Origin of the sequence: Bacillus sp. H1a, from assembly GCF_000633475.1 — a bacterium.
Lineage (GTDB): Bacteria > Bacillota > Bacilli > Bacillales > Bacillaceae_G > Bacillus_A > Bacillus_A paramycoides.
The window spans coordinates 56,472-110,282 of record NZ_AYMH01000021.1; the positions used below are offsets into that span (position 1 = coordinate 56,472).

Annotated in this window: 65 protein-coding genes and 4 pseudogenes (1 of these 69 cut by a window edge); 18 read left to right on the forward strand and 51 right to left on the reverse strand. The window is 33.9% G+C overall.

Annotation, left to right across the window (positions count from 1 at the left end; translation table 11 throughout):
- Positions 1-51 carry the end of a GNAT family N-acetyltransferase gene (locus tag U860_RS0110835; RefSeq protein WP_025148538.1) on the forward strand. 453 nt of this gene lie to the left of the window's left edge, so only the last 51 of its 504 coding nucleotides appear in the window; its start codon lies beyond the left edge, outside the window; the stop codon is at positions 49-51.
- 543 nt (positions 52-594) lie between these two features.
- Here the strand turns inward: U860_RS0110835 and U860_RS0110840 are convergent.
- From U860_RS0110840 to U860_RS0110915, 16 genes are all read right to left on the reverse strand, one after another.
- Positions 595-1,788 carry a macrolide family glycosyltransferase gene (locus U860_RS0110840; RefSeq protein WP_025148539.1) on the reverse strand — a complete coding sequence of 398 codons (1,194 nt, stop codon included), beginning with the start codon at positions 1,786-1,788 and terminating at the stop codon, positions 595-597.
- 100 nt (positions 1,789-1,888) lie between these two features.
- Positions 1,889-2,566 carry an SUMF1/EgtB/PvdO family nonheme iron enzyme gene (locus U860_RS0110845; protein ID WP_115610308.1) on the reverse strand — a complete coding sequence of 226 codons (678 nt, stop codon included), beginning with the start codon at positions 2,564-2,566 and terminating at the stop codon, positions 1,889-1,891.
- Positions 2,567-2,618: 52 nt separating this feature from the next.
- Positions 2,619-3,131 (reverse strand): DNA topology modulation protein, encoded by a 513-nt coding sequence (locus U860_RS0110850; RefSeq protein ID WP_025148541.1) that lies wholly within the window; start codon positions 3,129-3,131, stop codon positions 2,619-2,621.
- 49 nt (positions 3,132-3,180) lie between these two features.
- The gene (locus tag U860_RS0110855; protein ID WP_025148542.1) at positions 3,181-4,110 is read right to left on the reverse strand and encodes a phosphotransferase; all 930 of its coding nucleotides are present in this window, start codon (positions 4,108-4,110) and stop codon (positions 3,181-3,183) included.
- Positions 4,111-4,136: 26 nt separating this feature from the next.
- Positions 4,137-4,523, reverse strand: coding sequence for a DUF2809 domain-containing protein (locus U860_RS0110860; protein ID WP_025148543.1), 387 nt, complete (start codon positions 4,521-4,523; stop codon positions 4,137-4,139).
- A 92-nt stretch (positions 4,524-4,615) separates the two neighbouring features.
- Positions 4,616-4,969, reverse strand: a complete 354-nt coding sequence (locus U860_RS0110865; RefSeq protein WP_025148544.1) for an MmcQ/YjbR family DNA-binding protein — start codon at positions 4,967-4,969, stop codon at positions 4,616-4,618.
- 15 nt (positions 4,970-4,984) lie between these two features.
- Positions 4,985-5,389, reverse strand: a complete 405-nt coding sequence (locus U860_RS0110870; RefSeq protein ID WP_025148545.1) for a GNAT family N-acetyltransferase — start codon at positions 5,387-5,389, stop codon at positions 4,985-4,987.
- 34 nt (positions 5,390-5,423) lie between these two features.
- A complete protein-coding gene (locus tag U860_RS0110875) occupies positions 5,424-5,840 on the reverse strand; it encodes a GNAT family N-acetyltransferase (protein ID WP_025148546.1) in 417 nt (138 codons plus the stop codon).
- 34 nt (positions 5,841-5,874) lie between these two features.
- Positions 5,875-6,246 (reverse strand): hypothetical protein, encoded by a 372-nt coding sequence (locus U860_RS0110880; protein WP_025148547.1) that lies wholly within the window; start codon positions 6,244-6,246, stop codon positions 5,875-5,877.
- A 4-nt stretch (positions 6,247-6,250) separates the two neighbouring features.
- A complete protein-coding gene (locus U860_RS0110885; RefSeq protein ID WP_025148548.1) occupies positions 6,251-7,018 on the reverse strand; it encodes a class A beta-lactamase in 768 nt (255 codons plus the stop codon).
- A gap of 164 nt (positions 7,019-7,182) precedes the next feature.
- Positions 7,183-7,695, reverse strand: a complete 513-nt coding sequence (locus U860_RS0110890; protein WP_025148549.1) for a GNAT family N-acetyltransferase — start codon at positions 7,693-7,695, stop codon at positions 7,183-7,185.
- A gap of 78 nt (positions 7,696-7,773) precedes the next feature.
- Positions 7,774-8,775 carry a hypothetical protein gene (locus tag U860_RS0110895; RefSeq protein WP_025148550.1) on the reverse strand — a complete coding sequence of 334 codons (1,002 nt, stop codon included), beginning with the start codon at positions 8,773-8,775 and terminating at the stop codon, positions 7,774-7,776.
- Positions 8,762-9,109, reverse strand: coding sequence for a PadR family transcriptional regulator (locus tag U860_RS0110900; RefSeq protein ID WP_025148551.1), 348 nt, complete (start codon positions 9,107-9,109; stop codon positions 8,762-8,764). Before U860_RS0110900 ends, U860_RS0110895 begins: the two co-directional genes overlap by 14 nt.
- 169 nt (positions 9,110-9,278) lie before the next feature.
- Positions 9,279-9,611 (reverse strand): DUF952 domain-containing protein, encoded by a 333-nt coding sequence (locus U860_RS0110905; protein WP_025148552.1) that lies wholly within the window; start codon positions 9,609-9,611, stop codon positions 9,279-9,281.
- 94 nt (positions 9,612-9,705) lie between these two features.
- The gene (locus tag U860_RS0110910; protein ID WP_025148553.1) at positions 9,706-11,775 is read right to left on the reverse strand and encodes a 3'-5' exonuclease; all 2,070 of its coding nucleotides are present in this window, start codon (positions 11,773-11,775) and stop codon (positions 9,706-9,708) included.
- Positions 11,776-12,017: 242 nt separating this feature from the next.
- A complete protein-coding gene (locus U860_RS0110915; protein ID WP_002065782.1) occupies positions 12,018-12,305 on the reverse strand; it encodes a hypothetical protein in 288 nt (95 codons plus the stop codon).
- A 279-nt stretch (positions 12,306-12,584) separates the two neighbouring features.
- Between U860_RS0110915 and U860_RS36335 the strand changes: the two are divergent.
- Positions 12,585-12,841 (forward strand): annotated as a pseudogene (locus U860_RS36335) (IS4 family transposase); the annotation flags it as partial.
- Between the two features lie 89 nt (positions 12,842-12,930).
- On the opposite strand, the gene U860_RS0110920 reads toward U860_RS36335, so the two are convergent.
- The 3 genes from U860_RS0110920 to recQ form a co-directional block, all read right to left on the reverse strand.
- Positions 12,931-13,668 carry a class I SAM-dependent methyltransferase gene (locus tag U860_RS0110920; RefSeq protein ID WP_025148554.1) on the reverse strand — a complete coding sequence of 246 codons (738 nt, stop codon included), beginning with the start codon at positions 13,666-13,668 and terminating at the stop codon, positions 12,931-12,933.
- A 419-nt stretch (positions 13,669-14,087) separates the two neighbouring features.
- Positions 14,088-14,471, reverse strand: coding sequence for a gamma-glutamylcyclotransferase family protein (locus U860_RS0110930; RefSeq protein ID WP_025148556.1), 384 nt, complete (start codon positions 14,469-14,471; stop codon positions 14,088-14,090).
- 25 nt (positions 14,472-14,496) lie between these two features.
- The gene (gene recQ / locus U860_RS0110935) at positions 14,497-16,614 is read right to left on the reverse strand and encodes a DNA helicase RecQ (RefSeq protein ID WP_025148557.1); all 2,118 of its coding nucleotides are present in this window, start codon (positions 16,612-16,614) and stop codon (positions 14,497-14,499) included.
- A 228-nt stretch (positions 16,615-16,842) separates the two neighbouring features.
- Between recQ and U860_RS35835 the strand changes: the two genes are divergently transcribed.
- The 4 genes from U860_RS35835 to U860_RS0110955 all read left to right on the forward strand — a co-directional run bounded on the left by U860_RS35835 (position 16,843) and on the right by U860_RS0110955 (position 19,409).
- A complete protein-coding gene (locus U860_RS35835; protein WP_081806679.1) occupies positions 16,843-17,004 on the forward strand; it encodes a hypothetical protein in 162 nt (53 codons plus the stop codon).
- Between the two features lie 705 nt (positions 17,005-17,709).
- Positions 17,710-18,333, forward strand: a complete 624-nt coding sequence (locus tag U860_RS0110945) for a hypothetical protein (RefSeq protein ID WP_025148558.1) — start codon at positions 17,710-17,712, stop codon at positions 18,331-18,333.
- Between the two features lie 129 nt (positions 18,334-18,462).
- Positions 18,463-18,819 carry a hypothetical protein gene (locus tag U860_RS0110950; protein WP_002172294.1) on the forward strand — a complete coding sequence of 119 codons (357 nt, stop codon included), beginning with the start codon at positions 18,463-18,465 and terminating at the stop codon, positions 18,817-18,819.
- Between the two features lie 137 nt (positions 18,820-18,956).
- Complete coding sequence (locus U860_RS0110955) at positions 18,957-19,409, forward strand: hypothetical protein (RefSeq protein WP_025148559.1); 453 nt, start codon at positions 18,957-18,959, stop codon at positions 19,407-19,409.
- 115 nt (positions 19,410-19,524) lie between these two features.
- Here the strand turns inward: U860_RS0110955 and U860_RS0110960 are convergent, their stop codons facing one another.
- Both U860_RS0110960 and U860_RS35020 read right to left on the reverse strand, forming a co-directional pair.
- Positions 19,525-19,974 carry a DUF6884 domain-containing protein gene (locus U860_RS0110960; protein WP_025148560.1) on the reverse strand — a complete coding sequence of 150 codons (450 nt, stop codon included), beginning with the start codon at positions 19,972-19,974 and terminating at the stop codon, positions 19,525-19,527.
- A 20-nt stretch (positions 19,975-19,994) separates the two neighbouring features.
- Positions 19,995-21,163: pseudogene (locus tag U860_RS35020) on the reverse strand (peptide ABC transporter permease).
- A gap of 218 nt (positions 21,164-21,381) precedes the next feature.
- Here U860_RS35020 and U860_RS0110970 point away from each other — a divergent pair.
- The gene (locus U860_RS0110970; RefSeq protein ID WP_025148561.1) at positions 21,382-21,570 is read left to right on the forward strand and encodes a DUF4017 family protein; all 189 of its coding nucleotides are present in this window, start codon (positions 21,382-21,384) and stop codon (positions 21,568-21,570) included.
- Between the two features lie 28 nt (positions 21,571-21,598).
- On the opposite strand, the gene U860_RS0110975 is transcribed toward U860_RS0110970, so the two are convergent.
- The 4 genes and pseudogenes from U860_RS0110975 to U860_RS0110990 all read right to left on the reverse strand — a co-directional run bounded on the left by U860_RS0110975 (position 21,599) and on the right by U860_RS0110990 (position 25,228).
- Positions 21,599-23,296, reverse strand: coding sequence for a M3 family oligoendopeptidase (locus U860_RS0110975; RefSeq protein ID WP_033795405.1), 1,698 nt, complete (start codon positions 23,294-23,296; stop codon positions 21,599-21,601).
- A gap of 117 nt (positions 23,297-23,413) precedes the next feature.
- Positions 23,414-24,337 (reverse strand): manganese-dependent inorganic pyrophosphatase, encoded by a 924-nt coding sequence (gene ppaC / locus U860_RS0110980; protein WP_029952942.1) that lies wholly within the window; start codon positions 24,335-24,337, stop codon positions 23,414-23,416.
- A gap of 160 nt (positions 24,338-24,497) precedes the next feature.
- Positions 24,498-24,731, reverse strand: a pseudogene (locus tag U860_RS0110985) (lytic polysaccharide monooxygenase); the annotation flags it as partial.
- Positions 24,725-25,228 (reverse strand): GNAT family N-acetyltransferase, encoded by a 504-nt coding sequence (locus U860_RS0110990; protein WP_025148564.1) that lies wholly within the window; start codon positions 25,226-25,228, stop codon positions 24,725-24,727. The gene U860_RS0110990 and the pseudogene U860_RS0110985, both read right to left, overlap by 7 nt.
- Before the next feature lie 411 nt (positions 25,229-25,639).
- Here U860_RS0110990 and U860_RS0110995 point away from each other — a divergent pair, with 411 nt between their 5' ends.
- The 3 genes from U860_RS0110995 to U860_RS0111005 all read left to right on the forward strand — a co-directional run bounded on the left by U860_RS0110995 (position 25,640) and on the right by U860_RS0111005 (position 27,240).
- The gene (locus U860_RS0110995; protein ID WP_025148565.1) at positions 25,640-26,281 is read left to right on the forward strand and encodes an HD domain-containing protein; all 642 of its coding nucleotides are present in this window, start codon (positions 25,640-25,642) and stop codon (positions 26,279-26,281) included.
- A gap of 92 nt (positions 26,282-26,373) precedes the next feature.
- Complete coding sequence (locus U860_RS0111000) at positions 26,374-26,898, forward strand: GNAT family N-acetyltransferase (RefSeq protein WP_081806683.1); 525 nt, start codon at positions 26,374-26,376, stop codon at positions 26,896-26,898.
- Positions 26,899-26,967: 69 nt separating this feature from the next.
- The gene (locus U860_RS0111005; protein WP_029952943.1) at positions 26,968-27,240 is read left to right on the forward strand and encodes a hypothetical protein; all 273 of its coding nucleotides are present in this window, start codon (positions 26,968-26,970) and stop codon (positions 27,238-27,240) included.
- A 28-nt stretch (positions 27,241-27,268) separates the two neighbouring features.
- Here the strand turns inward: U860_RS0111005 and U860_RS36820 are convergent, their stop codons facing one another.
- From U860_RS36820 to U860_RS0111035, 6 genes are all read right to left on the reverse strand, one after another.
- Positions 27,269-27,397, reverse strand: a complete 129-nt coding sequence (locus tag U860_RS36820; RefSeq protein WP_275887049.1) for a hypothetical protein — start codon at positions 27,395-27,397, stop codon at positions 27,269-27,271.
- Between the two features lie 101 nt (positions 27,398-27,498).
- Entirely contained in the window at positions 27,499-28,986 is a 1,488-nt protein-coding gene (locus U860_RS0111015; protein ID WP_025148568.1) for an aldehyde dehydrogenase family protein, read from the reverse strand.
- 150 nt (positions 28,987-29,136) lie between these two features.
- Positions 29,137-30,069, reverse strand: coding sequence for a 4-hydroxy-tetrahydrodipicolinate synthase (gene dapA, locus U860_RS0111020; RefSeq protein WP_115610309.1), 933 nt, complete (start codon positions 30,067-30,069; stop codon positions 29,137-29,139).
- Position 30,070: 1 nt separating this feature from the next.
- Complete coding sequence (locus U860_RS0111025) at positions 30,071-31,012, reverse strand: proline racemase family protein (RefSeq protein WP_025148570.1); 942 nt, start codon at positions 31,010-31,012, stop codon at positions 30,071-30,073.
- On the reverse strand, positions 31,009-32,046 hold the full coding sequence (locus tag U860_RS0111030) for a proline racemase family protein (RefSeq protein WP_025148571.1): 1,038 nt from the start codon (positions 32,044-32,046) through the stop codon (positions 31,009-31,011). The genes U860_RS0111025 and U860_RS0111030 overlap by 4 nt, the downstream gene beginning before the upstream one ends.
- Positions 32,043-33,218 (reverse strand): FAD-dependent oxidoreductase, encoded by a 1,176-nt coding sequence (locus U860_RS0111035; RefSeq protein ID WP_025148572.1) that lies wholly within the window; start codon positions 33,216-33,218, stop codon positions 32,043-32,045. The genes U860_RS0111030 and U860_RS0111035 overlap by 4 nt, the downstream gene beginning before the upstream one ends.
- A gap of 182 nt (positions 33,219-33,400) precedes the next feature.
- Between U860_RS0111035 and U860_RS0111040 the strand changes: the two genes are divergently transcribed.
- The 4 genes from U860_RS0111040 (at position 33,401) to U860_RS0111055 (ending at position 36,971) form a co-directional block, all read left to right on the forward strand.
- A complete protein-coding gene (locus U860_RS0111040; RefSeq protein ID WP_025148573.1) occupies positions 33,401-35,062 on the forward strand; it encodes a sigma 54-interacting transcriptional regulator in 1,662 nt (553 codons plus the stop codon).
- Positions 35,063-35,137: 75 nt separating this feature from the next.
- The gene (locus tag U860_RS0111045) at positions 35,138-35,410 is read left to right on the forward strand and encodes a (2Fe-2S)-binding protein (RefSeq protein WP_002172313.1); all 273 of its coding nucleotides are present in this window, start codon (positions 35,138-35,140) and stop codon (positions 35,408-35,410) included.
- Entirely contained in the window at positions 35,407-35,739 is a 333-nt protein-coding gene (locus U860_RS0111050) for a (2Fe-2S)-binding protein (protein ID WP_025148574.1), read from the forward strand. The genes U860_RS0111045 and U860_RS0111050 overlap by 4 nt, the downstream gene beginning before the upstream one ends.
- Positions 35,736-36,971 carry an NAD(P)/FAD-dependent oxidoreductase gene (locus U860_RS0111055; RefSeq protein ID WP_025148575.1) on the forward strand — a complete coding sequence of 412 codons (1,236 nt, stop codon included), beginning with the start codon at positions 35,736-35,738 and terminating at the stop codon, positions 36,969-36,971. The genes U860_RS0111050 and U860_RS0111055 overlap by 4 nt, the downstream gene beginning before the upstream one ends.
- A gap of 107 nt (positions 36,972-37,078) precedes the next feature.
- On the opposite strand, the gene U860_RS36340 is transcribed toward U860_RS0111055, so the two are convergent.
- From U860_RS36340 to U860_RS0111075, 4 genes are all read right to left on the reverse strand, one after another.
- A complete protein-coding gene (locus U860_RS36340; protein ID WP_025148576.1) occupies positions 37,079-37,552 on the reverse strand; it encodes a hypothetical protein in 474 nt (157 codons plus the stop codon).
- Between the two features lie 39 nt (positions 37,553-37,591).
- On the reverse strand, positions 37,592-38,104 hold the full coding sequence (locus tag U860_RS0111065) for a DUF6609 family protein (protein WP_025148577.1): 513 nt from the start codon (positions 38,102-38,104) through the stop codon (positions 37,592-37,594).
- 396 nt (positions 38,105-38,500) lie between these two features.
- Complete coding sequence (locus tag U860_RS0111070; RefSeq protein WP_025148578.1) at positions 38,501-38,809, reverse strand: YxcD family protein; 309 nt, start codon at positions 38,807-38,809, stop codon at positions 38,501-38,503.
- Complete coding sequence (locus U860_RS0111075; protein ID WP_025148579.1) at positions 38,797-39,246, reverse strand: hypothetical protein; 450 nt, start codon at positions 39,244-39,246, stop codon at positions 38,797-38,799. Before U860_RS0111075 ends, U860_RS0111070 begins: the two co-directional genes overlap by 13 nt.
- Positions 39,247-39,503: 257 nt before the next feature.
- On the opposite strand from U860_RS0111075, the gene U860_RS0111080 reads away from it, so the two are divergent.
- Positions 39,504-40,268, forward strand: coding sequence for a DUF1836 domain-containing protein (locus U860_RS0111080; RefSeq protein WP_025148580.1), 765 nt, complete (start codon positions 39,504-39,506; stop codon positions 40,266-40,268).
- A gap of 35 nt (positions 40,269-40,303) precedes the next feature.
- Here the strand turns inward: U860_RS0111080 and U860_RS0111085 are convergent, their stop codons facing one another.
- The 3 genes and pseudogenes from U860_RS0111085 to U860_RS36825 form a co-directional block, all read right to left on the reverse strand.
- A complete protein-coding gene (locus U860_RS0111085) occupies positions 40,304-40,801 on the reverse strand; it encodes a GNAT family protein (protein WP_025148581.1) in 498 nt (165 codons plus the stop codon).
- 38 nt (positions 40,802-40,839) lie between these two features.
- Positions 40,840-41,169: pseudogene (locus U860_RS31395) on the reverse strand (metal-dependent phosphohydrolase); the annotation flags it as partial.
- Positions 41,166-41,300, reverse strand: a complete 135-nt coding sequence (locus U860_RS36825) for a hypothetical protein (protein WP_275887050.1) — start codon at positions 41,298-41,300, stop codon at positions 41,166-41,168. The pseudogene U860_RS31395 and the gene U860_RS36825, both read right to left, overlap by 4 nt.
- A 297-nt stretch (positions 41,301-41,597) precedes the next feature.
- Between U860_RS36825 and U860_RS0111095 the strand changes: the two genes are divergently transcribed.
- Positions 41,598-42,203 (forward strand): DedA family protein, encoded by a 606-nt coding sequence (locus tag U860_RS0111095; protein ID WP_025148582.1) that lies wholly within the window; start codon positions 41,598-41,600, stop codon positions 42,201-42,203.
- Between the two features lie 26 nt (positions 42,204-42,229).
- Here U860_RS0111095 and U860_RS0111100 read toward each other — a convergent pair whose 3' ends face one another.
- Positions 42,230-42,730, reverse strand: coding sequence for a DinB family protein (locus U860_RS0111100; protein ID WP_025148583.1), 501 nt, complete (start codon positions 42,728-42,730; stop codon positions 42,230-42,232).
- A 145-nt stretch (positions 42,731-42,875) separates the two neighbouring features.
- Between U860_RS0111100 and U860_RS0111105 the strand changes: the two genes are divergently transcribed.
- A complete protein-coding gene (locus U860_RS0111105) occupies positions 42,876-43,100 on the forward strand; it encodes a hypothetical protein (protein WP_025148584.1) in 225 nt (74 codons plus the stop codon).
- Positions 43,101-43,148: 48 nt separating this feature from the next.
- Here U860_RS0111105 and dltD read toward each other — a convergent pair whose 3' ends face one another.
- The 8 genes from dltD to U860_RS0111145 all read right to left on the reverse strand — a co-directional run bounded on the left by dltD (position 43,149) and on the right by U860_RS0111145 (position 50,027).
- Complete coding sequence (dltD, locus tag U860_RS0111110; protein WP_025148585.1) at positions 43,149-44,330, reverse strand: D-alanyl-lipoteichoic acid biosynthesis protein DltD; 1,182 nt, start codon at positions 44,328-44,330, stop codon at positions 43,149-43,151.
- 269 nt (positions 44,331-44,599) lie between these two features.
- Positions 44,600-45,133: a GNAT family N-acetyltransferase gene (locus U860_RS0111115; protein ID WP_025148586.1), complete on the reverse strand. Its 534-nt coding sequence runs from the start codon at positions 45,131-45,133 to the stop codon at positions 44,600-44,602.
- 113 nt (positions 45,134-45,246) lie between these two features.
- Entirely contained in the window at positions 45,247-46,869 is a 1,623-nt protein-coding gene (locus U860_RS0111120; protein ID WP_025148587.1) for a peptide ABC transporter substrate-binding protein, read from the reverse strand.
- A 19-nt stretch (positions 46,870-46,888) separates the two neighbouring features.
- Positions 46,889-47,890 carry a C40 family peptidase gene (locus tag U860_RS0111125; protein ID WP_025148588.1) on the reverse strand — a complete coding sequence of 334 codons (1,002 nt, stop codon included), beginning with the start codon at positions 47,888-47,890 and terminating at the stop codon, positions 46,889-46,891.
- 39 nt (positions 47,891-47,929) lie between these two features.
- Positions 47,930-48,982: a dipeptide epimerase gene (locus tag U860_RS0111130; RefSeq protein ID WP_025148589.1), complete on the reverse strand. Its 1,053-nt coding sequence runs from the start codon at positions 48,980-48,982 to the stop codon at positions 47,930-47,932.
- Between the two features lie 68 nt (positions 48,983-49,050).
- Positions 49,051-49,377, reverse strand: coding sequence for a DUF3870 domain-containing protein (locus tag U860_RS0111135; RefSeq protein WP_002012954.1), 327 nt, complete (start codon positions 49,375-49,377; stop codon positions 49,051-49,053).
- 142 nt (positions 49,378-49,519) lie between these two features.
- Positions 49,520-49,732 (reverse strand): hypothetical protein, encoded by a 213-nt coding sequence (locus tag U860_RS36985; RefSeq protein WP_050447211.1) that lies wholly within the window; start codon positions 49,730-49,732, stop codon positions 49,520-49,522.
- The gene (locus tag U860_RS0111145) at positions 49,671-50,027 is read right to left on the reverse strand and encodes a septum formation initiator family protein (RefSeq protein ID WP_025148590.1); all 357 of its coding nucleotides are present in this window, start codon (positions 50,025-50,027) and stop codon (positions 49,671-49,673) included. The genes U860_RS36985 and U860_RS0111145 overlap by 62 nt, the downstream gene beginning before the upstream one ends.
- A 286-nt stretch (positions 50,028-50,313) precedes the next feature.
- On the opposite strand from U860_RS0111145, the gene U860_RS0111150 reads away from it, so the two are divergent.
- Positions 50,314-51,240, forward strand: coding sequence for an aldo/keto reductase (locus tag U860_RS0111150; protein ID WP_025148591.1), 927 nt, complete (start codon positions 50,314-50,316; stop codon positions 51,238-51,240).
- Positions 51,241-51,284: 44 nt separating this feature from the next.
- Here the strand turns inward: U860_RS0111150 and U860_RS0111155 are convergent, their stop codons facing one another.
- The 4 genes from U860_RS0111155 to U860_RS0111170 all read right to left on the reverse strand — a co-directional run bounded on the left by U860_RS0111155 (position 51,285) and on the right by U860_RS0111170 (position 53,652).
- The gene (locus U860_RS0111155; protein WP_025148592.1) at positions 51,285-51,881 is read right to left on the reverse strand and encodes a DJ-1/PfpI family protein; all 597 of its coding nucleotides are present in this window, start codon (positions 51,879-51,881) and stop codon (positions 51,285-51,287) included.
- On the reverse strand, positions 51,878-52,369 hold the full coding sequence (locus tag U860_RS0111160) for an ankyrin repeat domain-containing protein (protein ID WP_025148593.1): 492 nt from the start codon (positions 52,367-52,369) through the stop codon (positions 51,878-51,880). The genes U860_RS0111155 and U860_RS0111160 overlap by 4 nt, the downstream gene beginning before the upstream one ends.
- A 384-nt stretch (positions 52,370-52,753) precedes the next feature.
- Positions 52,754-52,984 (reverse strand): hypothetical protein, encoded by a 231-nt coding sequence (locus U860_RS0111165; protein ID WP_002172334.1) that lies wholly within the window; start codon positions 52,982-52,984, stop codon positions 52,754-52,756.
- Between the two features lie 167 nt (positions 52,985-53,151).
- Complete coding sequence (locus U860_RS0111170) at positions 53,152-53,652, reverse strand: invasion protein (RefSeq protein WP_025148594.1); 501 nt, start codon at positions 53,650-53,652, stop codon at positions 53,152-53,154.
- Positions 53,653-53,811 lie beyond the last annotated feature (159 nt).

Here is a 53,811-nt window from a genome sequence, read left to right on the forward strand (position 1 = left end):
AGTACGTGGGACGAGCGCGGTGAAATAGTTTGGAACGTACGCGATCTTTAGAGATTCCGACCTAATCCGAAACTATGGAAATAGAGAAAAGGTCATTAGTTTAGGGGAGAATCCAGATAAAGAAAAAAGGACTGATTTATAACCCAAATAGTGACAAAGTATAACCGAAGCAGTAACAAAAAATATTATTGTACTAATTGGATGCTTATCTTGCATAAGATTTAAACAACGATTTTCAACAATCGGGCTTTTTAATTGAGCAAAAATCATCAAACTTTTTTATAAAAGGATGATTCAATTGAATATAGAAAAAGCGTGTTTTGAACAATCTTTTTTCAAAACACGCTTTTTTAATTATCCTTTTTTATCAAAGTTTATTAAGTTAATATGATCAAACTTTGTTCCAAGGCTACACTGTATCTTATTCGTTTTTATCATAAACCTAATAATATTCTTCACAATATTGGATTCTTTATTTTTTAAATAAACTTGTATCTGCCGCAATAATATCAATTACATCCGAATTTACATATAACAGAACAATGCCTATATTATGCAATATAGACATTGTTCTCATGTATAGCTTCAAATTTATTACCGACCTATAAATGTAAAAATCTCATCAACAGCTTGCTTATATCCACCTGACTTTCGGAAAGACTCCTTCATATCCAAAGCAGCTTCTTTAAATGACGGATTATTTAAAACTAGCTCTACACCTTCACGCAATTGTATGTCACTTAATCCCTGCATTTGTAATTGAACCCCTGCTCCAAGACTTTCAACTTGCTTTGCAATTACTGGCTGATCCGCACTTTGCGGAATTACAATGAGTGGAACACCATTATAAAGTCCTTCATGCGTACTGTTCATCCCGCCATGTGTAATAAATAATTTTGTATATGTTAGAAGGTCAGTTTGTGGTACATAATTTTTCACAATGAAGTTTTCAGGAATTTCACCTAAATCACTTGTTTTTGTTTTGCTGCCAATAGACATAACAATTGTTTGCTCACTATACTCGAATGCCTTAATACAAAGCTTATAAAAATCATTCGCTTCATTAAAAACAGTGCCTAGCGAAATATAAATCAGGCTTTTTTCTTCAATTGCAGTAAAATCAAAACCTTCATTTTTTACTTGTGTAGAGATAGATGGGCCTACAAATTTAAAAGTTTCATCAAATGTATCTCCAAAAGGTTGAAACTCCTTAATTGTATACACAATAGTAAGTGGTGCTGGATTGCAGAAAACTTCATAAGGTGATTGGATATCAACACCATATTTTTCTGCGATTCCCTTTGTTAGTTTTTGAAAATCATTATGTATTCTATCATGAACTTCCGCTGGGATATTTTTCGAAAGATGATCTAACATTCTTTCAAATGATTTTTCATCCTGTGAAAAAGATGTACACGAATTAATTGCTGGAAGCTTAAGAATTTGAGCAATTAAACGTCCACAGCCGAACATCGAGTCGTGGATGATGTAATCAAACTGTTCCCCTTCAATTTGTTCCAGGACACTCGGTATAATAACATCTGCTGTATGTAAAAGGCCGTTTATTCTTTCTGATAAATAATTTCGGCCACCGGAAAGGAAAGCTTTTAAAAACTTTTGGTCGTCAATTGTTCGTACCGTAGCACCTGTCTTCTCAATACGCCCTCTGAAAGCCTCTATTGAAAAATAAACTACCTCTTCACCGCGGGAAATCAGTTCTTCTACAACTTGCAATGTTGGATTTATATGTCCTTCTGATCCAGCATTAATGAATAAAACACGTGCCATTATAAACACTCCTTAAGTTCGATGTTTTCTATGTTGTCGTTAGGAGTATGTGCATTTTCCATACTCTTGTTTTGCTAAACGTAACTATCATACTCTCCTTCTAAACGGACCTAGCGAGCCTAAAACCGAGATCATCTATACGAAATGTGGGATGACTACGCCTACGACAAGTAGCGCCGCAGCCTCTAGCCTCTTCAGCCCAGCTACCGCCCCGAAAAATTCGATACGATCCATATACCTTTTCATCATACAAATCATAACACCATTCCCAAACGTTCCCTAACATATCATATAATCCCCATGCATTCGGTTCTTTTTTACCGACTTCATGAATATGTCCCTCTGAATTTTCATTATACCAAGCAATCTCTTTAAGTTCTCCATATATGTATCCAGTAGTTCCTGCTTTACATGCATATTGCCACTCTGCTTCAGAAGGTAATCGATAGCCATTGGAATCTAAATTACAACGAACCTTTTGACCATCATCACTAATAGAATAATATTCTTTTAATCCCACTTTTTTTGAAAGTAAATTACAAAACAGAATCGCATCATTCCATGAAATATTTATAACTGGTTTATTATTACCTTCGATTATATTTGGTGTTTTATTCGTAACGGCATCATATAATCCCATCGTTACAGCATACTTTGCAAGAAGAAACGGCTTAATTTGAACTTTCCATTCTTTTTTTATTCGATCATCTCTTAATATTACCTCTCCTACTGGAATTTTTACCATATAAGAATCCATCGAGCGAATGACTTCATTCAATATTATCCCTCCATTTTAAAATGAAACAAAATTCACCCTTTTTGGTATAATTTTATACTTGCCGCACTTCTTTTAAAAATCGCTGAACTTCATTTGGAGATTTTAAAATAATAATTTCTTTATCCTGACTTAATTGATCTAGTCTGATTAAAATTGAAGGTCTTTTCGTTTTAGGATATTCCCATATCCATTTAAAAAATTGCAAGTCAAACCTTTCTTCGCATCCTTCTCCCATATCTGATCTAGTCTTATTCCGATATTGTACAATTCTTTTAAATGCACGATAAACACATATCGTTCTATGAATGTCAAGAAAGATGATTGTATCAGCTGCATTAATTCTTATGTCCATTGTCCCGCCATAATTCCCATCAATAATCCACTTTTCTTCTTTAATTATGTCATTCTGAACTGTTCTTTGTTCGTCTTTCGGAACACTTACCCAATTCGGTTTCCAAAATAACGCATCAAGATGATACACCTGTATTTTTAGTTTATTTCCTAACTGCTTTGCTAATGTAGATTTTCCTGAACCACCAGAACCAATCAATATTATTTTTTTCATAAATGGCTCCTTTTTCATATCTTACTTATCAATAAACTTTCTACTTTATTTATATAAGTACGATACTTGCTATAGCTTCTTCAATTTCTTCTTTATTCGCAAAAATCCATAAGAACATCTCTTCATTCAACTTTAGTAAATCTACTGACTGGACAAAATAAGTAATAAAGATAATTTGTATAGAAAGCATGATGTACCAAATAGTCTGTACTTCCTCTCTTGTTAATGCATTTTGCTTATAATATCCTTCAAAAATAGTTCTAACGATTTGTAACCAGTTCCTTCTTAATGTTTCATCCATATACAGCTCACTTAATACACTGGTACAACAATAGATTAGATCAAATATTCTTACATTTTCTTCTAAAAGTTCAAAATCGATAAATCCTTGAAATTCATTGCCTTGAAAGATAACATTTGATAGGTGCATATCGCGATGAATGATTTGTTTCGGTAATAATTGAACTTTTTCTTTGAATTTTTTATGTATGTTATTCATTTGTTGAATTACATCACGCTGAACATGCTCATTCTTTTCTAAAATCGGTATAGTCCATTCATATACCACATTATACAAGTCTCTTTTTATTAATTCGTTTGTATGATTCACCGAACGAAGTTCATGATGTAACTTAGCCATTTCTACTCCAATTGCATTTCCTAATCCCTTCAGTTTTTTAGTATCCTTTATTTCTATAACACTTCCGGCAACATACTCATACAAACAATAATATTTTTCTTTATATAATACATACCATTCATCGCTTCTCGTTTTTACTAATTTTTGCACCTTAATTCCTTTCTCATACAGCTGCTCTAATACATTTAATTCAACTAGAAGTTGCTTTATTGATACCTTTTCCTTTAAAATATACGCTTTATTATTGCACGTGACCTTCGTAACTTTCGGTTGAATTACAGTAGATGTTAGATGTTCATCTTGAAACCAAAACTTTGCAATTTCTAATATATCCTCCATGTACAAATACCCCTTTTTAAATTCACTTATTTCTTCTGTAATATAAATTCACAAAGCACTCCTACTCCAACACCAATTGTGTAAGCCACTAAATCGCTCCACAAAAATCCGTAACCTAGTACGAGTCCACCTAAAGTCGTTGCGCGAATGCTATCTATCCAAGCCTCATGGTACAATTGGCTAATTTCAATCCCGTAGCAAAATATTAAACTAATAAAAGCTAATTTCTTCGTTTCTATTTTAGAAAACAAAAATCCGAAGCCAGTGAAAATCATTAATGCCCATAAAGCATCACCTAAGTAATCATTTAATAAATCAGGTAACGCAAATGCAAACTTTCTGGAACTAAGACCTAAAATAATAACAACTATAGTAAACATTGCGTATAGTAATCTATTTCGTTTCGTATCCATTTCAAAATCTCCTATTTTATAATTTAAAACTGCAAATAGCTAGTAAAATATAATCATTTTACTAGCTATTTATAATCGACTTCACTTTGTATTTAATCCATTAACTCTTGCTGCTTTTTCTTCGAAAATGATTGTAGTACTAAATCATACGACCAATCTATCATTTTATTAATTTGTTCTTGCCCTACATCCTTATGTATGTACACTGTATTCCAATGTTTTTTATTCATATGATATCCAGGAATTATTGTTTCTGGGTAATCTTCTCTTATTCGTAAAGCGAGTTCTGGATCACATTTTAATGTAATCGCAGCTTTTTCCCCTTCTTCATGGTTCACTATCGCAAATATTTTATTATTGAGCCTCATACATGTTGCACTCCAGCCATCTGGAGAATCTTCTGTCGCTTTTCTTTTCGATAAACAGTATGCTCTTGTTGCATTCATTCTAATTGGCACCTCTTATTCTTTCACTATTTGATTACGATGCATCACAATTTGCTGCGTCGCTTGAAATTGCTGTTCACCATAAAACTTTATAAGTTTCTCTCCGCAAAATAGACTAACAATATCAATATGAGATATTTCTCGAAGCAACATTGTAAGCATCTTCTCTCCAATGCCTTTATTTCTTACACTTTCATGTACGACAACATCTTCTATGTACGCCCGAAAAACACCATCAGAAACAACTCTAGCAAATCCAATTAATTCATTTTCTTCCCATACTCCAATTGCTATACTATTCTTTAACATTTTTTGAATATCAACTTCTTTTCTTTCTGGCCACCAGCCTACAGAATCGTAAAGACTTTTTATTTGTTCTGCACAGATAGATTGTTCGTGTTGAAATTTATACGTGTACATTTTCCATTCTCCTAGTAAACATAATATAATTATATTAAAGTCTTTTTTCTAAAAAATGTTGACTATGTCCTTTAGGATGATCTTCAACGACTCCAAACTCTCGATAACCATGCTTTTTATAAAATTCTGGTGCTTGGAAACTAAATGAATCTAGTAATATTAACCTACACCCTTTTCCCTTCGCAATTTCTTCTATTTTATGTAACAACTTACTACCATATCCATAACGACGAACTGATTCATCAACCCATAAAAAATCTATATGTAGATGATAAAAATACATCATTCCTGTTACGCCACCAAAGATTTTTCCTTCGTCATCTTTCACTACGAAGCTTACTTGTTCCATTGGCTGTTTTACTTCATCTGTTAAGATGGACATATTATATTGAATTACTTTATTTTTTATGTATTCTCCTTCAGTCCGTGTACCGTTCTCTATACGTTTCATATAAATTTCTTCCTTCCATCTTAGTAAACTACATTTAATTTTTATTTCTTCTCTTTAAAATACTAATGAATACAAATCCACCATATGTAACAAAGCATGAAAAACCAATTATCCCTGGTACAGAGACATAGCCCGTCCTTACATAACTTATAATTGCAAAACTAACGATTGTTAATAAAATAGATGGCCAAAATATAAGAACTGTTTTTCTTCGTCTCTGTTTCGATGTACTTTCTTTCTCTTCAGAAACACGTGTGCCAAAAAGCAATACAATACAAATGAAAATGGCCGTAAAGTAAATTGTATCTAATGACAAAGTGCGATCATATAGTGCGATTCCAACTTCTAAAGCAATAATTGTTAAAATTAAAATGATGATCGTTGAAGTTTTTAAGTTTCTTTTCAATCGTTCACCCCACAATACGCTTATTATATTCTTTATACAAGCACTTCAAGACTTCTTCAATTGTTTCATCAACCTCTTTATTTTCCAGTCGATTAGATAATTCTCTTCCCCCAATAACATAAAGAAACGGAAATTCATGAAACATTCCCATTATACCAATATTTATTGTAGCTGTGTGCAATCCGCCTGTCATATGAGCTAAATGATAATACGGAATACCTTCATACTCTCCTTGTTGTCTTACCATTCCATTAATAATTGGTTCCCATAATTCTGGTTCAGTTTTATAACCTTGAAAAATATGTACTAAAAGTGAATGTACTTGATTTAACTCTCCAACATTTTGTTCATCTCTAGGGTTTTCCTGTATATGAATTTTTGTAAAGTACGTTGAAACATATTCTCTGACAGTATCCCATCCTCCGCAGTGCATAACAATAGACTGAGCAATATAGCTGTCGTGACATGCTATCATTACTTCAACCGCTTTATTAAGTGTTAATGTAGCTCTGCCTTGTAAGTGAGGATATAACTGCGCACTATCCTCATTTGGATTATACTTAATGTGATGAAGTGTATCACTCCAACTAATTAGTTGATCCTTTACCATCTTTGCTACTGCAAATCCAATCGCCACTTTTGCTGCTGATGCTAACGGAACGTATAGCTCATTGTTATGGGCAGCAACTATATTTCCATTCTTTGTTGAACACACAAGTATCCCAACTTGACCAGTTTGTATTTCTTTTATTTTTCGAATGACCGTTTCCATATTCATTCCTCTTTTTATATTGTTTTATCACCTTATCAAAATTCGATATATAAAATAAAAATCCTTTTTTGTTAAATGATATTCATGTATACAATAAAAAAAGATAGCACGAAATTTCTTCATACTACCTTTTTAAGAATAATTATTAAGCATAACGTATACATTTATTCTTCCGTAGGATTTTTAGGACCATTAAGTTCCAATTGATAAAAGGCTAAGTCTAGCCATTTATCGAATTTAAAGCCCACCTTGTTTATTATTCCTGAATGAACAAATCCAAACTTTTTATGCATATCAATACTTTTTTCATTTTCTGCATCAATTCCAGCAATTAAGGTCATATATTCTCTTTCCTGTGCATTAGTAATTAGCTCTTTCATTAAGGAAGTCCCAATTCCATTTTTTCTATATTCCTTATCAACGTAGATCGAATGTTCAACTGAATATTTATAAGCTGGCCATGCCCTAAATGGACCGAATGTCGCAAATCCTACTACTTTATTATCTAGTTCGTATACTAAAATTGGATACCCTTCAGCCTTTTTTTGTTCATACCAATCTATTCTATTTTTAAGGGTTACAGGTTTATACGCATATACAGCTGTTGTATAAAGTATCGCATCATTATAAATATCTAAAATAGATGTTAAATCTTTTTTCGTTGCTTCCCTTATCATTGTTTTCTTCCTTTCATAATGATCTTTCTCTGTACCTTTCTTTCAACTGATCTACCTATTAATAATACAAACTTATTTTTACAACCGAATTCTAGATTTTCGAAAACCATCAATTACATTTAGTACCGCAGATAATATGAAGATAATTACCCCTCCACCAATTAGCCACGTTTTAAATTCATTAACAGAGACGGTAAATACATTCGCCACATACGTAGTGAAATCTTCGTTTAACAAATTCGGGTTTATGACTATTACAATGAATGCTATAGTTGCAGCTAACTGTAGCATTGCATTTCCAATTGCCAATCTCTTCGTCCATTGTCCCTGTATTAACTTATAAAGGGATATACCTATTTCGAAAACAATCATAATCACAACGATTGGCCAGTACTGAAGTAAAACATCTTGATTGAAAGTTGGCGCGACAAACTTCAGTCCATTTTCAGCACTTTCATATACCCCTACAAGATGATTCGCATAAAAATAAAGCGTTGCCCATATTGCCGTCCACATTAAGCCTCCAAATACTTCAAACTTTGAAATCTTCTTTTTCTTTGGGATATAAGGGGTATTTTTCAAATCATCCGGAGTCCATTTTTTGAAACTTGTTGTTAATGGTTGTGGATCTTTTACATTATCAGTTCTCTCTAAAATAAAAAACACAAGTGTCAACCAGAAAAATACATGGAGGCCTACTTCGAATATTTCCCCGATGCCTTCACCTATCAATTTTAAAATAACATTTAATACCGCCTGATCACCACTATAGCCTATAAAATTTTCTGCAGCCATTGAAATGAGTGCAATAACAGCTGCAATCGGTATGATCATTTTTAATAATGTCGTGTACACATCAAAATAACGTGGTCCAATTAAATGCATCGGTCTATCCATGTACCCGTTAGCCAATGAGACTGGACTCCCCAATTTTGCAAGAACACTTTTTACATCGTCTTCATTATAATCATCGGGTAACATATCCTCGATTGTCGAACGTAACTCAAGTACAATATCATCACGGTTTTTCTCAGGTATTCTCTTCGCAACTTCCTGAATGTAAACCTCAATTAAATTCATTCTCGTCCTCCTCCTTTAATAAGCTATAAAGTTCTTTTGAATCCTTTATCCATTCTTTTTTCAATTGCAAAAAAATCTCTAATCCATATTCACTTAAAACATAATACTTACGAGGTCTACTCTCCGTTTTATCCCAACTACTCGTCACTAGTTCCTGCTTTTCTAATCGGCGAAGTAGTGGATATAAAGTACTTTGATCAATTGTGATCCCTGATTGCTCCAATAATTGGACAAGTGAATATCCATACTGCGGTGTTCTTAATTGGCTTAAAACCGCTAATGTCAATGTCCCTCTTCTTAACTCAGTAATTAACGAATTTAATAAAGTATCCATTCACCCACCTCATTTTTATTACTATATGTCATACAGTATATGTTTTATACTATGTATCGTACAGTATCTGTGTGACACAAAATAATGATTTTCACCAAAAAATAGATAATAAAAAGCACAAACTGTATGTTTTGTGCTTTTCTAGCAAACTTAAATACCAATAATACTTTCAACTATGTACCTCGGGTAATATAAATTCTCCTTTTTCTTTAAGGAATGGGACAACATCTACAATCGACTCAACATTGATTACTCCATATACATGCGGATATTCTTGACCGTTAGAAGCAAGTTCAAATTTTATTTCTGCTTTTACTAGGGATGGATTCATTGTAATTAATAAAATATCTTCTTCATGATTAAAATATTTTTGAGCAACTTTTAAAGCTTGGTCTAATAATGAACAATGAATAAATCCCTCTTCTTTAAGCGACGCTTCATTAATTTCTCCAGTTGTTTTTGCGATTTCCCAATTTCTTTTTGTTATTACTTTTGTAATCATTATTATTTTCTCCCTTATGCCTTTATATAGAAAAACAAGAGATTTTTCAGTTCATTACTAGAAAAACCTCTTGATTGCTTATTTTTTATACTTTTTATCCCTTAATTAAAGGCGACGCTTCCCCACTATAGAAAATCCATAAATCATGAAGCGATCTCGTACATCCAACATACAATAATTTCGCATCGTGTTTTGTATTTTTATAATGTTCTTCATCAACATCAATTAGAAGCACAGCGTCAAATTCTAAACCTTTCGCTAAATAGACAGGTACTACTGAAATACCACCTTCATATTTACTTTGATTTGCTTCAATCACGTTAACAGTTAATCCTGCGTTTGTTAATTTCTCATACATATCGCGGCATTCATCGTCTGTTCTTCCTATTACCGCAATTGTTTTCACATCTTCATTTTGTAGATGTTTTAATGTCTTCACAATTTCAGTGAATTGATCTTCTGCATGGATCACTTTCACGTCTTCACCGCTACGGAAAACTGGCGTTGCAAGTCCTACTGGAATCTCTGCATTTTTAATTACTTCATTAGCGAATTCAATAATTTCTTTTGTAGAACGATAACTTCTCGTCAGTTCATAATAACCTGTTTCTTGGAATACTTCCTTAAAAGCACTCCAGTCTTCAATTCCTTGATAATCATAAATCGCTTGAGATAAATCACCTAATATGGTGAAAGAATTACCTAGTGTAATTTCTTTTAATACATAAACTTGGAATGGTGAAAAATCCTGCGCTTCATCAATAACGACGTGATGAAACTTCTGTCCGATTTCAATTCCATTTATACGATGATGTATGTAAATTAAAGCTGGTAAATCTTCTACATATACTTCTTTTTTACGGCAATTCTTTTCTGTTTCTTGAACAAGTTCTTCAGGTAATACTTCGAGTATTTCTTTACTCTTCATCATCGAACTATATAGTGAAAGCGGGCTCATTTTCGGCCAAAAATTCATATATGTGTTCAATCTCTTTGTCGCTTCTTTTTTTAGTAACTTTTTCTCGTTTGTTTCTCCAAACTTTTTAAGTTCAATTTCAATCCAGCGCTTCATTCGGCCGACTAAACGTTCTCTTCTTTTCTTTAATGGATAATTTTTATATTCAACTTGCATCCATTTTTTAACGTCTTCCACTGGAATAACTGCTTTATCCCATGCTTCAAAATCTTTTGTCGGCATTAAATCTTTTTCAAATTGAGCCATTCTTTCTTCAATAAACGACTTGAATTCCAACGTACCCTTAAATTTACCAAGCATAACCTTGTTTTCATCTCGATTAATTGAAAAGGCTTCTTTCAATTTTTCTTCTGTCTGCTTCAGTTTCACCGAATCATCTAACGTACGTAATGCCCAATCCGGAAACGTTGTTTGACTAATATTACCTACCCCTAGTTCAGGAAGTACACTCGAAATATAGTCTAAAAACAAACTGTTTGGAGCGAATACAATCATTCTCTCTGCTTCTAGTTGTTCACGATATTCATAAATTAAAAAAGCAAGGCGATGTAAAGCGATCGTTGTTTTTCCGCTCCCTGCAACCCCTTGAATTAATAATGGTAGGTTTCTTTCCGCACGAATAATATCATTTTGCTCCGATTGTATAGTCGAAACGATATCTTTCAATTTATTGTCTTTATTCTCACCTAATCGATATAGAAGAAAATCATCAGCATGCGAGACATCTTCATTTCCTTTTACATATGTATCAACAACACGTTCTAGTTCTCTCTTTCGAATGGAAATGTTGCGTTTTAAATAAACATCGCCTTCTACTAATCCGTCTGGTGAATGATAAAATGCTAATTCTTCTCCACCGGTAAATGAATAAAACATACTTGCAACAGGTGCTCGCCAATCAATTACAATTGGCTTCATCGTGTCTTTATCTGAAACACCTACTTTACCGATGTATATCGGCATAACTTCTTCTTTTCCATCCTCCTGAAAGTCTAATCTTCCAAAGTACGGTTCTTGTACACCAATACGTAAGTTTTGTCTATTAGACTCCCTCATACTTTCAAGAATTTGCTCTTTAAAATCTTCTCCATAATAAACCGGGATTTTTTCAAGCTGTTCTAATTGATCATCCATTGTACATAAAGTGTCTTTCATTTTTTGTAACTCTTCGTCAAAAATGTTGTTCATTTGATGATTCCCTCCTGTCCGTTCCAATTTTTTCAGTCGAGATACAATTGTATTAAAAATCCATTCATAAAGTCAATAGTTTAATTGAGAATTTTCCGAAATAAAGAAAAACACAAAAAACATGCCTCTTTATCTAAGATTTTAAAGTATCCTTAATACAAAATTTTCTCTCTCTTTATTTTCTTCACTTCATAGATTGCTTACAAAAAATCTAGATGGTACTGTATTTGAAAATAATCATTCTAGTTATCCGAATCATTCCACTGACGACTTATTTCTAGGCCATAATCCATATCGTAAACTTCTTTTATAGCTTTAACTTTTTCCAGACTTTCATCACTAAACACAGGTTTATTTTCAAAAGAATGTAGAACGATTCTTTCAAGAAGAACGCCTAGCGAAATATCATGATATTCTGCCATCGCTTTCAAAACTTTTACCATTCTTTTTTCCATCCTAATACCAGTTTGCACACGTTCAACTTTAATTTTTGTATTTTTTTCATTTATTTGTTCATTATTTTGTTTCATAATTTCACATCCTTAACGTAAAAAACGATATTTTGTTACCACGATAACAATGTATCATTATAACACTGGTGCATATTTTGTCAATTGTGTCATTTTATTATTGATTAAACATAATTGATTCTCGCCCTATTACTATTATCAAGATAATGTAAAATCGTATCCATATAGCGAAAAAACGCTATTCTTTTTATAGAAATATACAAAAAGGATGGCGTTTTTAATATGAATTTATCGATTTTTAATGAACTAGTATTAGTTTCTAAAGAATTACAATGATATATGCCGCCTAATACTTTGGAGTGGTTAGTTAGAAAGATCTGATTCGATTAACAAACAAGTGAATATAGTTCACAAGAACTAGTAGACCTATGTGTTTGGTTAAGCCAAAACATAGCTCATACTTTATTAACTCAACTTTTCAGTCGATTAGAAGCTAACACAGATATTTCTATGAGTACAGAAGCACTCAACCAAAAATGTATACCAATTATTTTCGTTGTATTTGTTTATTAGATTATACAAATTTGAAATTCCCCTCACATAAACTTAGCTTAATGTGTATGAGGGATAAGCCCTTCCTTTTCTTTATTTCTTTATTTCTTTATTTCTTTATTTCTTTATTTCTTTATTTCTTTTTTACTTTTATACGATACGATAAGCACTTATGTAAAGAAGCTTGCTCTTTATATCGCGATTTCTCAAAATCAAATGCGCCGCCTGGGAAAATTGCTACAATATTTAAATTTGCTTTATCACATAGATTGCTAATCTCTTCCACTGTATAGCAACGTAAAGACTGTGTCACAATATCATTTGGATAATTAGGATTCCACCAATGATCTAGCATTCTTTCATTTATACTGTCATACTCATACTTTCGCATCGCTGAACCAAGTGGCATTTCTCTCCCATTCACTGCTTTCCAATACAACGGTTGATAAATATCAATTAATGCACAACCATCATCTTTCATCCATTTTTTAATCCTGTTTAATAGAAACATTTGTTCTTCATCTGTTCCTACACCAAAACCGTCTAAATAGCTGACTACATCAAATTCTTCTTGAATATCAATTTGATAAAAATCACCATGATGAATCGTAATATCTTTGCTAGAATGCCCCTTTGCAAATTCAACTAATTCTGATACAAGTTCTACAGTCGTCATTGTTACGCTTAACTTTGACATCGCTCTAGCAAATCCACCATTTCCTGCACCGAGTTCTAACATCGTTTGAAATGGATGACCAACTTGTTCTTGTACTTCTATAGCAACCTGCTCTAGCCAGCTTTCTGTATTTATATCATAATTTAGTAATTCAAATTGTTTTTTGTAAAATTCCTTCACATTTAATTCGTTCATTTTAAAAATCCCCCTTATTTATTACCTATATTTATATATTATCAAAATAAACGGAATATTCAAAGGACATCCAGTCTTTATTCACAATTTTTCCCATTCGATAAATTTTGATGCGCCCTCCTCTTTATTTTGCGCACCCATAAAACAGTAAACCTTTATATAGAGATTTTAAATACTATCATGTGTGAAACAAAAAACATCCAAAACTATCACTATATGTTGGAAGAAATTAGAGGTCACTCTGTCTATACCGAAGGTCACATGAAAATTAAAGATGTAATTATGGGAATGGAAGAAGCTTATAAAAAGTTTGAAGAAGATTCATTAAAAAATACTTAAGTAATTACAACCAAAACTATAGTAAAAAGCAGATAGCGAATCATTCTACTATCTGCTTTCACATTATTTTATAGCTGCTTTCATTTTCCTTTTTGATACTTCACCCAATCACCAGAAATGATAACCTTCTTCAACATTTCTTTATCTTGAGCAACATACACATATACATGTACTTCTCTATCCGCAAAATATACTGATTGTGTAAGCCGGTCATATAGATCAGTCTCTGCATTACCAGTATATTCTTCGAGTTCATCTAATTTTTGCAGCACATCATCATTTACTTCATAAATTTCCCCATATACTTTTTCCTCGCTTGAACAAATCATTGCTGGATACCCTTCTCCAGTATCAAATAATTTGCCATACGTCCATGCTCCGTCTGCGATACATGTTGCACCTTGCATATAATGAGCATTCGTTTGCTCTTTTCTTAACGTACCATAAACGAAAACGTGATGCATATATCCTTATCCCCTTTATATGTCTCTACTTCCTCATTTGTAAATAAGCGCGAATCATAAAGTAACTCACTTCATCTGGAAGTTGTTCTTTAATTGATTTCAAACCACCTTCTGCATGTTGCACGGCATTTTCAATGAGAGATTCATACTCTGCTGGAACGAAGCTTTTCCAGTCTACTTCCATACCATCTTCATAGCAACGAATTAAATGATTTTCGATTGTTTGTCTTGATAAATCACGCTTTTTCGCAATCTCACCTAGATTAATGCCTTGTTTATACATTTCATACGTTTCTAAATGAGAATTTGCTGATGCTTTCCCTGACTTTTTACGCTCTGAAACAACTTCCGTCTTAATTGTTTCAGCATAGTTTGGATTTTCTTCAATAAAGTGCTGAACTGCTTGTAAGAAGTGAGAACCGTACTTCACAAGTTTGTGTTCTCCAATTCCTTTTACAGTTAAGAGTTCAGAGTCACTTTGTGGCATTTTCACACACATATCTTTTAACGTTTGGTCAGAGAAAATAACGAACGGCGGTACACCTTCTCCTTGTGCAATTTCTTTACGCACTTCACGAAGTACTTCAAATAAAGGATGGTCTTGAACAATTTGTCTCGTTTCTACTCGTTCTTTGCGTAAAACGTTCTCTTTACCAAGTAATACTTCTTTCCCTTTTTCCGTTACTTTTAATGTCGGATACGTACCATGTTCAACTGCGATTAACTCCTCTGATATTAAAAACTCAATAAACTCACTAACTTCTTTTACACTACGGTTTGATAAAAGACCGTACGTAGGCAAAGTATGAAAATTGAATTCAATGACTTTCTTATTTTTCGATCCAGTTAATACTTGTGCAATCATTTGTTTTCCAAATCGTTGATTCGTCCTTATCATACAAGATAGTACCATTTGTGATTCTCTCGTCACATCGATACTTTCACGGTCGTCAGTACAATTACCACAGCGGCCACAATCTTCCTTCGGTTCTTCTCCAAAGTACTGTAAAATAAATGATTGTAAACATTGTTCTGTATGACAGTAATCAGTCATATTTTGGAGTTTTTCAAGCTCATTAGAAAAACGAGATTCTCCTGTTGATTGATCAATTAAAAAGCGTTGCACTTGCACATCTTGTGAAGAATATAACAAAATACATTCACTATCTAATCCATCACGACCAGCACGTCCCGCTTCTTGATAGTAACTTTCCATATTTTTCGGAAGTTGATAGTGAATAACGTAACGAATATTCGATTTATCAATCCCCATACCGAATGCAGATGTTGCTACCATAACACTGACTTCATCTCGTAAAAAGAGTTCTTGCTGTTCATTTCGATCGTGATCGCTCATACCAGCATGATATTTCGATACCGAAACTCCTGTTTTCCCTAAATCTTCATATAATTGATCGACTACTTTTCTTGTAGCTGCATATATAATCCCAGATTCCTTCTGATTTTGACGAATATAATCTGCTAAATATGCATTACGATCCTGTCCTTTAATTACCGAAAACGATAAGTTCTCGCGCTCAAACGTTGTCATAATTGTATTTTCTTGATTAATTTCAAGCGTGCTACAAATATCATCACGTACTTGTGGTGTTGCTGTGGCGGTTAACGCTAAAACTAGCGGTTTTTCCGGAAGATAATCTAATATACGATGTATATGTAAGTAACTCGGGCGGAAATCATGTCCCCACTGTGAAATACAGTGTGCTTCATCAATCGCAATCATCGGGATTTTCATGTCCATAAGTTGGTCAACAAACTCCATAGAATCAAGACGCTCAGGCGCCACGTAAAGCAACTTGTAATGTCCTTGTTTCGCCAATTGGATTCGTTGATTTGCTTCTGTAATAGAAATAGAACTATTAATATATGTAGCGGAAATACCGTTTTGTATTAATGTATCTACTTGATCTTTCATAAGTGAAATCAAAGGTGATATAACTAATGTTGTTCCTTCGAATACTAATGCGGGAATTTGATAACAAATTGACTTACCACCGCCCGTAGGCATAATACAAACCGTATCTTTCCCATCTAATACATTTTTAATTGTTTCATCTTGTCCTCTTCGAAATGACGAATAACCGAAATAAGACGCTAAAAGTTCTTGAGCTTTTGTAAACAAAAAAGAGTCACCTGCTTTTCTATATCTTTCATCTATTCCTATTATATCATCACTTATGCGTCATGAAAGTGATGAATGAAAGAGTTATATATAATCTCTCATCAAACTGATTCTCGCAAAACACAAATCTAGTACACAAGGAGAAAGAATTTCAATATAAATATTCATTTTATTTCCCTTCCTAGAATACTACTAATCGTATACATATGAATTTGAGGAGGTTAAAATATGAAACGTCGTTACAATAGCTCTATCCAGCCTAAAGCGTCAAATAAACAACTCCAATTCTCTAATAATGATGCGTGGAAATATGAATCATTTTATAAGTATCAGCCTTTATTTTCTTATAGAAAGCTATTTAATTTCCTTTCTCAACTTTTTAGGCGTTAATACATGTGCCAAAAATAAATCATTCACACTAATTTTCTCAATATAAAACGTATAGACTTACTACAATACAGTTGTTACCATATTTAATAATCTGTTGGATAAACCCCTTATGTTGACCTGCTTAAATTAGCAGGTCTTTTTTATGATTGCATATTCCAATGTATCCTAATCTGGATTACAGGTCTTTTCTCCATTTTAGGACCCTATTCCACTCACTACAAATGACTATTATCAAAAAAAGCAAACTACAAATCAGTTACATTCATTTAAGCAATTCATTTTTTCTCAATACACAAGGTGAATTTCATTTGTTACTATGAAAGTACTCCAGATGAGTTTTTGCTCATCAACATTATCTAGTTAAAGGGATCTGCCGCGGGAAGCAGATCCCTTTGACTTTATTAAAAAGTACCCTTCCCATTTGGACACATTTACCAGGTTTTTTTGAGAGAATTTTATGTTAACATTACGGAGTCGAGTCCGACATCTCGGCAATACCCTTTTGAGGCCCCGCAATTTCCCTTGCAGGGCCTCTTTTATGTTAAACTTCATTTAATTCATATATCTCGTAATCAAGTTTTCGATCTTCACCATTCTCTTCAATCCACTTCTTTTTCAATTCTCAAAAAAATCCTTGGACACGTAACTTAAAAATAACTTTTATCATACTGTGATGTATACATGTTCAAAGGAGTGTAACTATTTATGTATACTTATTGGCAATCATATTACTCCCCCACTCATAACCCTTATGGGAACTTTGATTTATTAACACGAAATTACCGAATTAGTAAAAACGAGAACTTTTTAAAAGGTTATATGCGTTCTTTATGGGAACAACATGTCGCTTGGACGAGATTAGCTATTATAAGTATCATCTTTAACTTACCAGATGTAGATGCTACTGTTGGACGTCTTCTACAAAACGCAACACATATGGGACTATCTCTTGAACCGTTCTATGGTGAAAATGCAGTTAAAAAATATAGTGCATTAATTAAAGACCACTTAGTTATCGCTGCTGACCTTGTTAAAGCCGCAAAAGCAGGCGATCAAAATGCCGCTTCATCTATAGAGAAAAAATGGTATGCAAACGCAGATGAAATTACTGATTTTCTTCACAGTATTAACCCGTATATAGATAAGGAAGACTTTAGAAAGATGTTTTATGAGCATCTAGCACTAACAAAAGCTGAAGCACTCGCCATTTTAAATAAAGATTATGCTTCAGGCGTAAAACTGTACGATAAAATTGAAAAAGAAGCATTGGAAATGGCTGATACTATAACGGATGCAATCGTAAAACAATTTCCTCAAGTATTTCAATAAAAACAAGCCGATTTCTCTTCAAATCGGCTTGTTAAATTTTCTATCTATATGATATTTACACCTCACCTCTTTACATTTGGCTTATATCGATATATTTTATTAATAGCCATTTTTATAGGAGGAAATAGTTTGATTAACGCCATTGGTCTCGTTTTTATCCTTACTAATAAATACGAGAAAAAGAAAAAAGTTTATCTAAATGAGAAATTTGCACTAATAGACATAATTGATTCTAAAGAGGTATATGATGATGAAGGTAATTCATTAGTAGAACTAACTTGTAAATACAGTATTTACTTAGATGAAAAATACTATTGTAAATCTCTCGATGATTATACTGGACAAGTATTCCCTTTCTTAAGTGCAAAAATAGGAAAAGGTCTCCTTAGAAATTTAAATTATTATTTTTCTTACATTGATGTATATGATAAAAAACCACCTGTTAAAGAAATAAGACCTCTTATGAAACATGTAACTAACAGATAGCAGAAAGTATTCAAAAAGAAAGCACCTAACTTCAGATGCTTTCTTTTTTTGAATCACTAACTCGCTAACTTTCATCGCCTTCTAAATATATGTACCCAAGCATACTTTAAAATAAAAACATTGGAGGATTAGGCTGAATGAAATATTCAGAATCAATCGTAAGTAAACGGCTTCGAAGACTTAGAACAGTTGGTGTAATTTTTATACTATTTTTAATCGCGTGGCTTGGATATACAAAATTTCTTTATGGAAATGGTTTTCTTTTAGAAAAGAAAGATTCAGTTGAAGCAATGAATACTAGTGCTACTGGAGAAATAGAAAAGAATTTCCATGTAAACTTACAAGGCTTTCGCAAAACGAACCTTGATACACTTATAGAGGCTAGTAAAACCGATCTGAGCGAACTATCCTTAATTGAGCTTATCAATACATCTTGTTCTCAAGATTGCATAAGTGAACCTTCAACTTACGTTAAATCAGACCACGGATATATCTTTTATAAGGAATCTAACGGTACTAATGTAGCTTTAAAAATTAAAAAACAAGCTACATGGGAAATTGAAAAAAAATCTGTTCAAAATGGAATTTAAAAGATTCATACACAAAAAAGAGTACTTACTTCAAAGTACTCTTTCAAAAAAAATTACCACTCTATTTTATATGTATCAATGTGGTGTAATTTGAATCTATAGTACTAATTCATCCCTATACTTCCTGCTGCGCTTCCACAGCCCCCTTCAACCTCTGTAACATATACCCAATCCCTCTACATCCTTCTAACGGATATGTAATGATTTCTTCTGGATATAACTTCGTCACTACTTTTTTATGCTTCTTCCCCGCAAGTAAGACAATTTCATCAAACTGAAGTAAATCTTTTTCAACCATCTGTTTTTGTAATTGTTCTAAACTAATAATCTCAATACTCTTTGAATCAAAAGCGAGATTATAGTTTTCCTGTACAATATCATTTGGCCTTAAAAATCCATGCTTTGCTGATAATATAACCCAGTTCTCAAAAAACTCCGTTGCGTACGCCTGACATGCTTTTCCGAATGGACTAATATATACATCTTTTGCCTCTGTCGGGCCGTAATCTGGGTACTTGTCCCAAATTTTCTTTTTTCCACACGGAATAATGCATAATCTTTTCATCGTTATTTCTTACCTCACTTCTAACTTTTTAAATTTAAAAATAGAGAATTCTCCACTTCTTCATACTCAGCTTCTATGTCTCCAATTCCCACAACGTTCCAACTATTATTTTTTTCTACCGGTTTTTCATTCATAACGATATGAACTTGTTTCATATTTTTATAATCTTCTTCAAAAGATGCTAATACAGGCTGATTTAGCATATATGTTTTATTATGTATACTTACACTTAAAAAGGTTTTATGTAATACTTTATTTCCATTTAAATTTACGTTCATTGGATTAAACATATTTAATTTTATATCCCCTATAATATACAGGTGATATCCTTTTTTCTCATTGAATTCTTTAAAGTCCTTGTCTCTTTCGTTTTGAACCAAATGAATCAATTGCTTTGTTTCATTACTTATTATAATTTCATTGTTTAAACTCAAATCCACATTTATATTTGTTTCAAAAAAGTATATAGTGATTTATCACTATTAAAGAAGCTCGTTTCCCACTCAGGAAGGATTTCATCTAATAATAAACATAAAAGCATTCCGGAGCTATAGCAACTCTTCCTTATGTTATAATTAGCTTCATATGCATCTAAAATTAATCTACTATATTTTCGTAATGTTTCGCTCTCATCATTTTTACAAACTGTATTGTAAGCATTCATTTCAACATACAAAGCTGGCCCTTCTATACTTTCAACCATACACTCGTATGTTATAAACGCTTCTTCCATAAAATTAGCCCTTTGCTCTCTTAGTTCAATAAATTTCTTAATATAGTTATTCTTCTCAGCTTGTGACTTACAATGAACAGCATCATATAAACAAATTCGTTCTTTATTACGTAATTCAATATTTTCTTCTAATATAGGATATTGGAATCCTAGAGATTCATTTGGAAATCTACTTTCTTCATTCAAATATTGATAACAATGAAAAAGCTCATGCACCACAATCGCAAGTAAACTTTCATAATCACTATACCTATTCATATTGACGATGGCAGTTGGATAATCTTTGAATATGATAAATGTATCCCCTTGAAATTGTTCATTCCAATTTAAAACGGTATACCCATCATCATCCTCTGTCAAAAATAATGGATGCTGAAATACATACACATGCTCATCATCATATAGTGCAAAAGCAGCCCTCTTAAAATCAGGCCATAGCTCATACAATAAATCCATATTTATATCTTACTTCATTCTATTTAATATATTGTCCATTATACAAATCGCCCCTTTATCATTCTACATATATCTCTTCTAACCTATTTCTAAATAACCTTTTCATTTACATAATTACCAAAAAATACATTTGTTGTACTTAGTCTCTCAAATGCAAACCTATCATGTATTATATAAATATAGACATAATATTAAGTATTAAAAGGAGGTGAACGACTATGAAAAATATACTCCCAGCACTATTACTCTATATTATTGTTTGTATTATCGCAGTTATCATTCCAGCATCTGACGGCTATAATTCTGTAGGATGGAAATTATTTGTCGGGCAAGCGTACGCAATACCTATTTTCATTATTGCTGCTATTATTACATTTTATATAAATAAGAAACGATCTTATGAATAAAGAGTAAAGAGGATAGCGAATGCTATCCTTATTTTAATTCGCTTATAAACTTCAATACAGCTCCAGCAGTACTTTGTACCATTTCTTGCGAAAAATCAAATGTAATACCTGTATTTCCATAAATCTCCTGTATGGCAACATTCCAATCCGCACTCGCTCCCTCTTTAAAAAAAGTAATCGCTTTTTCTTGATCCTCACGATATATTTGAAATAATTGTAGTGCTCCTAATTGTGCGATTGCATATTCAATTTTGTAAAAAGGAAACTGAACATAATGGAAAGATTCTATCCAGCTCGTACTAAGTTCTTCCTCAACACCTGTAATATTAACTGATGAATACTTATACCTTTTACATAATTCAAGATATTTCTCATCGCGTTCTGCTGGCGAATGGTTCGGATTAGTATAGAGCCAGTGTTGAAATAGGTCACCTGAAACTGGCGTAATTAATAAAGACAAAGCTCGATGCAGTTGTTCTTGTTGTGCTTTCTTATATTCATTCTCTTCCTTATAAAAAATATCAAGCTTATCCATTAGTAATAGCTCGAGACTATGAGAATACAGCTCGGCTACTTCTTCACGAAGATAGTTTTCTTGCATACTACTTTCATTGTTAAACTGTTTATAGAAATGAAGCGCATGACCCACTTCATGTATGAGTGCATTAATTGCGTTAAATGACGGGCTAAAATTAGAATAAACAAAAACATCTTTACTATGAGGGAAAGTAAAACAAGCAGCTCCCGGCGCCTTATTTTCCCGTTCTTCTACGTCAATTAATCCTGATTTCCTTATATGAATAAATTCCTCATGAAAATATGAATCCGTCTTTCGTAACATCTCTTCAACCCCATCCAATAAATCATTGGAATTTTGAAATGAAACTTTCCGCAATGTACAAGGAGCAAGATCCCACGGACGATACGCTTTTACACCAAGATCCCTTTTAAAAAGATTGCCTAATCGTTTCCATACGGGTACAACAAGCTTCTCTATAGATTCATGAAGCACATAACAGTCTTCAATACTATATTCTCTGTTTTTTAGCTTAAAAATATATTCGCTATAATTGTTAAACCCTGCATTTAGGGATATTTGATTCCGTAATTGTACAAGTTCATTCATAATACAATCTATTTCTGGTTTTACTACACTTCTTGCTTCACATAAAGCATGCCATGCCTTTTCACGAATGTTTCTATTTGGGTTATCTAACTTTGCTTTAACGTATGCGTACGTCCTTATTTCGTTATCCCAATTGATTGTTATGTTAGACATTATTTCTCTATACTTCGTTATAAGCCCCTCTTCCTTAACGGCAAGAGAAATATTCTTTTCATTAAATATTTCGCTCTTCACCAATCTTATTTTTTTCATATATCCGTATTTTCGTTCATCTAATAATTTCGAAAACGGACAATCAATAAATTTCTGATCAAATTTTGCATTATATTTTTTAAAAAGTGGTTGAATCGCATTTTGATTATACTTATGTAAATCACGCATAGCACTATCTTTTGTATCTCTATACACAGCAATTAAATGACTCGTTAACACCTCTTCTACTTCAGCAGTTAAACGCTGTTCCTTCATTAGCCATTCCTCTAATTCAGCAACAGAAGAAATATTTTGATTTAAAAGTGATCGAAATTTGTTTTCCAACGTTTCCAAGTCATAGCATTTCCTATTTTCATCCCATTTTAACGTCTTTGAGCCATTAAACATACGCAAGCCTCCTTGTTAAAAATTCTAATTTTCTGTCATTTAAAAAGAGAAAAAAAGGACAAGCAGCCAATCTGACTACTTGTCCTTCCTGTTTATCCGTACTCAATAATATTAAGCTTAGAATGCTTCTGTTAGTACTGGTACGATTTGTTTTTTACGAGATACAACACCTTTTAAAGTAGCTGTGTTGTTTTCTAATGTTACGTTGTATGCTTTCTCAACAACGTTTGCTGCTTTACCGATCGCAAGACCGACAGAGTCGTTAGTTAAGATGTCAGTTACAACGAATAAGAATAGGTCTAAACCTTTTTCTTCTACTACTGCAGAGATAACTTTTTCAAGTTCCGCTTGGTGTACAAGAACGTCGTTTGTGTCAACAGCGTTTACTTGTGCGATTTCAACTTTCGCGTTACCCATTTGGAATTCTTTAGCATCAAGGGAGATTAATTGCTCCATTGTTTTTCCGCTTAAATCAGCACCAGCTTTTAACATTTCTAATCCGTAGCTATCTGCGTCAACACCAGCGATTTCCGCTAGTTCACGAGCAGCTGCAACGTCTTGTTCTGTGCAAGTTGGAGATTTGAATAGTAAAGAATCTGAAATGATTGCAGATAACATTAAACCTGCAACTTCTTTACGAATTGCAACGCCATTTTCTTTGTACATTTTGTTTAAGATTGTAGCTGTACAACCAACTGGCTCACAACGGTAGTATATAGGATCGCTTGTTTCAAAGTTAGCAATACGGTGATGGTCAATAACTTCTAACACTCGAACAGATTCGATATCGTTAGCACTTTGTTGACGCTCGTTATGGTCAACTAAAATAACATTGTCCACTTCGTTTGCTACTGTCTCAACAAAACGCGGTCCTTCTACTTTAAAATAGTCTAACGCAAATTGAGTTTCACCGCTGATTTCGCCTAAACGTACAGGCTCAGCATTCATTCCTAATTCTTTTTTCAATTCTGCATAAGCAATTGCAGAACAAATTGCATCTGTATCTGGGTTTTTATGCCCGAAAACTAGTACTTTTTCCATGATTTCCACCTCTTCATGAAAAGGATATCTTAAAGAAGCAAATATGACAATATTTTAGACACATTTTTTTATAAATAATTGCACTTTCTTCTATATTTTACATCGTTTTCACAAAAAAAGATCATCTAAGATGATTTAGATGATCAAAGGCTATCTTTTCTTAAAATAATGTAGGAACTTGCACTACATTGTTAAATGCTAAATTTGCAGCTAAACCATTATTTACAAGGTTCACATCAATAACTTGATAAAATGCATTTCCTGTGTCTGCAATTTCCCAAACCGCTAAAATAAGATGATATCCACTTCGATCAGTAGGTACATTCGCCTCAAGGGTTACTGTTGTTTCTGGTCTAACTCCACCATCATTTTTCACATAGAAAGGTACTAAATCATTTTATAATAAATTACCGTTGCATCTAACTCACCATTCGGAGAAATTGCATACCCCGGTATTTTACCCGATTCTTGATAGTCTAATGACTTGTACAATCTATTGGAAGGATCTCCTTCTCTAGTATCTAATACTAAAAGAGACCTGTTTTCTTGTTTTGCTCTCTCTTCTGCTTTTTGCATAAGTGAACGTCCAATACCATTACGTCTATAGTTTGAATGAGTCATTAACTTGCAAATCTCGGCTCTATGGATCCCGTTAGGCTTTGTAACTAAGTGTAATTGAATACTACCTGCCACTTCATTGTTTACTTTAGCAACATACAATATCACTTCTGGTGCTAAAACAGTTTGCCAATAATTTGTTGCTTCTTTTTGTTCAAGTGTAGGTAAAAAACCAATTGATGCTCCATCATCTACTACAGTTTTCAAAAGTTCAGAAAGCTCTTCAATATCTTCATCAAGTCGTTTAATCTCTTCTATTACTAAACTTTGCATTCCTTTTCCCCCTTTTGTTTAATCAATATATACTTGTATATTATCACTAATTAAACTAGAAAAATTTAACAATTTTAATCATTATTAAAAATACTATAGTAATAAGAAGATATATAATCTCTACTTTTTGGGCTTGAATAATTATTTATAGTATCGAAGAAACACCTTGTTTGACTTATTAAGCAATGACAAAGGTTGTATTAAGGCATTTGAAAGAATAGCTTCTGTGGTTTAAAGTCTTGTATAGCTAATAACACTGTATTTTATACATTTTTAATCTTCAATTTTAGGGGCGCATTTAAATTTGGAATACGCGCTTTTGTTTTGGTGGAACAGCTTTTATAGAAGGAATAATTAAATACTAAGGTGAATTTATTTTAAGATATGATTTTTTAGAGAAAGGACGACATCATGAAATATATATTAAACAGGACATACGCAAGAGAATTACTCGAATGGGCATATGAACAAAACCCAGGTCCTTGGTTCAAACATTCAATTAATGTTGCCCATGCAACTGAAAAAATAATTGTAGAACTTATTAAAAATGGGTATGACCTAGATGCTGACATAGCATACAATGCTGCCCTCCTGCATGATATAGGAAGATACAAAGGTTTTACCAAATCTGTTATTCATTCCTATGATGGTTATATGTATATGAATGATTTAGGGTATACCGGAAACGCCATTATATGTGTGACGCATTCATTTCCTTGCAAAAATGAACATATAGATATCGCAGCGGAGTGGTGTCTTGTTCCCGATCATATGAAAATCCAGTTGGTTGACACACTGAATAAACATAGTGACTACGACTTATATAATAAAGTAATTACCCTCTGTGATGCTCTCGCTGACGCGGATGGCTTTACTACGCTTGAAAGAAGATTGGTTTCCGTTGGTTTACGTCATGGCACAACCTCTCATACCTCATTACATTGGAAAGGTTTCTATGCAATTAAGAAAGAATTAGAATCTTTAATCGGTAAGAGCATATACACACTTCTCTCTGATGTAGAGAAATCAATTTATGAAGATATAGAATATTGAAATAAACACCATCACTTCAGCACAAGAGCGAAATTATTGAAGAAAGAGTTCTCCCATCAATCAAAGAAATAAAAAAGCAGTTTAAGGAGTTGATATATATTTTAGAAAGAAGTGGAGAACGTGAAATACAAATTAATACTTGGCAAGAAAGCAGCCTTAATCTCCTTTTTAAAATAAACGCCCCAGAAATGATGGAATATCTAGGAGGACCTGAAACGAAAGAACAAATTTTAAAACGACATAAACGTTATCTTAAACTTGGTGATAGCGGGCAAATGTTTAGTATTACTCAATCTCCCGATTTTGTGGAGGTTGGTTCTATCGGGTATTGGAAAACTACTTGGAATGATGAAAGTGTATATGAAATTGGATGGAGCGTACTACCTCAATTTCAAGGAAAAGGAATAGCAACACTCGCAGTTAAACTAGCAATTGATGCAGCAATGAAAGAGAATAAATATAACTTTATACATGCTTTCCCTTCAATTCATAATCCTGCTTCAAATGCAGTTTGTCGTAAGCTTAACTTTACATTTATTTCTGATTGCGAATTTGAATACCCACCAGGTAAATTAATGCATTGTAACAATTGGCGGTTAAAAATAAATACAGATTGAAAATGATAAAATTTATATGTATGATTCTAAAAAACTCTTTCAAAAGTGGAGGGATTGCTTATTAGTAAGATGGGATTTGACTTAATAAATCATAAAGGTAACTTTGATTTTGGGTATGAAAATATAGCGGATATATCTAGGAGATGTAAGTTTTCTAACTGTTCGCATACAAATGAACCACAATGCGCGGTAAAAAAAGCTATCTCTAATGGAATTCTTTCTGAAGAAATATTTAATAATTATTATAGAGATTTAAACGAAGCACAATATGTTTCTAAGCAAAGAAATAAAACAAAAGCTATTGACTATATGAAACAATTGAAACTCTTTCAAAAAAATTAGGCTAAAATAAAAAGCTCTCCGTACAAGCTTATTTTAAGGAGAGCTTTCTTGCGTTTAATGACTTGGATTTATCAATTTCACCATGCACTCTTGCACTGAAATCAACTAAACCAATACTCCACACTTGCCCTACTAACCATTCTACTAACTTCTCCATCCAAATCCCCCTTATAATTCTTTTGAAAAAGCAATTTTATATATAAGAAAACGGACAACCTTTATCCAATCTACCAGTTGTCCGCATCTTTCAATATTCCATCATTCTTTTATATTTACCCAAACACTCTTCACTTCTGTATAATTATCAAGTGCATATGAACCTAATTCACGTCCAATACCAGATTGCTTATATCCACCAAATGGTGCAGCAGCATTTTCTAAGTTATAATCATTAATCCACACTGTTCCTGCCTTTAATTTATTGGCAACTTGATGTCCTGTTTTAATATTTTGTGTCCATACACCCGCTGCAAGTCCGTAAGACGAGCGATTCGCTCTTTCAATTACTTCTTCAGTCGAATCAAATGAGAGTACCACTACGACTGGTCCAAATATTTCTTCTTTGACGATTGTCATATCGTCTGTAACGTTCGTGAATACTGTTGGCTTGACGAAATAACCTTTTTCAAATGCACGTTCTCCACCAGCTGCAACAGTAGCGCCTTCAGCTATTCCTTGTTCAATGTAATTTAGCACACGCTCTTGTTGCTTTTTAGATACGAGCGGTCCCATTTCAGTTTCCTGTTCCATACCTGCTCCAAGCTTTACGTCATTTGCCATTTTTACAAGTTCATTTACTACTGTTTCATAATGTTTCCGATGAACAAACACGCGAGATCCTGCACTACAATTTTGACCATGATTATACATAATTCCTTGGAACGCACCGTTAATCGCTTCGTCTATATCAGCGTCTTCTAAAATGATATTTGGTGACTTACCACCAAGTTCTAACGTTACATGTTTAATTGTTTCTGCAGATTGACGCATAATATATTTCCCTGTAACTGTTGAACCTGTGAAAGCTACTTTATCAATATCATGATGGTTTACAATTGCAGCACCTGCTTCTTGACCGAAACCTGGTACAAAGTTTACAACACCGTTTGGAAAACCAGCTTCTTTAAAAAGCTTCGCTGTATATAGTAAAGATAAAGGTGTTTGCTCTGCCGGTTTTAATACAATCGTACAACCTGTCGCAAGTGCAGCACCCATTTTCCAAGAAGACATAACGAGTGGAAAATTCCACGGAATAATTTGGCCTACAACGCCAACAGGTTCATGGCGTGTGTAATTTAAGTAATCTTTTGAAATCGGAATCGTTTGCCCGATAATTTTTGTAGCCCAACCCGCATAATAACGGTAATTTTCTACTGTCGCTGCAATGTCATCTTCAAGTGCAACTTGATATGGTTTTCCATTATCCAATGCTTCTAGCTGTGCTAATTCTTCTCTATGCTCCTCAATTAAGTCTGCTAGTTTATATATAAGATGCGCTCTTTCAGCAGTAGTCATTTCTGTCCAAGGGCCTGATTCAAATGCGGATCTTGCCGCTTTTACTGCGATATCAATATCTTCTTCTTGCGCTTCACACACGACCGCAAGAACATCCTCTATCGCTGGATTGTAAGTTTCAAACGTCTTCCCACTAGTAGAAGGAACAAATTCGCCATTAATAAACATTTTAATTTCTTCATTTAAAAACGCTTTCACTTTTGGTTTCAGCTCAATGTTTGTCGTTAACATATATACTCTCCCCTTTATTTAAACAGCTGCATGGGCTGCAATTTCTGATAAAGTGAAACTTTAATCAGCGGGGGGGTTTTCCCCGCTGATTATTAGTTGAACCAATCGGGCTTTTACGGGCAGTCCGACTCCCACATAACTTTCTTGCATCTACCGCATTTTGAGGTGGGGGTCAAACTGCCCGTTTATGCGGGATAAAATCGTTTGAAGTTTTTGATCTTCTTCTACAGTTAAGCCTAGTCTCGGATAACGTGAAGGCCCCCCAGCTTGCCCGTGTAATTCCATTGAACGTTTAACGATTTGTACATATTTTCCTGATCCTTCAAGAAATTCACAAAGAGGTAAAATAGCATCATTTATCTCCCACGCTTTCTCTAACTCCCCATTTTGAAAATGCTCATACATTTTCGTAACGAGACCTGGAACGATATTTCCTGCTACTGAAACCCATCCCGTTGCACCAACTAAATAGGATTCCATAACTAAATCTTCAGATCCGCAGAAGACTTGAAAAGCACCTTCGCCTTGTCTTACTAAATCTCTCGCTTTTCGAATATCTCCGCTAGATTCTTTAATATGTGTAACATTTCCACACTCTTTTCCGATACGGAGCATTAGCTCTGTACTCATATCAACACCAGAAGTAAATGGGTTATTGTATAACATAATTGGTATATTCACAACGTTTGAGATTTCTTTAAAATGAAAATAGATTTCCTCTTCTTTCGGTTTACAATAGTAAGAGTTAATAATTAATGCACAATCCGCTCCGTGCGCTTCTGCATGTCTCGTATATTCAATAGTTTCTTTCGTCGTCTCGGCAGCAGTTCCAACAATTACTGGAATACGGCCATCAACTTCTTTCAATACTGTTTCTACCATCTTAAATCGCTCTTCTTTTGATAAACTAACAAATTCTCCCGTACTTCCATTAATAATAATTCCAGCTACTTTTTGCTCAATAAAGTAGTTTACGTTTTGTTTTACACCATCCCAATTAATCTCTTGAAACTCATCCATCGGCGTTATTAATACTGGAAATGCCCCTTTAATCTTTTGCATCTTTATCTCTCCCTTTAACATTTTATTTTAATAAGAAACCTGTCGGAAATGGATCTGTAGGGTCTAATATAAACGTCTGCATTCCTGTAATAAATCCTCTACTTTCAAAACGGAAAATGTATCCTAGTTCTTCTTTCTTCACTTTTTCCACTGTTATAAAGCTATTAAATATACTTTCGTTTTTAAAAGGTTTATCCGTTGTAAAATCATTTTTAAATAAAGCATTAACATAAGACACAATTGTAGAAACAAACCCCGGTGAACGCACAATAAAGTTATCCTCATGAAATGTAATCGTCTTTATATGATTTTCTTCTTTTGACGAAGGATCTACTAAAATAAGTCTTTTTATAATAGATTGTTTTTGAATAGCTTGAAGTGTAGCTTCTCCCCATTTTTTTAATTTAGAGATGTTTTCAATACAAATTTCTGGCGAATACGTATCCTTTTCTACAACTGCATATACTTTATCTGCTTGTATGAGAGAATAACGTATATTACCAATCTTCAAGTCTTTCTCAACCATATAACATAATTTGCTTTCAAACGAAACAGATATAACTTCATCATGCTCTACATAAGCGTTAACTGAAAATATGCCGGATAACGTTTCAATTTTGTATTGATTTGAATCTCTCTTTTTTAAATATCCGCTTTCTAGTAACATCGTTATTACCGCAACAATGCCGCCGTAATGAAGAGGAATGGATCCTTCATGATTAAAAAACAATACAGCTGCATCAACTTCATTATGAATAGAAGGTGCAACAATACATCCATTTAAACCGATAAAACCACGTGGTTCATTTAATAAAAGCTTCATTTCTTCTGCTAATTCGCCTGAAAATTGTTCATTTAGTTGCTCCAAACTGTAGTAGTATTTGCATGGTACGTCTTTAATTACACGAAATGCCTCGCCAGCTACGTGCACATCTACTGCTGTATACATTTTTTGAATGTTCATTTTACATCCTCCGTTTCATGTTCCATCGGCGGAATTAGCAAAAAGCCTTCTTTAAGTGGATCCTTTTCATTGTAAAAAAATCTATGCATCCCCATAAGCCAAGCTGAACCGGTAATCTTCGTTACTACAGCTTCAATATTTTCTACATATGTCGTATTTATGACACACCCTTTAAATAGAGAGCCCACAATACTCTCATGAACGAATTCTTCATTGATGTCGATTTTTTTATGAGCGTATAATACAGCTAATTTCGCTGATGTTCCTGTACCACATGGAGACCGATCAATTCCACCTGGTGGAACAACAACTGTATTTTTTACATGCGCACTTTCATGAGTAGGATCTGTATAAAATTCAACATGTGTTAATCCTCTTATAAACGAATATTGCGGATGAATAATTTCAAACTTCTCATTAATTGTATTTCTAATATAAATCGCCTTATCAATGATTGTAGATGCGTTTTCTGGTACTAACTCTAGTCCTACTGACTTCGCATCGATAATGGCATAAAAATTTCCTCCATACGCAATATCAGCCTCTACAGTTCCAATTCCATCGACGTGTACAGAAATATTTTTCAGTAAAAAAGCTGGTATGTTACAGAAGGAGACTTCTTTCGCCTTACCATTTTGAACAGTAATATCTACTTCAACTAAGCCAGCTGGTGTATCTAACTTTAAAGAAGTAACCGGTTCAACTACAGGAATTAAACCTGATTCAACTAAAGCTGTACATACACCGATTGTATCGTGACCACACATCGGTAAATATCCACCTGTCTCTATATATATAACGCCTATATCAGCTTCCGGATGACATGGATCTGTTAATAGTGCTCCTGACATTACATCATGACCACGCGGTTCATTCATTAACAATTTGCGAATCCAGTCATACTCCCTTTTCATATGTAACATCTTCTCTGCCATCGTCTCTCCTATTAACTTAGGAAGTCCGCTAATTAATGTCCTCGTTGGATTCCCGCCCGTATGTGTATCAATTGTCGTAAAGACTCTTTGTGATCTCATCCGTTTAACACCCTTTCTGTAAAACGACTCAAACGAAGTGGTTCAATAGGAATGATTGTTTCTTTTTCATTTAATAACTCTTCAATCACTTTCCCAGTAACTGCTGCAAGACTAATTCCATCACCTTCATGTCCTGCTGCAATAAAATAATTCGGAATATGTTCCACTCTTGAAATTATCGGCAAATGATCTTCTGTCCACGGGCGTAATCCAGCATATGAACGAATTACCATCATATCCGCCATTTTCGGATAAAAACGAATTGCTCTATTCGCAATACATTTAATTACCTCGTTATTAATTCTCGTATGAAACCCTACAAATTCTCTACTACTACCAATTAAAAAATTTTGGCTTTCTGTTGGCTCAAACACAAGAGCTACCCCGTATTTTTCAGTTAAAGCATCCACTTTTCGTTTTCCACCAAATTTAGAAATTAAATAACCAAATTCCATTACTTTACGAGAACCTACGTGCTGTTGTCTTGAAGCTACAATAATATGTCCCTTTCTCGGTTCAATTGGGATATTCACATCTAACATCTGTCCGATTTTAGGAGCCCAAACACCGGCTGCGTTCACAACTTGCTTCGCGGTAAACGTCCCATTTGTCGTTTCTACAATAAAGGATCCGTCTAAATCCCTTTTCATTTCCTTTACTTCTGTATGATTAAAAGCTTTCGTACCAAATTTTTTCGACTCTGCAAGAAGTGAAAAAGCAAGAAGGTATGGATTTACAGTCGAATCAGTTGCGCATTCTAAACCACCCAATAAATCATCTGCAAAAAATGGTGATTCCTCTCTTATATCTTGTCTATCAAGCATTCGAAACGGTAAACCAGCTTCTTTTTGACGATTCACCCATTGCTGCGCTGCCTCCATCTCTTCGTCTGATTCACAAACGAGAATGCTACCTGGTGCTCTATATTCAAATGAGTGCTCCAACTCTTCACTTAATTCAGTTACTAATTTTTGACTTACTAACGACATTTGACTATCAAACCCTGGGTCTTTATCAATCGCTAAAATGTTCCCGTCACACCGTGAAGACGTCCCACTGACAAATTCCCCTTTTTCAATGATTGTTACGTCTCTTCCGTATTTTGATGTGTAATAAGCGATAGAACAGCCTATAATACCACCGCCTATTATTAAAACGTCACAGTGTCTCACATAGCACCCCTCCTTTCTCCTAAATCTCTCACTTTCTATTTATGCAATTGGTGTGCCAACTCTACATGCAGAAATATTTATATAAAATAATTTTTATTTGTAAAAATATTTTAAATTTATCGTAAATAGGTGTATTATTTTTTTATCACTGTCTAAATTTTTATACATAATAGGAGGGCACTATGGCATTTTCATTTCCAACAATAAAAGAGTTTATAAAAATTTTGTCAATTGATCGTACAAGTATCGTTAAGCACATGAAACAGGTAGGTGAAAAATTTTATTACATCCCTTCATCTACTGAAGAATGGAGTTGCGCAGTTATATATGAAGAGGACTCTTTCACTGCTTTAATCGACGCATTTTCTCATGAACCAGCCGTTGTCATCATTAACGAAAACCAAGAACCTATATGCTGTATAACTGCTCAGCAAACGATTCCTTTTCTTTATAAGTACTACAATGAACTACAAGCTTTTTATAACACTGTTATTCAAACGTCGGATTCTTCTGTTACAGTCATCGACGATAAAGAATGCGTTCGTACTTGGACAGATGGTGCTGAGAAAATCTTTTCAGTCAACCAGAATGAAATTATCGGACAACCCATCACTCGTTTTTTTGATTATAAAGATTTAGAAATTTTACATTCATTACATGACGGAAAAAGTATAATCGCCCAGTTCCATCAGCCTCGTCCTGATTTGTTCGTATTAATTAATTCAAACCCTGTTTATTGTAACGATGAAATTATCGGAGCAGTCGTTTCTGAAACAGATGTTACAAATCAAGTTGTATTGAATGAAAAATTATTTAATATGTCGCATGAAATGCACCGTTTAGAACAAGAAGTAGCAAAATATAAAGATACATCTGACCCTTTCCATGCGATGAATGGAAAAAGCCCTGTCATACAAAGAACGATTCAATTAGCTAGAAAGGTTTGTTCTGTGAAATCTACAGTTTTAATACTTGGCGAAAGTGGTGTTGGAAAAGAAGTATTTGCGAAGGCAATACATGAGGCGAGCGAAACAGCAAATGCCCCTTTCATTTCGATTAACTGCGGTGCAATTCCAGAAGCATTATTTGAAAGTGAATTGTTCGGTTACGAACGAGGAGCGTTTTCTGGTGCGAATAGTAAAGGTAAGAAAGGTAAAATAGAGCTTGCACAAGGCGGTACTTTATTCCTCGATGAAATAGGCGAAATGCCGCTCGATATGCAAGTGAAACTTTTACGTGTACTGCAAGAACGAAAGTATTACCGAGTTGGTGGAGAAAAAGAAATAAATATAGATTTCCGCATCATCGCTGCTACAAATCGTGATTTACAAGAAGAAATGAGAAAAGGAACTTTCCGAGAAGACTTATATTATCGCTTAAATGTAGTTAGCTTGCATATTCCGCCACTGCGTGAAAGACGAGAAGATATTATCGAATTAACGTACTCCTTCTTAAACGATTTTTCAATAAACTATAACAGACCAGTTCGCGACTTACCTTCAAGCATTATGCATGAGTTGCTTCATTACAATTGGCCAGGGAATATCCGCGAGCTCCGCAACGTAGTTGAAAGACTCGTCGTATTTGCGTCAGACGGCATTATAAAACAAGAATATTTACCGTTTCATACAAATGATACTTTAGAGAACCAAACGTCTCATTCCCCATTACACAGCAACAATAACACGATTCTTTCATTACAAGAAGAGATGGATGAGCACGAGAAAAAGGTAATTGAAAGAGCTTTACGCATTTTAGATGGTAATAAATTAGAATGTGCGAAACAACTTGGGGTAACGAGGGCCACATTATATAACCGTTTAAAAAGACTTGGGTTACAATAATCAACCACTCCTCCTCTATATTGGCATAGTTTTTGCATCATAATTAGTGAAAACCGAACTAGAGGAGGAATACATATGACGAATAAAGAGAACTTAATTGTTTGTCGTTGTGAAGAAGTTACATACGGACAACTACAATCGACAATTGCTGAATATAAATGCTCGGCAAGGGAATTAAAACTACGAACACGTGCTGGCATGGGATTTTGTGGTGGCCGCACATGTAGAATGATGATAGATCGAATGATTGAAAGTACAAACCCTGACATAACTCCTAATGAAATTCCATTAAAATATCAGCCACCAATACGTGCAGTTACTTTCGGAGCGGTAGGTGAAAATCAATGAGTAGAATTACACATCACCCTATTTTAGGTAGTTTAAATAATAGTCAGCGCATCACTTTTCAATTTAACGGTCAACAATACGAAGCATATGAACATGAAACGATAGCGGCTGCTTTACTAGCAAACGGAATACGAACGTTAAGAGTCCATGAAGATAGTGGAACGCCGCGAGGTATTTATTGTAATATCGGGCATTGTTCTGAATGCCGAGTGACGGTAAACAATCAAACGAACGTACGAGCGTGCTTAACTGTTGTAGAAAACGATATGGTTGTTGAAAGCGGAAAACAGCATCCAAATATCGTAAGAGAGATGGTGAAAAAGCGATGAGCGATGTAATTATTATTGGCGCAGGGCCAGCGGGATTATCAGCTTCCATCTCTTGTGCACGTTTTGGACTTAACGTACTTGTTATTGATGAATTTATGAAGCCTGGCGGACGATTATTAGGACAGTTACACCAGGAAACTACTGGAGAATGGTGGAACGGAATAGAAGAATCGAAGCGACTTTACCAAGAAGCAAAATCACTTTCAGTCGATATTCGATGTGGTGTTTCTGTCTATAATTTAGATAAAGATGAAAGTTCTTGGTTCGTACATACAAATATCGGTACGTTAGAAGCACCGTTTGTACTTATTGCTACTGGGGCTGCGGAGTATTCTATTCCCCTTCCCGGCTGGACACTTCCAGGGGTTATGTCAATTGGAGCGGCTCAAGTTATGACAAATGTCCACCGAGTCCAAGTTGGTAAAAAAGGAATTATTATCGGTGCTAACATTTTGTCATTCGCCATTTTAAACGAATTACAACTAGCTGGAATCACAGTGGATCACATTGTACTTCCAGAAAAAAGCGAGTTAAGCCAAAAAGCTGGTGAACCAGAGGAAGTTTTGAACTCCCTTTTAAATGCAGCTCACCTCGCTCCGTCCGCTTTCCTACGTATAGGTAGCCGTTTTATGAAATATGATTGGATTCGAAAAGCTGGATTAACCTTCTATCCAAATAACGGGATGAAAATAAACGGAACACCACTTCATCTCCGAAAAGCTGCACTTGAAATTATCGGTACAGATCAAGTTGAAGGTGTACGTGTTGCTAACATTGACTCTAAAGGAAATATTATTAACGGATCAGAAAAGATACATGAGGCAGACTTCGTTTGTATTGCCGGAGGTCTATATCCGCTTGCCGAGCTTGCCGCTATAGCGGGATGCCCTTTCCATTACATTCCGGAATTAGGCGGACATGTTCCACTTCATTCAGAAAAAATGGAAACCCCTCTTCCAGGTTTATTTGTAGCTGGAAATATTACCGGAATTGAAAGCGGAAAAATCGCGATGGCGCAAGGAAATGTCGCTGGATATTCAATTGTAAAACAAGCTAATAGAAATTCCAATTCGGTTGAACAACACTTGCAGCAAGCAATTCAAAACGTCCACACTGTACGTCAACAAGCTGCAATTCAGTTTAATCCGATGGTTAATGTTGGTAGACGAAAGATGAATGAGATTTGGCGTGATTTTCAATCATTTGAAGAAAAACAACAAAAGAAAGCGTGAAAAACTAGCATATAAAAAAGCGGTGGATTACATTTCCGCCGCTTTTTTATAATTTTTAGTACTACGCCTAGTACTTCTGTTACATTAATTACAGGAACCAAAAGTAATTACCTATTTTTCATTCCGACTAAAACTTTCGATATCGACATCCATAAATTTACAAACATTAAAATTCCGCAAATATTAGCGACGACTATATACAGTCCTATAAATTGGTTTTCAAAGTGGAATAATGGAGTGTAATAAATGGCCATTATTAAAGCTATAATCATTGAAAACAGAAGCCGTTTTTTCCTAGTTATCATATAAACGCAATACAAAAACGTATAATAAGCCCAGAATTGCGCAGCATACCATGCATGAGATAGTCGAATACCTGTTTTCGTATGCAAAGTTGTTAAAACCAGTATGCATATTACAAGTACCGCAATTAATGGCGCGATTCTAACAAATTGCAAAAGATTTATTATAAAGCGTTTTTTTGAACTGAGATGATTTACTTCATACTTAAACACCTGTTTCGTTATGTAATGAACAAAAAATATTAATCCTACACTAATAACTAACATAAAAAATATCATTACTATGCCTTCTTTTCTGAAATTTTTATCAACTATATTTTAAAAATCAATAGGACTTAACCTAATAAAAATTACACCAAATAAAATTTTTATTAAACCATCTACTACAAAAAAGACATCTAGATTTACGTTAGTAATGATTAATCCTATGGATGCATTGATTATTAAAATAACGGACAGCAAAAACATAATCTTCCCATGTACTGGAATAAACGGTATAAAGTGAATACCTACTGCTAAAAGAATTAATAGCCAACAACTTCTATAATCATCACCACCAAAATGAAAAGCGAGAAAAACTAAAATAGCCAATATAATTATTGAAAAATTAGCCCACTTTTTTTGTTCCGGTGTTCCAGAACCAACCGCTAATCTCCTCCTAGTTTTAGGGCTTAATTGCCATATCATTCCTAGTATATAAACAATAATAAAAGGCCACACATTTGGATATCCGTTATGATTTATTAAAAGTAAGAACATTGCTGTTCCAGCAATTATTAGCCAAATTCCATTAATCTTTTGCCTAGGATATTTATAAGTTTGTGTTTCCAAGTTCCGCTCTCCCTATCTGAATATTTCTAATATCAACAATTGACACGCTCCTTTTTTTCAAGAACCTCTATAAGGAAGTTCAGCTAAATTCACACCATCGTTCTTCTACCTCGCTTTGAATAACAAAATATATGATTTCTAAAACATCATAACAAAAATAGTTGTAACTCTTTTGTCACAATTCGTCGAATAGATAAATAAAAGTCGTTTTATGTCAAAAAACATTCCAAATGAAATTTACGATTTATTTGGAGAGCCAACTTCGGACTAGATAGTTAAAATGATGCAAATACTAAATTGAACGTACATGACATACTGGATTTTATCCTAAAAGAAGAAACATACTAACAATATGAATCAAAATAAAAACTGTTAGAGCATACAGCTCTAACAGTTTTATTGTTCGTCATTATTAAATTTCGCTAATGCGTAAATGCCTTCTTCATCATCTAATTCAAGTTGCAATCTTGCTGCAAATGAATTGACATTGTATTCTCGATCAAGCAACAAGCGTAGTGCTTCGATTAAGTTTGCTTGAATTAATATTTGCTTGCGACCATTTACCTCTACTTCAGCAGAGAAACCGTAGTCGTCATCATACATTAGTTCAACTAAAACTTCTTCTGGCCCAACTTGTCTTTTATCAGCGATATATACACAAAGTGCATTTATTAGCTCTTGTTCAGAAATTTTTATTGTTTCCATGCTACTTCATCCGCCTTTTTCTTACGTTGGTTTTTGAAGTATTTAAATGCACGAACTGCTAACATTACGATACCAGCCATTACTAACATATTTACCATAAACGCTAATACAGAACCAAGAGCTCCCATATTTGCAAATAAGCTACCCATTAGTAAACCACCAAGACCACCTAGTAATAAACCTTTCATAAAGCTTCCTTTATTACTTTTTGGCGCTGTGTTTGTTGCTTTTGTTTTTGAATCAGTTGTTGTTTTTTGTGAATTTACATTAGAATCTTTTTTGTTTAAATCAACTTTTGACTTTTGACCTGAACTTGGTGTATATGATTTTTTACCAGATTTGTAACTTTTCGCTGCCGCATGATCTACGAACATAAAGCTACTAGCCCCAAAGATAACCATGAATGCTGTCATTACTGCTACAAGTTTTTTCAACATATTATATCCATTCTCCTTTTATATAGATATATGTGAAATCTATCTTTCTTGTAAATTTAGAATGATAGATTTGTTTTAAAACCATTTTAAAGGTTCTTATGAACTTATTATATGAACTTTTGTCGAAATATGCAAGCATTATTTACTTACGACAATTTCATGACATAGGAAAAATTAAGCAAAACGGAATTGACTTTAAATGAAACAAAACATATTATAAGTTCATAAGAACTTTTTATAATTTTGGAGGTGAAAAGATGGAAACATTTCATCTCACACGAAACGAAATGGCAACGCTCCTTCTATCACTAAGAGGATGGAATGCGAAAAAGCCTCTCGGTATTTTACAAGAAGCTTGGGCAAAGTCACATAAAAAAGATATTGAAAGCGGACAAAGCGTCACAGCTTTTATTACAACCGCACTTTCACCTATTTTTGAAAAACTGATTAAGATTGACGATACGGACGTCGGTTTTTCTTTAAACGAAATAGTTGCGCTTGGCAATCAGATTGAAAACACGAGTTTCTCTGTAACTGCTATGCAAAACTGGGTGAAACGAGATATAAAAGAAATGATTGGCTCCCCTCAAAAAGGGAAGAAATATTCAATCGAACAAGCAGCCTTACTTTTCATTGTTGAAGATTTAAAAACAGCGCTTGATTTTGAATCTATTCGTAAACTATTACGACTCATCGTAAATGACCCGGCCGATCGAAGTGATGATTTAATTAACCCTGTTCATTTATATGTTGCTTATTCCTCTTTATTTGAAGAACTAAATCAAGGGAATTGCATACAACTAAATGCTACAGATACAATTCATACGATTGAAAATATTGTAAAAGAAAAAGCTGATAAAATCGCAAGTAAGTTCGATCAAATAAATAACGAACAACGCGAAGCAATTCGTAACGCTATTATTATCGCTACACTCTCTGTACATACCGCATATGTACAAATGCTAGCGAAACGATATGTGACAGCAACTTTGTTTTTACAAAATTTAGATGTGAAACCATAAAAAACAGGAGCAAATTTGCTCCTGTTTTTTAATTTCTATACTATTTTGCCCTCCTTACCTCTTTGCATCTCGTACATTTTCAACTGATTCTCTACATACGATTCAGTTTTTTTGAAACCAGCTTTCTCATAACATCGAATTGCCCTCTTATTATCTTCCCTAACTTGCAACACAACCGCTTGTATATCAGGGTCTAAAAATGATTTAGTGATAAAATAATTTGTAATCTCTGTTCCAAGCCCTTTTGAATATAAATTTGAGACGCCAATCAAGATTGAGTACTCCATCACATATATCTCGTCATTTCTCTTCTTTTTTAATCCAACTCTCCCTATTACTTTATCCTCTACTACGATCACATAATAACTTGCATAAGATCGGGACAGTTTTTCAGTCCAATACTTTCGAAGTTCTTCTATTGTATATCGTTTGAATGGTTTCACGTCCGCAATGTTATGTAATTCTTCGTCGTTATACCATTCTAATATAATTGGTAAATCATCCATTTCTAATAAACGTTCATGCCAATCCATATTTTCACCTCATCTACTTTTCAAATTACTACACCTAATTAAATTGAATACGCGTATTCTTTTATTGGCAAATTCACTATGTCTTGAATGTAAAATGATCGTTCTATAATATCTTCTAACCGACCATTCCTATGAACATAAATACCACCCACGTATGAACTATAAGCCTTCTTTTCAGTTATTACCGCCAAAGTGCCATTTCCCTTTTTAAATTCACCCTCTAGTCCTTTTTCAAATGATAAACTTTTGGATGTTGAAAAATAAAGCTGGATTAATGCCGCTAATTGTACATCATCTGATTTTGCGAAGCGCTTTATTTCATTTGAAATCATTTCATCTTGTAACGGAAGAAAGTCCTTTACCTCTAAATTCTCTTCTTTTTTGTATGCCCTTGCTGTTTAATATAGGCCAATCTTCGAAATGCTTTAGTATCGATCAATTGTATGATATCTCTATCGTGAATAGTAATTGGTCCGTAAATAGGATCTGTAAAATGCATAACTTCTCCCCCTTTGTAAATCCAACACTTACATTATTACACAAAATTTTCAGTCTACTAATCCCTTACCTTCTTTTTAAATATGAGAAATTTTTAATATTTTTTTCATTATCTCTTCATGAAAACTCAATTTATATCGTTTACTATAAATACAAGGAAAATAAATACGAGACATAAAAAAGTATTGAAATGGCAATATGTTCATTAAATAAGGTATAATTTGCATATAGTAAACTTTTTATGTTGTTAAATAAAAAGAACTTTACTCGAAAAATTTATGAACTAGAAGGTGCAACAATGTTAAGTAGTTTTATTCATTCAGTATTAACGTTTTTTGAAGGATTAGGTTATTGGGGCATTATGCTTGGACTTATGATTGAGATTATTCCAAGTGAAATTGTCCTTGCTTATGCGGGATACTTAGTATCAACTGGAAGTATCTCATTTGTAGGCGCAGTTATATTCGGTACCATTGGCGGAATCATTGCCCAAGTCTTTATTTATTGGATTGGACGATACGGTGGTCGCCCTGGCTTAGAACGTTATGGGAAGTATATTTTCATTCATAAAAAACAAATTGATGCTGCTGAAGATTGGTTTAATCGATACGGAACTGGCGTAATTTTCACTGCACGTTTCATTCCTGTCGTTCGTCATGCAATTTCAATTCCTGCTGGGATTACAAAAATGCCAATTTCACGTTTCATTACTTTAACAGGGCTTGCGATTATTCCTTGGTCTATCATTTTCATTTATTTAGGTGAAAAACTTGGAGAAAACTGGGGTAATATAAATGACGTTTCCGGACCATATGTGAAATCTTTCGCTATTGGCGGAGTTGTTCTTATTATTTTATATTTCGCGATAAAAATATGGTTAAAAAAACGTAAAAATCTTGCTTAAAATTCTAAATAAAAACCGCTATACATTCAATTAGAATAATAGCGGTTTTTATAGTAGGCTTCATTTTTTTTTAGAAATTGTATAATTTCTTCTTTATGTTTTAAATCATGTTGAATGAGTGATGAAAAATAATTGTTTAATCTCACTCTTTTTGTGCCGAATTGGTAGCCATCATTAAAATTCCGGGCAGGAATTTGATTAATTTGATCAACTAATTGTTTTCGGGTGAAAATAAACTGATCTATTAGTTCTTCTTTAGAAATACCAGATCTCGCATATTTCATTGCACTCTTGTTCATTTCTTCCACATCTGTTGGAACATCAGGTACATATTGCGATCCTATAAAGTACAATATTCTATATTTCATTAAAAACTCATCCCACACTATAAAATGTGAAATCACATCCGCAGTTCCCCATGAACCTTTTTTAAATGATTGAAACCATATATCATCAGATATACCCTTCAATGTTTGGCACCATTCTATTAGGCTTAGCTTTTCTTCCAGAATCCTTTCTTTCTCCATAATTCACTCCTCTTCCACACTTATAATTCATTCATATTAATGACTTCTAGATATTTCATTAAAACCCTCCAGTTTAAGATTTACATGGATAAGTTACAATTCATTTGCAACCTCGTATAGTAACTTAAAAAGGAGCGATTTCCCTATGCATTGGCAGCAAAAAGTATCATACTTAATTGGTCGCCCTGTTGGTATTTCTCTCATTAATGGGCAAGGGACTTCCGGCGTTTTATGCGGCGTACAAAATAATCAATTATTTCTTTACGAATACCTTTACCAAGCTCAGTTCGCCATGAAACATTATGACTTTAGACAAATTCAAGATATACATGCCTTTCCAAATTGTCCGCATCAGAATCCTTCATATTAAAAAAACAGGAACGGCTTTATCGCCATTCCTGTTTCCATTGTTTATACATTATTTTTCAGAGTAAAATTTCTGCACTGCTTCATCAAAATAGATCCAGCCTTTCCAGCCTAAATGAATTGTATCTTTTAAGAAATACTTATCATATTCATGGCTAGAAAAATCGACTACTGGGTATCCGGCTTTCTCGACTTGCTCGCGAACCTTATTATAATACACATCACGGCGTTCTTTTGGGAAACCAGCGTAATCATACCACGGTCCGTTTACAGGTACAGAAATAAAGAGTGGTTTTACATTTTTTTCTTTGAAAAGATCTAAAACAATTTGTAAGTCATCATATTCTGGTGATTCATCATACGATTCATTTGCTCTAAAGTTTTTTAAAGCTTTTAACTTTTTCTTTAAATTATGTTTATAGTAATACGGATTTTCTATTCCGAATGTATTTGTTGTGGATTCCGCCTTACCTTCTTGTTCCGCTTGTTTACGTGCATCTTCCCAAGAAATTGAACGCAGTCCCGTATTTGTTTTCTCTTTCATTGGTTCGATCTTAAATAGAGAATTAAATAAATCTCTATGATCTAAAATATTCCGGTACATATATGCTAGCGGTTTAGCTAGTCCAGCTTTGACGTTATGTTTTGTATCGTCATATACAATGCTTTCTAGCGAACTACTTAATATCGCATCTTTACGAACAACTTTATAATCTAGTAAACGTTTCGCAATTTTCTTCTTCATTTCAGGATTAATTTCATCATTAAAAATAAAATGATATGCTTGTTGTTTAGAAAAATTATTTGAAAAGTCCCCTTGTGATACACCCGTTTTTGTAAACCATTGTGGTGAAAGAACAAAGACTACTTTTTTACCTTCTAATTCATCCATTGTAGACGTCATATTTAAAATATGAGCCAAGCTTTGCGTACCGCCAGTTCCTATTAGAAATGGTGTAAAACCTGCAGGATTTACTTTGAAATAATTAGACGGATGATATGCATCCATTCGTAAAAATTCCGATGAACCATACATCGGTAAATACTGCGAATTCCCTAACATTTTCTGCTGTAGGAAAACACTTTGTAATTTCTCTTTTTGCAAAGAAGTTGCCGCATCTTCAACCTTCTTATCGCTAATAAGTGATACTAAACTTTTAGATGGGATAAGCAATATAATGAAAAAGAGTAAACACGCTAAAATAATTGGACCAAAAGCATGCTTCATCTTCATCGGTGATTCCTCTTTCCATTACTAATAAATTGTAACCCTTGTTTTTGACACGCCATCATTTCTCTCCTTTTTCTATATACATGTTCCATTCTATTTATCTATTATTTACATGTATGTATTTCCTTCCTTCGCTCTATTAAGCCCTATAATTAAAGCGTAAGAAAATGTTTCCAAAGAAACATGTTAATTATACAAGATTCTACATAAATTTCACACTGGAATTTTAGTAATAATTTTATTTTTAAGCGATAAAAAAACATATAAAATGTCTATAACTCATTAGAATATGTACAGAGTTCAAAGTAAGATAATAAACGCCCACTATGGTCAACATCGAAAGTATATGTAAATCCTTGCTTACGCAAAAGTTTCTTTGAATTCTCATTTGCTATTTTCACTCTAGCGATTATTCTTTTTAGATTCATCGCCTCTGTTGCATATTGAATGGTTGCATCTACTGCTTCAATCGCATATCCATTACCCCAATACTCAGGGTCAAGGAGATACATAATTTCTGTTTCCCCTGTTTCATCTACCTTTCTTAAACCACAATGTCCTAATAGCTGGCCTGTTTCATTTTTGAATAACAGCCATACACCAAAATCATACTGTTCCCAATGCAATATAAGTTGACTAATATAATCTTTAGTTTCGTCTAGTGACATACCTCTTGATTTAGCAAGCCATTGACCAACCGCTTCTTTATTCAAAATATTATACAATTGATCAACATCCTCTAAATTTGGTCTTCTCATGAACAACCTTTTCGTATGCATTACTTTCCCCTCTACAAATACAGACATAATCCCCCTCCTAATACTGTTTACAGACTAGTAAATTATACCATGAACTACCATCCTGCTTTAACTAAGAAAAAAACAGACTATCAATACATGACGTCTGTTTTTCTCTTACCTTATTTTTGTATGTCCGCCCATTTTAAGCTTGTTGCTGGACCAAATTGGTGAACATATAAATCTTTTACGTACGGTTTTTGTAAGTAAGATAGTCCGCGCTGGAATACTGGTGCAATTACTGCATCATCAAGAAGTACTTTTTCAGCATCTTGCATTGCTTTCCAACGAACTTTTTCATCATTACCTAATTCTGTTTTAATCTTCTTAATTAGCGCATCGTATTCTGGATTTGCATACCCTGTATTATTAACGGTACTTCCCGAAAGGAAAACTTCTAAGTATGTCATTGGATCTGGATAATCAGGTAGCCAGCGTGATAACGACATTTCATATTCTTTTTTCTTCTCTAACGCTAGTTTTTGAGTATGTGGTTGTAATTTCACATTTACTTTTAGCCCTGGTAAGTTTTTCTCAAGCTCTTCTTTAATATACTCTCCTACTTTTTTAAAGTTTTCTAAGTCATAGTTTAAGAATTCTAACGTTACTTCATTTGTTCCCGTCTCTTGCTTTGCTTTTTCCCAATATTCCTTTGCCTGTTTTACGTTCGTCTTATTAAACTCTCCAGCCGTATCTCTAAAATCTTTCTTATCTGGCCCCTTTAAAAATCCTTTCGGAACGTAGTAGTTCGCAGCTACCGAACCATCATTTAAAAACGAGGTTGCAAGTCCCTTCTTATCAAAAACTGTGCTAAGTGCAAGACGTGCGTTTTTATTTTTAAGAATCGGTACATTTTCATTTAAACGGAAGAAATACATAACTGGATCTGTATATTGTTTCAGTTCTTTATTATTTTTATATTTATCTACGAATTCTGTAGAAATGACAGCTCTATCTACCTTATCTGTTTCATATAAATTTACCGCAGTTGAAATTTCTTTAACAATTTGGTAGTTTACTTCATCTAATTTCACTTCTTTTTTATCCCAATATTTATCGTTTTTCTTCATTGTAAAGCTCGCTTCGTGCTTCCACTCTGATAACGTAAACGGCCCATTATATATCGCTTTATTCGCCTCTAAGCCATATTTATCGCCTTGCTCCTTCGCAAACTTTTCATTTATTGGATAGAAAGACGGTAAAATTAATAGCTTTGTAAAATATGGTACTGGATGTTCTAACTCAACAACAAACGTTTTATCATCTTTTGCTTTCACACCTAATTCTTCTAATCCTAATTGTTTCTTATTTATCTTTTCCGCATTTTTCACATCGTACGCAATATATGCATATTGAGAGGCTGTATCTGGATTAATAAGTTGCTTCCAAGCATATACGTAATCATGAGCTGTTACTGGATCACCGTTAGACCATTTCGCATCACGCAAGTGGAAGGTATATGTCTTTCCATCTTTACTCACTTCATATTTTTGTGCCCCAGCCTGAATCACTTCATCATTTTTCGATAAACGGAATAATCCTTCCATAACATTGTTTAAAACATTAAACGAAACTGCATCTGTTACTTTCCCTGAATTCAATGACGGAATTTCACCCGTTTCTAATAATTGTAATACTTTCTTCTCATCTTTCGGCTTTGTAACTGTTTTTTCTTTCGCACAGCCTACTAAAAATGAAGAGACAAGTAGAGTACTAACTAATGAATAACGAACAACCTTTTTCATATTAAGCCCCCTATCTTTTTCAAGGTAAGTAACGACGAGCACCAGCGTATTCTTCTATATATCCTAGTTTATTTAGCGGAATAATTTCTACCGATCTTTCAGCTCTTGGTGAATGAATTATATTGCCATCACCAATATACATTCCAACGTGATGAACACTACCTTTTCCTCGATCATGTGCGAAGAATATTAAATCTCCCTTTTGAAGATTTTCCTTATCAACTGCGATTCCTGCTTTTGACTGTGGCCCCGAATCTCGCGGGATTGTAATACCATGCGATTTATATATCGTATGAGTAAATCCTGAGCAATCAAAGCCAAACCCACTTGTACCAGCCCATATATACGGTAATCCTAAAAACATCTTACCAGTATTTATTAGATCATCAGCTGTTGGCGTAGGAATATCATTTTGAGAACGGTGAACAGTTCCATCTTTCTTGCGTAACCACGCCTTCTGACCATTTGGTAATAGTACGCGGTACGAAATAGTATCTTCACTTAAAAGTGGTAACCGCGTATTATAACTTACCTCAAGTGATTTATGTTTTTCAGAAGGATTTATATATAAAATAGCTGTCGGTTTTGTAATTAAAACGAAGGGCTGTCCTGCCTTATCTGCAAATTCTTGATTATACGCTAATTGTTTTTCAGGCATCCATCCGGGGTATCCTTCCTCATTTCGCGGCGTTGGCTGTCCATGCACTAGCACTTTCACCCAATCACCTCGTTTATCAATTACAGTTACTTCTTGACCGAGTAACGCTTGCGTTTCTAATTTATTTGCGTTTGTTAACCAAAGTTTCTCATCTAGTGTCATTGATTTCGTCCACTTCCATAAATCAACAGGATTACTTGCACTAGGTGCATCAATTGGCCGAAGTGAATCGGGTGCAGTCCATAACGTTGCAGTCGATACGTCTATATACGCTTTATTTTCTTTCCTCTCTTCAGCGTTCGCCGCTGTAAACGATGAAAAAATAAATAATGTTGTTAATAATGCAGTCCCCGCTTTTTTCATACATATCCCCCTTAAAAGATAGTTTGCTAGACACTACTTCTAAGACTTTATATTCACTGCAGAATGCAGGTTTACCTTTGGACCTGTGTAAGTCATTCCTTCTGGTTCTTCTACTAACCATAATGGTGCATCAAGATCAAAGTAATGAATATTCGGATGAGCCGCAGCTAAATGCGACACAGCGCTAACTGAAAGTGAAGATTCCATCATACTTCCAACCATACATTTTACACCAGCTGTTTCTGCAATATCCGCAATTCGCCAGGCTTCTCGTATACCGCCGCATTTCATTAATTTAATATTAAGTAAGTCTGCATATCCTCCTTGGACGAGCTTTAACGCATCCCTTGCTGAAAAGATGCTTTCATCTGCCATAATAGGCGTTTGTACATTATCTTTCACGTATTTTAATCCATCCCAATCTTTCGCATGAACAGGTTGTTCTACAAATTCTATATTTAAATTTCTATTCTCCATTTCTTTAATGATTGAAACCGCTTCTTTCGGATTCCATCCTTGATTTGCATCTAAACGTAACGTCGTATTTTTTGGCACTACATTTCGAATTGCCTCAATGCGTTCCAGATCTAAATGTGCCTCTTTACCAACTTTAATTTTTAATGTTTGGAATCCTTTTTCTATATGCTTTTTCGCCTCTTTTGCCATTAATAATGGTTCATCCACACTTACAGTAATATCCGTATAAATCTCTTTCTTTCCACCTAGTAATGCGTATATAGGTATACTATGAAATTGACAGTACAAATCGTATAAAGCCATATCTACCGCTGCTTTCGCACTTGTATTTCCTACGCAGCTCATTTGAATGTGTAACAATAACGTTTGAAATTGCAGTATGTCTCTATCAACTAATGCGGAACGAATTGATCCTAATATTGCCTCCTCAATCCCGCTGGCGAAATCACCAGTAATAACTGGTGTTGCTGCCGCAGCTCCTTTTCCGACAATCCCTTCATCTGTATGAATAAACACATCTATACTTTCAATTTCCGTTACGGTACGAAGCGCTGTTTTAAACGGTGTATGAAGCTTTACACGTCTACGATTTACTTTTACATCGATAATTTTCATTTTGTTCATCCTTTCGTTGTCCAACAAAAAAATCCAGCCATAAGAAGATTCTTACGGCTGGATTTTGTCTATGAATGTGTAGACAAAGCAGCAATCTGATTATATTTTTTCTGCGCATCTTTTAGCGCTACAAGTAGCGCCTTTTGAGACGAACCGAAATATCGATTTTTTATTTCTGTTACTAACGCTGGGTCATTAATATTTTTATGTAGAAACAAATATTTAACAAATTGAGATGTTAATGCAATTGTCGCTGAGCAATCTGCATCTACAATTTCCCCTGTATCCTTCTCAAGTACAAATGCTACAAAATAACTTTTGAACTTTTCGGTAATGGGATTATTTTGAGGTGCTTTCGCATCCCCTACGACGTAAATTGTATTTGATGCGTACACAGCTATCTTCCTTTCTTATACGAGGATAACGGTTTTCTTAGCAGGCGTATGAGCTATTAACTCAACGTTGATTAAAAAATATATCCGCTTACCTTGTATTATATACAATTGACAGAATTTTAACAATATTTATCCCGGCATATTAATTATGAAAATCTCTTAAAACAATTGGAAATGGCTCACACTCCTCATTTTTACAATATGTCATCACTCCTTGTACCATGACATTCATACTACAAACTCCTTCATTCATACATAAAAAACAGTTAGCTATCGCTAACTGTTCCACCACTTCACTTCGGCAATACGAATATTGTTTCGTTTGACTTAGAAAATTGATACTCTTTTCTCGCAAACTTTAATATCTCTTCTTCATTATCGGTTAAATTCTCAATGTTAGTCTTTAAAGAACCTTGATCTTTCTCTAAAGAAACCAATTGTTTCTTTTGATCCGTAATTGTATCTTTTTTTTCATTTATTATTTCTTGTTGTTTCGTTAAAATATATTGAACGTACAAAGTAGTTACAGCGATAAAAATGAACATGAAAATAAAACGCCTTAACTTCTTTTTATTTATTGCTCGGTTGGCATTAGGCTGTGATAGTTGCTCTGGTATATTAGGAATATTTACTCTTTTGAGTTTCCTCATTTTCAAATCCCCCTAACCCATATTTTTCACTGCCATCGGCACGATCTTATTAACTTAAATTCTATTCTTATAAAGTAAGCTCCTTCACAAAAAAATCTCATAAATTAACCAATTAGAGATAGCGTTCGACGACATTTCCCTATTCAAAATGAAAATTTTTATTTATGCTGCAATAAAATAGTAGTTTATGTTATTCTTTTCCCTCTATTGTAGAAAACATTTTCACACACATTCATCCTCCCCTTTGCATACCGATGTTATAACATGCTTACAAGGAGGAAAAATGATGCACTACCGTACATTAGGTAAAACCGGAATTACCGTTTCAGAAATTGGCTTTGGAGCGTGGGCGATTGGTGGTGATGAATGGGGACCCGTTAACGATTCGCAATCTATAACCGCTATGAAAAAAGCAATCGAATGCGGTGTAAATTTTATTGATACTGCTGATGTATATGGACTAGGTCATAGTGAAAAATTAGTAGCACAGGCAATAAAAGACTACCGTAATAATATCGTTTTATCAACGAAAGGCGGACTCATTGGGCATCACTATGATCCAAATGGAGAGCCTGTTTATAATACAGCTGAAAAAGTAATCGCGGTATTTGACACTAGTTTACTGCGCCTCCAAACAGACTATATAGATGTTTATTTCTGTCATATTTGGTGGGATAAACAAGAAGAAACAGATGCATTTTTACGCGCATTTGAAATATTAAAGCGGGACGGAAAAGTAAGAGCTGTAGGTGTTTCAACTCATGACCTACAATATATAAAACACTTCAATAAACACGATGCAATTGATGTTGTGCAACTTGATTACAACATATTAAACCGAAAACCAGAAAACGACATACTGCCATACCTAAAAGAGAATAATTTAGGAGCTGTTATACGCGGTCCTTTAAAAATGGGGATATTAACTGGAAAATTCACAAACGCAACAACTTTTCCTGATGGAGATTTACGCAAAGAATGGCCAAAAGAAGCTTGGTTTCAAGAAGATTTACAAAAAGTAGAGAAACTACGATTACTCTCAAATGAAAATCAAACTTTAGGGCAACTTGCACTTCGTTATGTCCTCAATCATCCAGCGGTATCGGTCGCAATTCCTGGTGCGAAAACAGAAAAGCAAGCGAAAGAAAACGCAGGTGCGTCAACTCGCCCCCTTTTTACAGATGAAGAGTTAACATATATTCGTTCACTATAGAACAAGACCAGCTGCTGGAAATACTCAGCAGCTGGTCTTTACTTTTAATATTTTAAATCAATATCGTATTCCATTCTTTTCGCAGTTTCTTCAGCAATCCGAGCACCCAACAAATTTTTCACAATGTGAAATGACATGTTAATTCCGGCCGAAATTCCACCAGACGTAATAATATGCCCCTCATCGACAAACTTTACATTCTCTAATACTTCCACATTCGGAAAATCATTTCTAAAATTTTCAATACTTGCCCAATGTGTTGTCGCTTTGAAGCCATCGAGTAATCCAGCTTTCGCAAGTAAAAGCGCGCCGGTACAAACAGAAGTCATTAACTTTACTTCTTTCATTTGCTGACGGATCCAATTTATTATTATTTCATTTTTCATTTCGTTTTCTCTAGCACCTAACCCACCAGGAATAATTAAAATATCAACTGGAGGTAAGTCTTCGATACTATAATCTGGTTGTACCTTTAATCCATTTCTCGCTGTAATCATTTCTCCATCTTGACTAACAGTATGAACTGTAAATGGTTGACCTTCACTTGTTGTTGTAACGGAAAAAACTTCAAATGGGCCCGCAAAATCTAACACTTCCACTTCATTAAAAAGAAAAACCCCTACCTTCCAGTGGCTAATCATAAGCTCACTTCCTCTTGCAAATGATGTAATAGAGATTCATGCCCTTTTTCTAAAGCAATATCATATGCGGTTTTCCCATCATTTTTCTTAATCATTTTATTAGCACCCTTTTCAAGAAGTAATATAATGATTTCTTCATTTCCAAATAACGCTGCTTCATGAAGTCCTGTCCAACCACCACTTTGCGCAGCATTCACATCTGATCCCTTTTCAATTAAGAAAGCTACAAGCTCGCTTTGCTTATTCGCAATTGCTGCTTGAAGTGGTGTATTTTCATTTTCGTTTTTTGCTCTAATATGTATATCCGCTCCCTGTTCTAAAAGGAAACTTGCAATTTCTTTCTGTCCAAAATAAGCAGCTAAATGAAGCGGTGTCCATCCATCTTCACTATATGAATTTACAATACTTTGATTCGAGTTTATTATCTCCACTACTTTTTCTTTTTCCCCGCTTATAATAGCTTGTGATATTAATATGATTTGTTCCATAATGAGCCTCCACTTATAAAGATATTAAGTATTCTTTATATAATTTCTATTAATAATCACATGTTCCTTTCAAAATACATAAGTTTACATAATAATATTATTTTTTAAATTTGTTATACCAATAAAAAAACAATCCCTCAAACGAATGGATTGTTTTTGAATTTCATTTTTATTATCACGTGAAAATTTCATTATTTTTACTTATAACAAATTAGCATTAATAAAAATGAAATGAAATTATATATTTAGCAGTCATGAACTCTTTGTATATCGAAACCGATTTTCACTTAAATCAAAAGTTTTTTATCATTTGAAAACAAAAATACAATTTATCCTTACGTTTGAAAAACACATATGTAGCAAACTTCTATAACAGTACTCTTATCATACTAATCTATAACAATTCTGCCTTCTTCCCTTACCAGTATCTTTTAATACATAAGACTTCATAACGAGCGCTGTTAGCGAATCCGTTAATGTTTTATATGATAAATTCGAAAGAGCTAATAGATCGTTCGTATATAACATTCTATGCTTCTCTAATAATAATAGTACTAATCGTTCTGACGGTTTTAATGTTTCATCACTTTCTAGTATAAAATCTATATTTTTCATATTCCTTACATCTTACTCCTTATATAAAAAAATGATTTTAGTAATTATTTAATATAAAAATACTACACAACAAATTCGAAGGTATATTAAAATAACACATCACCCAAACACTATTATACTATAACATAAAAAAGACATTTCCCCAAATTGGAAATGCCTTTTTATATCTATTTCTCTTTTTTATATAATTGATAAGATTGTTCTAGCCCTTTATTATATTTCGTATTATTATCTGTCCATTCTCCTCCTAAATTTCCTGGCCATCCTGATGTATTAGCAACATATTTAAGTAAATCCCAATCCTTCAATCCTTTTTTCACACCGCGTTCATATGAATTAACCATGTTAGAGATTGCTATTGTTGCATTTATTTTCGAGTCTATTAAGCTCTCTTCTGATAATTGTGCTGGTGCTAAACCACCACGATGTAATTGGAATAATCCGAAAGATGTTCCATCGTCCCCTATCGCTTTTCGATTAAACTTTGTTTCATGATCAGCAATTGATAGTGGTATCCAATCTGGAATACCATACCTCTTTGCCACTTCACTAATTACTTGTTTATTATTTTTAATCTCTTTCTGCTTTTCATAGTTGGTATAAATTACATAACTTAAAGTAACTAACGTAAGTAATAAGATTATATATTGTAACGCTTTTTTCATCATTTCATCTCCTGCTTTGTGTATGTTTCACTTTCTACATACACTATAAGACTTTTATGTGACATTCATTTGACGAAATGATATTAATTATATGCAGTTACCTTTTTAACGAATTTACCGAAAGAATTCTCCTTCCTCAAGCGTGTGAAGGGCGCTAGCCCA

What these genes read in the sequence shown, in the direction of transcription:
- U860_RS36820 (WP_275887049.1), bottom strand. Translation starts at nt 27,397, where the DNA reads ATGGAGAAGTTAGTAGAATGGTTAGTAGGGCAAGTGTGGAGTATTGGT.
- U860_RS0111100 (WP_025148583.1), bottom strand. Translation starts at nt 42,730, where the DNA reads ATGGAGAAAGAAAGGATTCTGGAAGAAAAGCTAAGCCTAATAGAATGG.
- U860_RS0110915 (WP_002065782.1), bottom strand. Translation starts at nt 12,305, where the DNA reads ATGAAACAAAATAATGAACAAATAAATGAAAAAAATACAAAAATTAAA.
- U860_RS0110975 (WP_033795405.1), bottom strand. Translation starts at nt 23,296, where the DNA reads ATGTTTAATGGCTCAAAGACGTTAAAATGGGATGAAAATAGGAAATGC.
- U860_RS0110900 (WP_025148551.1), bottom strand. Translation starts at nt 9,109, where the DNA reads ATGGATACTTTATTAAATTCGTTAATTACTGAGTTAAGAAGAGGGACA.
- U860_RS0111045 (WP_002172313.1), top strand. Translation starts at nt 35,138, where the DNA reads ATGACGAATAAAGAGAACTTAATTGTTTGTCGTTGTGAAGAAGTTACA.
- U860_RS0111170 (WP_025148594.1), bottom strand. Translation starts at nt 53,652, where the DNA reads ATGATGAAAAAAGCGTTACAATATATAATCTTATTACTTACGTTAGTT.
- U860_RS0111130 (WP_025148589.1), bottom strand. Translation starts at nt 48,982, where the DNA reads ATGAAAATTATCGATGTAAAAGTAAATCGTAGACGTGTAAAGCTTCAT.
- U860_RS0111005 (WP_029952943.1), top strand. Translation starts at nt 26,968, where the DNA reads ATGGGATTTGACTTAATAAATCATAAAGGTAACTTTGATTTTGGGTAT.
- U860_RS0111160 (WP_025148593.1), bottom strand. Translation starts at nt 52,369, where the DNA reads ATGGAACAAATCATATTAATATCACAAGCTATTATAAGCGGGGAAAAA.
- U860_RS0111095 (WP_025148582.1), top strand. Translation starts at nt 41,598, where the DNA reads ATGTTAAGTAGTTTTATTCATTCAGTATTAACGTTTTTTGAAGGATTA.
- U860_RS0111050 (WP_025148574.1), top strand. Translation starts at nt 35,407, where the DNA reads ATGAGTAGAATTACACATCACCCTATTTTAGGTAGTTTAAATAATAGT.
- U860_RS0110860 (WP_025148543.1), bottom strand. Translation starts at nt 4,523, where the DNA reads ATGGATACGAAACGAAATAGATTACTATACGCAATGTTTACTATAGTT.
- U860_RS0110870 (WP_025148545.1), bottom strand. Translation starts at nt 5,389, where the DNA reads ATGTACACGTATAAATTTCAACACGAACAATCTATCTGTGCAGAACAA.
- U860_RS0111080 (WP_025148580.1), top strand. Translation starts at nt 39,504, where the DNA reads ATGGAAACATTTCATCTCACACGAAACGAAATGGCAACGCTCCTTCTA.
- U860_RS0110895 (WP_025148550.1), bottom strand. Translation starts at nt 8,775, where the DNA reads ATGAATTTAATTGAGGTTTACATTCAGGAAGTTGCGAAGAGAATACCT.
- U860_RS0110885 (WP_025148548.1), bottom strand. Translation starts at nt 7,018, where the DNA reads ATGGAAACGGTCATTCGAAAAATAAAAGAAATACAAACTGGTCAAGTT.
- U860_RS0111120 (WP_025148587.1), bottom strand. Translation starts at nt 46,869, where the DNA reads ATGAAAAAGGTTGTTCGTTATTCATTAGTTAGTACTCTACTTGTCTCT.
- U860_RS0111115 (WP_025148586.1), bottom strand. Translation starts at nt 45,133, where the DNA reads ATGTCTGTATTTGTAGAGGGGAAAGTAATGCATACGAAAAGGTTGTTC.
- U860_RS0111030 (WP_025148571.1), bottom strand. Translation starts at nt 32,046, where the DNA reads ATGAGATCACAAAGAGTCTTTACGACAATTGATACACATACGGGCGGG.
- U860_RS0110840 (WP_025148539.1), bottom strand. Translation starts at nt 1,788, where the DNA reads ATGGCACGTGTTTTATTCATTAATGCTGGATCAGAAGGACATATAAAT.
- U860_RS0110920 (WP_025148554.1), bottom strand. Translation starts at nt 13,668, where the DNA reads ATGAACGAATTAAATGTGAAGGAATTTTACAAAAAACAATTTGAATTA.
- U860_RS0110990 (WP_025148564.1), bottom strand. Translation starts at nt 25,228, where the DNA reads ATGCAAAGTTTAGTAATAGAAGAGATTAAACGACTTGATGAAGATATT.
- U860_RS0110960 (WP_025148560.1), bottom strand. Translation starts at nt 19,974, where the DNA reads ATGAAAAGATTATGCATTATTCCGTGTGGAAAAAAGAAAATTTGGGAC.
- U860_RS0111015 (WP_025148568.1), bottom strand. Translation starts at nt 28,986, where the DNA reads ATGTTAACGACAAACATTGAGCTGAAACCAAAAGTGAAAGCGTTTTTA.
- U860_RS36340 (WP_025148576.1), bottom strand. Translation starts at nt 37,552, where the DNA reads ATGATATTTTTTATGTTAGTTATTAGTGTAGGATTAATATTTTTTGTT.
- U860_RS36825 (WP_275887050.1), bottom strand. Translation starts at nt 41,300, where the DNA reads ATGCATTTTACAGATCCTATTTACGGACCAATTACTATTCACGATAGA.
- U860_RS0111105 (WP_025148584.1), top strand. Translation starts at nt 42,876, where the DNA reads ATGCATTGGCAGCAAAAAGTATCATACTTAATTGGTCGCCCTGTTGGT.
- U860_RS0110890 (WP_025148549.1), bottom strand. Translation starts at nt 7,695, where the DNA reads ATGATAAGGGAAGCAACGAAAAAAGATTTAACATCTATTTTAGATATT.
- U860_RS0111055 (WP_025148575.1), top strand. Translation starts at nt 35,736, where the DNA reads ATGAGCGATGTAATTATTATTGGCGCAGGGCCAGCGGGATTATCAGCT.
- U860_RS0111150 (WP_025148591.1), top strand. Translation starts at nt 50,314, where the DNA reads ATGCACTACCGTACATTAGGTAAAACCGGAATTACCGTTTCAGAAATT.
- U860_RS0111145 (WP_025148590.1), bottom strand. Translation starts at nt 50,027, where the DNA reads ATGAGGAAACTCAAAAGAGTAAATATTCCTAATATACCAGAGCAACTA.
- U860_RS0110905 (WP_025148552.1), bottom strand. Translation starts at nt 9,611, where the DNA reads ATGATTACAAAAGTAATAACAAAAAGAAATTGGGAAATCGCAAAAACA.
- U860_RS0111075 (WP_025148579.1), bottom strand. Translation starts at nt 39,246, where the DNA reads ATGTTGAAAAAACTTGTAGCAGTAATGACAGCATTCATGGTTATCTTT.
- U860_RS0111165 (WP_002172334.1), bottom strand. Translation starts at nt 52,984, where the DNA reads ATGAAAAATATAGATTTTATACTAGAAAGTGATGAAACATTAAAACCG.
- U860_RS0110970 (WP_025148561.1), top strand. Translation starts at nt 21,382, where the DNA reads ATGAAAAATATACTCCCAGCACTATTACTCTATATTATTGTTTGTATT.
- U860_RS0110945 (WP_025148558.1), top strand. Translation starts at nt 17,710, where the DNA reads ATGTATACTTATTGGCAATCATATTACTCCCCCACTCATAACCCTTAT.
- U860_RS0111125 (WP_025148588.1), bottom strand. Translation starts at nt 47,890, where the DNA reads ATGAAAAAAGCGGGGACTGCATTATTAACAACATTATTTATTTTTTCA.
- U860_RS0111025 (WP_025148570.1), bottom strand. Translation starts at nt 31,012, where the DNA reads ATGAACATTCAAAAAATGTATACAGCAGTAGATGTGCACGTAGCTGGC.
- U860_RS0110910 (WP_025148553.1), bottom strand. Translation starts at nt 11,775, where the DNA reads ATGAACAACATTTTTGACGAAGAGTTACAAAAAATGAAAGACACTTTA.
- U860_RS0110850 (WP_025148541.1), bottom strand. Translation starts at nt 3,131, where the DNA reads ATGAAAAAAATAATATTGATTGGTTCTGGTGGTTCAGGAAAATCTACA.
- U860_RS0110875 (WP_025148546.1), bottom strand. Translation starts at nt 5,840, where the DNA reads ATGAAACGTATAGAGAACGGTACACGGACTGAAGGAGAATACATAAAA.
- U860_RS0110855 (WP_025148542.1), bottom strand. Translation starts at nt 4,110, where the DNA reads ATGGAGGATATATTAGAAATTGCAAAGTTTTGGTTTCAAGATGAACAT.
- U860_RS0111085 (WP_025148581.1), bottom strand. Translation starts at nt 40,801, where the DNA reads ATGGATTGGCATGAACGTTTATTAGAAATGGATGATTTACCAATTATA.
- U860_RS0110865 (WP_025148544.1), bottom strand. Translation starts at nt 4,969, where the DNA reads ATGAATGCAACAAGAGCATACTGTTTATCGAAAAGAAAAGCGACAGAA.
- U860_RS0110955 (WP_025148559.1), top strand. Translation starts at nt 18,957, where the DNA reads ATGAAATATTCAGAATCAATCGTAAGTAAACGGCTTCGAAGACTTAGA.
- U860_RS0110995 (WP_025148565.1), top strand. Translation starts at nt 25,640, where the DNA reads ATGAAATATATATTAAACAGGACATACGCAAGAGAATTACTCGAATGG.
- dapA (WP_115610309.1), bottom strand. Translation starts at nt 30,069, where the DNA reads ATGTTAAAGGGAGAGATAAAGATGCAAAAGATTAAAGGGGCATTTCCA.
- dltD (WP_025148585.1), bottom strand. Translation starts at nt 44,330, where the DNA reads ATGAAGATGAAGCATGCTTTTGGTCCAATTATTTTAGCGTGTTTACTC.
- U860_RS0111040 (WP_025148573.1), top strand. Translation starts at nt 33,401, where the DNA reads ATGGCATTTTCATTTCCAACAATAAAAGAGTTTATAAAAATTTTGTCA.
- U860_RS35835 (WP_081806679.1), top strand. Translation starts at nt 16,843, where the DNA reads ATGAAACGTCGTTACAATAGCTCTATCCAGCCTAAAGCGTCAAATAAA.
- U860_RS0111155 (WP_025148592.1), bottom strand. Translation starts at nt 51,881, where the DNA reads ATGATTAGCCACTGGAAGGTAGGGGTTTTTCTTTTTAATGAAGTGGAA.
- ppaC (WP_029952942.1), bottom strand. Translation starts at nt 24,337, where the DNA reads ATGGAAAAAGTACTAGTTTTCGGGCATAAAAACCCAGATACAGATGCA.
- U860_RS0111070 (WP_025148578.1), bottom strand. Translation starts at nt 38,809, where the DNA reads ATGGAAACAATAAAAATTTCTGAACAAGAGCTAATAAATGCACTTTGT.
- U860_RS0110930 (WP_025148556.1), bottom strand. Translation starts at nt 14,471, where the DNA reads ATGCATCACGTTTTCGTTTATGGTACGTTAAGAAAAGAGCAAACGAAT.